This window comes from Lachnoanaerobaculum sanguinis (genome assembly GCF_033242365.1).
GTDB lineage: Bacteria > Bacillota > Clostridia > Lachnospirales > Lachnospiraceae > Lachnoanaerobaculum > Lachnoanaerobaculum sanguinis.
Genome location: NZ_BTHK01000003.1, coordinates 113,898 through 171,568 on the forward strand (window position 1 = coordinate 113,898; position 57,671 = coordinate 171,568).

Annotated in this window: 50 protein-coding genes, 2 pseudogenes and 1 other annotated feature (2 of these 53 cut by a window edge); of the genes and pseudogenes, 8 read left to right on the forward strand and 44 right to left on the reverse strand. The window is 37.3% G+C overall.

Translation table 11 applies throughout. The features are described from left to right. Together SBH76_RS02970 and SBH76_RS02975 are read left to right on the forward strand one after the other, a co-directional pair. On the forward strand, window positions 1-1,811 hold the 3' portion of the coding sequence (locus SBH76_RS02970; protein ID WP_317976721.1) for a DEAD/DEAH box helicase family protein. It extends 799 nt beyond the left edge of the window; 1,811 of the gene's 2,610 nt are visible here — the last part of the coding sequence; the start codon falls outside the window, past its left edge; its stop codon occupies window positions 1,809-1,811. Window positions 1,812-1,998: 187 nt separating this feature from the next. Next, window positions 1,999-3,243, forward strand: a pseudogene (locus tag SBH76_RS02975) (IS256 family transposase). A 186-nt stretch (window positions 3,244-3,429) separates the two neighbouring features. Here SBH76_RS02975 and SBH76_RS02980 read toward each other — a convergent pair. The 20 genes and pseudogenes from SBH76_RS02980 to SBH76_RS03080 form a co-directional block, all read right to left on the reverse strand. Beyond that, window positions 3,430-5,184 (reverse strand): IS1182 family transposase, encoded by a 1,755-nt coding sequence (locus tag SBH76_RS02980; RefSeq protein ID WP_317976722.1) that lies wholly within the window; start codon window positions 5,182-5,184, stop codon window positions 3,430-3,432. A gap of 346 nt (window positions 5,185-5,530) precedes the next feature. Then, window positions 5,531-6,813 (reverse strand): annotated as a pseudogene (locus tag SBH76_RS13910) (transposase). 147 nt (window positions 6,814-6,960) lie between these two features. Beyond that, on the reverse strand, window positions 6,961-7,386 hold the full coding sequence (gene sufU, locus SBH76_RS02995) for a Fe-S cluster assembly sulfur transfer protein SufU (RefSeq protein ID WP_009663045.1): 426 nt from the start codon (window positions 7,384-7,386) through the stop codon (window positions 6,961-6,963). Continuing rightward, window positions 7,379-8,596, reverse strand: a complete 1,218-nt coding sequence (locus tag SBH76_RS03000) for an aminotransferase class V-fold PLP-dependent enzyme (protein ID WP_317976725.1) — start codon at window positions 8,594-8,596, stop codon at window positions 7,379-7,381. The genes sufU and SBH76_RS03000 overlap by 8 nt, the downstream gene beginning before the upstream one ends. Beyond that, a complete protein-coding gene (locus SBH76_RS03005) occupies window positions 8,589-9,644 on the reverse strand; it encodes a SufB/SufD family protein (protein WP_317976726.1) in 1,056 nt (351 codons plus the stop codon). The genes SBH76_RS03000 and SBH76_RS03005 overlap by 8 nt, the downstream gene beginning before the upstream one ends. Then, complete coding sequence (sufB, locus tag SBH76_RS03010) at window positions 9,644-11,050, reverse strand: Fe-S cluster assembly protein SufB (protein ID WP_007593679.1); 1,407 nt, start codon at window positions 11,048-11,050, stop codon at window positions 9,644-9,646. Before sufB ends, SBH76_RS03005 begins: the two co-directional genes overlap by 1 nt. Beyond that, entirely contained in the window at window positions 11,050-11,808 is a 759-nt protein-coding gene (gene sufC, locus SBH76_RS03015; RefSeq protein ID WP_007593681.1) for a Fe-S cluster assembly ATPase SufC, read from the reverse strand. The genes sufB and sufC overlap by 1 nt, the downstream gene beginning before the upstream one ends. A gap of 175 nt (window positions 11,809-11,983) precedes the next feature. Next, window positions 11,984-13,318 carry an NADP-specific glutamate dehydrogenase gene (gene gdhA / locus SBH76_RS03020; RefSeq protein ID WP_007593683.1) on the reverse strand — a complete coding sequence of 445 codons (1,335 nt, stop codon included), beginning with the start codon at window positions 13,316-13,318 and terminating at the stop codon, window positions 11,984-11,986. Window positions 13,319-13,492: 174 nt separating this feature from the next. Further along, window positions 13,493-14,137 (reverse strand): DNA repair protein RecO, encoded by a 645-nt coding sequence (gene recO / locus SBH76_RS03025; protein ID WP_317976727.1) that lies wholly within the window; start codon window positions 14,135-14,137, stop codon window positions 13,493-13,495. 1 nt (window position 14,138) lies between these two features. Continuing rightward, window positions 14,139-15,035 carry a GTPase Era gene (era, locus tag SBH76_RS03030; protein ID WP_007593685.1) on the reverse strand — a complete coding sequence of 299 codons (897 nt, stop codon included), beginning with the start codon at window positions 15,033-15,035 and terminating at the stop codon, window positions 14,139-14,141. An 11-nt stretch (window positions 15,036-15,046) separates the two neighbouring features. Beyond that, window positions 15,047-18,019 (reverse strand): insulinase family protein, encoded by a 2,973-nt coding sequence (locus tag SBH76_RS03035; protein WP_317976728.1) that lies wholly within the window; start codon window positions 18,017-18,019, stop codon window positions 15,047-15,049. Window positions 18,020-18,039: 20 nt separating this feature from the next. Continuing rightward, the gene (locus SBH76_RS03040; protein ID WP_317976729.1) at window positions 18,040-18,846 is read right to left on the reverse strand and encodes a YdcF family protein; all 807 of its coding nucleotides are present in this window, start codon (window positions 18,844-18,846) and stop codon (window positions 18,040-18,042) included. Between the two features lie 10 nt (window positions 18,847-18,856). Next, the gene (locus SBH76_RS03045; protein ID WP_317976730.1) at window positions 18,857-20,095 is read right to left on the reverse strand and encodes a peptidase U32 family protein; all 1,239 of its coding nucleotides are present in this window, start codon (window positions 20,093-20,095) and stop codon (window positions 18,857-18,859) included. 1 nt (window position 20,096) lies between these two features. Then, window positions 20,097-20,744: an O-methyltransferase gene (locus SBH76_RS03050; protein ID WP_007593695.1), complete on the reverse strand. Its 648-nt coding sequence runs from the start codon at window positions 20,742-20,744 to the stop codon at window positions 20,097-20,099. Next, window positions 20,728-21,129 carry an endolytic transglycosylase MltG gene (locus tag SBH76_RS03055; protein WP_007593697.1) on the reverse strand — a complete coding sequence of 134 codons (402 nt, stop codon included), beginning with the start codon at window positions 21,127-21,129 and terminating at the stop codon, window positions 20,728-20,730. The genes SBH76_RS03050 and SBH76_RS03055 overlap by 17 nt, the downstream gene beginning before the upstream one ends. 3 nt (window positions 21,130-21,132) lie before the next feature. Then, a complete protein-coding gene (locus tag SBH76_RS03060; RefSeq protein WP_314098787.1) occupies window positions 21,133-23,262 on the reverse strand; it encodes a ribonuclease J in 2,130 nt (709 codons plus the stop codon). Window positions 23,263-23,321: 59 nt separating this feature from the next. Further along, the gene (locus tag SBH76_RS03065; RefSeq protein WP_290648963.1) at window positions 23,322-23,591 is read right to left on the reverse strand and encodes a DUF1292 domain-containing protein; all 270 of its coding nucleotides are present in this window, start codon (window positions 23,589-23,591) and stop codon (window positions 23,322-23,324) included. Beyond that, the gene (gene ruvX / locus SBH76_RS03070; protein WP_198006715.1) at window positions 23,581-23,997 is read right to left on the reverse strand and encodes a Holliday junction resolvase RuvX; all 417 of its coding nucleotides are present in this window, start codon (window positions 23,995-23,997) and stop codon (window positions 23,581-23,583) included. Before ruvX ends, SBH76_RS03065 begins: the two co-directional genes overlap by 11 nt. A 167-nt stretch (window positions 23,998-24,164) precedes the next feature. Beyond that, complete coding sequence (locus SBH76_RS03075) at window positions 24,165-24,422, reverse strand: IreB family regulatory phosphoprotein (protein ID WP_007593705.1); 258 nt, start codon at window positions 24,420-24,422, stop codon at window positions 24,165-24,167. Between the two features lie 96 nt (window positions 24,423-24,518). After that, window positions 24,519-25,892 (reverse strand): MiaB/RimO family radical SAM methylthiotransferase, encoded by a 1,374-nt coding sequence (locus tag SBH76_RS03080; protein ID WP_317976731.1) that lies wholly within the window; start codon window positions 25,890-25,892, stop codon window positions 24,519-24,521. 134 nt (window positions 25,893-26,026) lie between these two features. Here SBH76_RS03080 and SBH76_RS03085 point away from each other — a divergent pair, with 134 nt between their 5' ends. After that, window positions 26,027-26,260: an HPr family phosphocarrier protein gene (locus SBH76_RS03085; protein WP_009663127.1), complete on the forward strand. Its 234-nt coding sequence runs from the start codon at window positions 26,027-26,029 to the stop codon at window positions 26,258-26,260. Window positions 26,261-26,305: 45 nt separating this feature from the next. Here the strand turns inward: SBH76_RS03085 and thiI are convergent, their stop codons facing one another. The 8 genes from thiI to SBH76_RS03125 form a co-directional block, all read right to left on the reverse strand. Next, window positions 26,306-27,490 carry a tRNA uracil 4-sulfurtransferase ThiI gene (thiI, locus tag SBH76_RS03090; protein WP_009662997.1) on the reverse strand — a complete coding sequence of 395 codons (1,185 nt, stop codon included), beginning with the start codon at window positions 27,488-27,490 and terminating at the stop codon, window positions 26,306-26,308. Continuing rightward, window positions 27,490-28,644: a cysteine desulfurase family protein gene (locus SBH76_RS03095; protein ID WP_317976732.1), complete on the reverse strand. Its 1,155-nt coding sequence runs from the start codon at window positions 28,642-28,644 to the stop codon at window positions 27,490-27,492. Before SBH76_RS03095 ends, thiI begins: the two co-directional genes overlap by 1 nt. Continuing rightward, window positions 28,645-29,382 (reverse strand): 16S rRNA (uracil(1498)-N(3))-methyltransferase, encoded by a 738-nt coding sequence (locus SBH76_RS03100; RefSeq protein WP_317976733.1) that lies wholly within the window; start codon window positions 29,380-29,382, stop codon window positions 28,645-28,647. Further along, on the reverse strand, window positions 29,383-30,348 hold the full coding sequence (prmA, locus tag SBH76_RS03105) for a 50S ribosomal protein L11 methyltransferase (RefSeq protein WP_317976734.1): 966 nt from the start codon (window positions 30,346-30,348) through the stop codon (window positions 29,383-29,385). A gap of 316 nt (window positions 30,349-30,664) precedes the next feature. Next, window positions 30,665-30,844, reverse strand: coding sequence for a 50S ribosomal protein L32 (gene rpmF / locus SBH76_RS03110; protein ID WP_007593730.1), 180 nt, complete (start codon window positions 30,842-30,844; stop codon window positions 30,665-30,667). 69 nt (window positions 30,845-30,913) lie between these two features. After that, window positions 30,914-32,116 carry an acetate/propionate family kinase gene (locus SBH76_RS03115; protein WP_317976735.1) on the reverse strand — a complete coding sequence of 401 codons (1,203 nt, stop codon included), beginning with the start codon at window positions 32,114-32,116 and terminating at the stop codon, window positions 30,914-30,916. A gap of 24 nt (window positions 32,117-32,140) precedes the next feature. Beyond that, window positions 32,141-33,142 carry a phosphate acetyltransferase gene (pta, locus tag SBH76_RS03120; RefSeq protein ID WP_009663088.1) on the reverse strand — a complete coding sequence of 334 codons (1,002 nt, stop codon included), beginning with the start codon at window positions 33,140-33,142 and terminating at the stop codon, window positions 32,141-32,143. 182 nt (window positions 33,143-33,324) lie between these two features. Continuing rightward, window positions 33,325-33,975 carry a YesL family protein gene (locus tag SBH76_RS03125; RefSeq protein WP_317976736.1) on the reverse strand — a complete coding sequence of 217 codons (651 nt, stop codon included), beginning with the start codon at window positions 33,973-33,975 and terminating at the stop codon, window positions 33,325-33,327. A gap of 181 nt (window positions 33,976-34,156) precedes the next feature. Between SBH76_RS03125 and SBH76_RS03130 the strand changes: the two genes are divergently transcribed. Genes SBH76_RS03130 through SBH76_RS03140 form a run of 3 tightly spaced genes read left to right on the forward strand, consistent with a single transcriptional unit; the run spans window position 34,157 to window position 36,502 of the window. Beyond that, window positions 34,157-34,846 (forward strand): GntR family transcriptional regulator, encoded by a 690-nt coding sequence (locus SBH76_RS03130; protein WP_317976737.1) that lies wholly within the window; start codon window positions 34,157-34,159, stop codon window positions 34,844-34,846. Window positions 34,847-34,856: 10 nt separating this feature from the next. Continuing rightward, window positions 34,857-35,699 carry a 5-dehydro-4-deoxy-D-glucuronate isomerase gene (gene kduI, locus SBH76_RS03135; protein WP_317976738.1) on the forward strand — a complete coding sequence of 281 codons (843 nt, stop codon included), beginning with the start codon at window positions 34,857-34,859 and terminating at the stop codon, window positions 35,697-35,699. After that, on the forward strand, window positions 35,699-36,502 hold the full coding sequence (locus SBH76_RS03140; RefSeq protein WP_317976739.1) for a gluconate 5-dehydrogenase: 804 nt from the start codon (window positions 35,699-35,701) through the stop codon (window positions 36,500-36,502). The genes kduI and SBH76_RS03140 overlap by 1 nt, the downstream gene beginning before the upstream one ends. A 63-nt stretch (window positions 36,503-36,565) precedes the next feature. Here the strand turns inward: SBH76_RS03140 and SBH76_RS03145 are convergent, their stop codons facing one another. The 5 genes from SBH76_RS03145 to SBH76_RS03165 form a co-directional block, all read right to left on the reverse strand. After that, on the reverse strand, window positions 36,566-36,841 hold the full coding sequence (locus SBH76_RS03145) for a hypothetical protein (RefSeq protein WP_317976740.1): 276 nt from the start codon (window positions 36,839-36,841) through the stop codon (window positions 36,566-36,568). 40 nt (window positions 36,842-36,881) lie between these two features. Beyond that, the gene (locus tag SBH76_RS03150; protein ID WP_317976741.1) at window positions 36,882-39,074 is read right to left on the reverse strand and encodes a DUF6449 domain-containing protein; all 2,193 of its coding nucleotides are present in this window, start codon (window positions 39,072-39,074) and stop codon (window positions 36,882-36,884) included. Beyond that, window positions 39,043-39,942: an ABC transporter ATP-binding protein gene (locus SBH76_RS03155; RefSeq protein ID WP_009663034.1), complete on the reverse strand. Its 900-nt coding sequence runs from the start codon at window positions 39,940-39,942 to the stop codon at window positions 39,043-39,045. The genes SBH76_RS03150 and SBH76_RS03155 overlap by 32 nt, the downstream gene beginning before the upstream one ends. Beyond that, a complete protein-coding gene (locus SBH76_RS03160) occupies window positions 39,939-40,319 on the reverse strand; it encodes a GntR family transcriptional regulator (RefSeq protein WP_009663067.1) in 381 nt (126 codons plus the stop codon). Before SBH76_RS03160 ends, SBH76_RS03155 begins: the two co-directional genes overlap by 4 nt. 435 nt (window positions 40,320-40,754) lie before the next feature. Beyond that, on the reverse strand, window positions 40,755-41,171 hold the full coding sequence (locus SBH76_RS03165; RefSeq protein ID WP_317976742.1) for a hypothetical protein: 417 nt from the start codon (window positions 41,169-41,171) through the stop codon (window positions 40,755-40,757). Window positions 41,172-41,422: 251 nt separating this feature from the next. Here SBH76_RS03165 and typA point away from each other — a divergent pair, with 251 nt between their 5' ends. Continuing rightward, window positions 41,423-43,258, forward strand: a complete 1,836-nt coding sequence (typA, locus tag SBH76_RS03170; RefSeq protein ID WP_314098798.1) for a translational GTPase TypA — start codon at window positions 41,423-41,425, stop codon at window positions 43,256-43,258. Between the two features lie 171 nt (window positions 43,259-43,429). Then, window positions 43,430-46,423 carry a transglycosylase domain-containing protein gene (locus tag SBH76_RS03175; RefSeq protein ID WP_317976743.1) on the forward strand — a complete coding sequence of 998 codons (2,994 nt, stop codon included), beginning with the start codon at window positions 43,430-43,432 and terminating at the stop codon, window positions 46,421-46,423. Window positions 46,424-46,469: 46 nt separating this feature from the next. Here the strand turns inward: SBH76_RS03175 and SBH76_RS03180 are convergent, their stop codons facing one another. The 11 genes from SBH76_RS03180 to SBH76_RS03230 all read right to left on the reverse strand — a co-directional run. Then, a complete protein-coding gene (locus tag SBH76_RS03180) occupies window positions 46,470-47,261 on the reverse strand; it encodes an ABC transporter ATP-binding protein (protein WP_314098800.1) in 792 nt (263 codons plus the stop codon). Next, window positions 47,248-48,147: an ABC transporter permease gene (locus SBH76_RS03185; protein ID WP_317976744.1), complete on the reverse strand. Its 900-nt coding sequence runs from the start codon at window positions 48,145-48,147 to the stop codon at window positions 47,248-47,250. Before SBH76_RS03185 ends, SBH76_RS03180 begins: the two co-directional genes overlap by 14 nt. A gap of 8 nt (window positions 48,148-48,155) precedes the next feature. Then, window positions 48,156-49,223 (reverse strand): ABC transporter substrate-binding protein, encoded by a 1,068-nt coding sequence (locus tag SBH76_RS03190; RefSeq protein ID WP_317976745.1) that lies wholly within the window; start codon window positions 49,221-49,223, stop codon window positions 48,156-48,158. A gap of 80 nt (window positions 49,224-49,303) precedes the next feature. Further along, window positions 49,304-49,530: a binding site (T-box leader), on the reverse strand. Between the two features lie 48 nt (window positions 49,531-49,578). Continuing rightward, on the reverse strand, window positions 49,579-50,928 hold the full coding sequence (locus tag SBH76_RS03195; protein WP_317976746.1) for an MATE family efflux transporter: 1,350 nt from the start codon (window positions 50,926-50,928) through the stop codon (window positions 49,579-49,581). A 3-nt stretch (window positions 50,929-50,931) separates the two neighbouring features. Continuing rightward, entirely contained in the window at window positions 50,932-52,209 is a 1,278-nt protein-coding gene (locus tag SBH76_RS03200) for an O-antigen polymerase (RefSeq protein WP_317976747.1), read from the reverse strand. Then, window positions 52,203-53,927, reverse strand: coding sequence for a phosphoenolpyruvate--protein phosphotransferase (ptsP, locus tag SBH76_RS03205; RefSeq protein ID WP_317976748.1), 1,725 nt, complete (start codon window positions 53,925-53,927; stop codon window positions 52,203-52,205). Before ptsP ends, SBH76_RS03200 begins: the two co-directional genes overlap by 7 nt. A 13-nt stretch (window positions 53,928-53,940) precedes the next feature. Continuing rightward, entirely contained in the window at window positions 53,941-54,210 is a 270-nt protein-coding gene (locus SBH76_RS03210; RefSeq protein ID WP_290650650.1) for an HPr family phosphocarrier protein, read from the reverse strand. 15 nt (window positions 54,211-54,225) lie between these two features. Then, the gene (locus SBH76_RS03215; protein ID WP_317976749.1) at window positions 54,226-55,527 is read right to left on the reverse strand and encodes a CdaR family protein; all 1,302 of its coding nucleotides are present in this window, start codon (window positions 55,525-55,527) and stop codon (window positions 54,226-54,228) included. After that, window positions 55,511-56,383, reverse strand: a complete 873-nt coding sequence (gene cdaA / locus SBH76_RS03220) for a diadenylate cyclase CdaA (protein ID WP_007593768.1) — start codon at window positions 56,381-56,383, stop codon at window positions 55,511-55,513. Before cdaA ends, SBH76_RS03215 begins: the two co-directional genes overlap by 17 nt. Further along, entirely contained in the window at window positions 56,380-57,345 is a 966-nt protein-coding gene (locus SBH76_RS03225) for a hypothetical protein (protein ID WP_034214343.1), read from the reverse strand. Before SBH76_RS03225 ends, cdaA begins: the two co-directional genes overlap by 4 nt. Window position 57,346: 1 nt before the next feature. Continuing rightward, on the reverse strand, window positions 57,347-57,671 hold the 3' portion of the coding sequence (locus SBH76_RS03230; RefSeq protein WP_007593770.1) for a hypothetical protein. It continues 83 nt past the right edge of the window; only the last 325 of its 408 coding nucleotides appear in the window; the start codon falls outside the window, past its right edge; it ends in the stop codon at window positions 57,347-57,349.

Genomic DNA, 57,671 nt, shown 5'->3' on the forward strand with positions numbered 1-57,671 from the left:
TCGCAACAGATACCGATTTATGGGCAAGAACACTTATGGCTCTCGTAATGAGTGAGTACAGGAGGTTTTTGTTTGCTGATTTAAAACTCAATATTAAGCCTGTGGTTATGCTTAAATCGCAAAAAATAGATGAGTCAAAAAGTTTCTATGATGAGTTTTTTAAGAAAGTAAAGGAGTTGACGAGCTACGAGCTGCAGAATTTGGAATTAGTCGGAATCGAAAAATTGACGGAAGCGATAAATTATTTCAAGGAAAAGGATGATACTCTGGAGCTTTTGGAGCAGTCAATTAAGACTGCATTTACCGAAGATACTTCGATAATAATGAATGGTTCTTCGGATAATAATAAGGAAAATCAGTTGTTAGTAAATTCCTTGGAAGACCTTGATAATCCGATTAGGATTATTTTTGCTGTAGATATGTTAAATGAAGGTTGGGATGTACTCAACCTCTTTGATATAGTTCGTCTATATGATACAAGACAAAGTAAATCCGGCGGAAAGATAGGGAGCTATACAATTAAAGAAGCACAGCTTATTGGAAGAGGTGCGAGATATTGTCCATTTGTTGTAGATGATGAAGAACTTAAATTCAAAAGAAAATTTGATGGGGATATATCGAATCCGAATCGTATTTTGGAAACAATGTACTTTCACAGTAAAAACGACTCCAGATATATATCGGAATTGAAGAACGCTCTTATAGAAACAGGATTGCAGGCACCTGATCCAATTATTTTGGAATACAGACTTAAAGATGAGTTTAAGGATAGTGATTTTTATAAGAAGAGCTATGTGTTTTCCAATAAAAGATTGCTGAAAGTACGAGATGAAGTGCATTCTCTTGAACCTAGTATGAGAACGAAAACATATTACTACACGGCTCTTTCTGGCAAAGGTAATATTGTAAATCTTATAGGAGATGATACTGCAAACACAAGCACCATTAAGACAAATCTGAAGAGTATTAAATTCAAGGATATAGATTATAATATCCTGCTTGGGGCTATAGAATACTTTGAGGAACTTCGTTTTGACATACTTAAAGAGAAATATCCATCTCTAAAGTCAATGAGGGAGTTTTTAACTTCAGATGAGTTTCTTGGAAACTCTAATGTGGAAATAACATATTCTCAAGATGAAGTTAATGGAAAGATTTTATTTTCAGCTGTGAAGCACGCCTTAGTAAAAGTTGCATCGCATGCTATGGCTATCAAGCCGGAATATGTAGGTTCTAAAGAATTTGAACCTAAGCAGCTTAAAGTGATTTTGAAAGACAAGAAAATAAGTTTAGGGTCAATAGAGGGGAATGGTGGAAAAGGAAATTCTCAAAACAACTGTTCAAATGAAGAATATAGATTAGACTTAACAAATGAGAGTTGGTATGTATTTAATGACAACTACGGAACGAGCGAAGAAAAACTTTTTGTAAAGTATTTCAAAACACATATAGAGCCAAAACTGAAGGAAAAGAATCTGGAATACTATGTTGTTAGGAATGAAAGAATTCCTGAATTGGCTATATATTCTTTTGAAGCTGGAGAACGATTTGAACCTGACTTTTTGCTATTTGTAAGAAAGCAAAGAAGCGAAGGCAGTCTCACTTATCAGGGATATGTTGAGCCTAAAGGCAATCAGCTCTTGGATAATGATGCTTGGAAAGAAGTATTTTCAATGCAGATTGAAAAAGAGCATTCTGTTAAAGGATTATTTGCAGATGATTATAAAATAATCGGATTTCCATTCTTTAACAATGATAATAGAATGGAAGAATTTGAGAAAGCGATTAACACATGGATAGAGACAGTGTAATTTATCGAAAATGAAAAAAATAAGTTCAATGCACTTACTCCTGAAGTACTGACTGAAAACAAGCAAACATATATAGAAGCACTTGATTATGCTTTTGGTAATAGGGGATGTGAAGCTTTTTCTGTAAATAGCTATTAAGTCAAAGGTCTTCTATGATAAAATATAAAATCATAGGAGGCCTTTTATTATGGCAAAAAGAGAGAAGAAACCAATACACAAGATTATAATGACTGAAGGTAAAAGAAATATCATTCATCAACTACTTCAGGAGTATGATATTGAAACAGCTGAAGATATTCAAGACGCACTTAAAGATCTATTGGGTGGAACAATTAAAGAAATGATGGAAGCTGAAATGGATGAGCATCTTGGATATAGCAAATCCGAGCGATATGACAGTGATGATTATAGGAACGGTTATAAGCCTAAGACTGTTAAAAGTAGCTATGGTCAGTTTAATATTGAAGTTCCACAGGACCGTAAGTCTACTTTTGAACCTCAGATTGTTAAAAAGCGTCAAAAGGATATTTCAGATATTGATCAGAAGATTATTTCTATGTATGCAAAAGGAATGACAACAAGACAGATTTCAGAGACTATATAGGATATATACGGCTTTGAAACATCAGAAAGTTTTATTTCAGATGTAACAGATAAAATCCTTCCTCAAATTGGAGATTGGCAGAACAGGCCACTAAACTAAGTTTATCCAATCCTCTACATTGATGCTATCCATTATTCTGTTCGTGATAATGGCGTTATAAAAAAGCTTGCTGCTTATATTATCTTAGGGATAAATACTGAAGGAAAGAAAGAAGTACTTACAATACAGGTAGGTGACAATGAAAGTTCAAAATACCGGCTGTCAGTACTGAATGAACTTAAAAACAGAGGAGTAAAGGATATCCTTGTCATCTGTGCAGATGGGCTCACAGGTATAAAGGAAGCTATAGGAGCAGCATTTCCTGAGACAGAATACCAAAGATGTATAGTTCATCAGGTACGTAATACATTGAAATATGTACCTGATAAAGATAGGAAAGCTTTTGCAACAGATCTAAAGACTATTTACCAAGCACCGGATGAAAAGAAAGCTCTTGTAGCATTGGAACATGTGACAGAAAAATGGACACCAAAATATCCCAACTCGATGAAACGCTAGAAAGACAACTGGGATGTTATTTCCCCAATTTTCAAGTTTTCTTCCGATGTCAGGAAGGTTATTTACACTACCAATGCTATAGAATCACTTAATTCTACCTACCGTAAGCTAAACCGTCAAAGAAGCGTCTTTCCAAGCGATATAGCCCTACTTAAGGCCTTATATTTGGCTACATTTGAAGCAACAAAAAAATGGACTGTAACGATACGAAACCGGGCACAGGTGTACGGAGAGTTAAGCATCATGTATGAAGGACGACTGCCTGAATAGAATAAAACAAAATGGGATTGTCGGGAAATAAGTAATTTTACTTCCCGCAGAACGAAATAGAAATATCCTGACAAATACAAGGCATTTTAGCTTTGTGACTTTGTCAGGATATTTTGTTTTTCTATGATTCTGTCTATTTTGGGGCATAAAACCCCCTTGACTGAAATTTTGCTTTTGCATTTTTTACTATGCTGTTTTCTCCTGTGCTTTCCCTTCAAATTTCTTTAGTTTTGCATAGAGAAAACGATGATATTTATTTATATTTCTTCCTATTGCAGAAAGCATAAATTCTTTATAAACCTTATCTGAAGAACGATAGTTAAAGCGTCGGAAATCTTCATTCTCTTTAATATCTCCAAAATGACCTTCTGTTTGAATAGAGCGTATCTGTCGTTTTAGAATATCTTTTTCACTCTGTATGTTGGCATGTGACTTCTCCCGAAGCTCTTCCCATACTTCATTAATCTTCATCACTTTGTTCTTTTCAATATCTTTATCAGGATTATATTTGTATAAGCATTTAGACTTATGTTCACATCCACCACAGTCTGAACATCCATATACTTCATATGTTTGTGTATAACCGTTCTGTTCTTTCCTTTCTGTGTTGATATGTCTAAGTTCACGTCCGTCATGGCAGATATAGACTTGTTCATCCTCAAATACCATTGTCTTCATGTTGTAGTATTTGCCTATATCTTTACTGTATGCTCTTGTTTTTCGTTTTTCATGATCCTGTAGTTTTATATAACTGTCTATCTTATTTTCTTTTAGATATAATAGATTTTTCTCACTACAATAACCGCTGTCTGCCGTCACTTCCTCAAGTACTTCTCCAAATGCTTCCTTATGCTTTTTAAGAACCGGTATTAATGTATTATAATCCGTACGATTATTACTTACATAACTATGTACAATAAAATAATTCTCTACTGCTATCTGTACATTGTATGCAGGCTTTAGCCGACCGTTCAACATATGATCTTCCTTCATTCGCATAAAGGTTGCTTCCAAATCAGTTTTGGAATAGCTGTTTCTATCTTTCCCCATAATTTCAAAGCATTCTTTATAGTGCATTAATCGCTGTCCACAATGTTCAAGTTCTTCATAGAGTTGTTGAAGTTTTGGCTTTCTCTTACCCTTTCCGTTAACAAATGCAACACCTTCTCCGTCAGCAATAGTCATAAGGTTTTTCTGAAGCTTAAGTATTTCAATAGGCGAGCAGTTGTCAATCTCTATAATACGGTTATTAGATAACTTTTTATGTTTTGTAATCTTTCTTTTTCTGTTCTTTTCAATAATATCTCTAACTTTATCAATCCCGTCAATCACAAACATTTTTGCATTTCCAAGCTCATATTTCTCACCAAAACCGTTATCTTGTAAAAAAGAATTATAGTTTGAATAAAGCGTATCAATAGAATCTAATAGGCCTGCCAGATGATAATTGATGCTTCCACGCCATACAAAAGTATAACGATTAGCATTAGCTTCTATTTTTGTTCCATCAATAAACAATTCTTTTAACGTTATAAGCCATTCTTTTTGTAATCGTCTCATAAACTGATAGTTTAAGTCATCTAGGATATCTGAAGTAAGTTTCTTACCTTTAAAATCATAAAAAGCATCTCTTTTAGGCTTCTTCCCTTGAGTAAGCCAGATAAAAGCAATATCTCTTTCACATAAATCTACAGTACGATCAATAGAGCGTATTCCTCGCATATTTGCATAAGTAATAACTGCATACATCATGATTGGATTGTACCCTGTTCTTCCCTTGTCCGAACAATTGGCTAACAGTCCGGAAAAATTTAAATCCTCCATAACTTTTTTTAGGGTATAGACTGGATCGTCATCGGGCAAACTCAATTCATAGAAGCTAAAGTTGATTTTCTGTTGACCTATTTCAAAAAAGTCGTTATAATAATTAACTGTGAGCATAGTTACATTATAACATGTAATGGAGAAAGATGGTTGTCGTTAGCCATCTTTTTTATGTAAAAACTTAGGGAGGAGTGACTCATTTTGAGTTACTCCTCCCTCTTTTATGGCTGCCATTTCCCGACAGCCCCATTGACATACTATTTTTTAACTGTTATATATAAAACAAGAGTGAAAATCCTATCAGAAAGGATTTCCATCCTTTATTATCATAGAAGATTCTTATTTACAGACTTTTCCTCATAGTCTCTTCGCATCTACCTTTTTGCCTTTATTTTGTATGCATGACTGAAATCATACGCAAAAAAGCGCAGTTCCCCTACCCCATAGAAATTCTTTTTTGAATCTATGCGGCAGCTCTGTTTCTCATCTTTTTTCTGATATTTATATAAATTATGGCCTATCGCCACGAGTAAAACTTCCGGTTTGACTGAATGAATACCTCTTCGGACAATTCTCTTGTACCAACGGTTGCTTTTCATAATTCCGAAAGTGCCTTCTGCTTGTATCGAACGGTTCGTTCGTAATAACGCACCGTGGATACTTTCCAGGTTTTCGATTACTTCCTGATGCATGGAGGTTAGTTCCTGATTGATCCGAACAGTTCGATTCTTATCTGTCTTCTTACATTTCTTTGCATATGGACATCCGCTACAGACTTCGCATTCATACAGTTCTTCCTTGCGTCCGTACTGATTTCCCCTGACATCTTTTCTGCATAAAAAATGGAATGCTTTATCGATAGAACATCTCTTGAATCCTTGCTCATCAATTCTGAAGTTAACTGCACGAAATGTATCTTCATGATATTTCCGATCCTTAGTTTCCTTTTTAAACATTGGAAATTTCATATACTTTTCAATGCCGTTCTGTCCACAGAAAATATAATTGTTGTATGAGCCATATCCGAACGATAATGGTTTACGTCAACAACTGCAATATATTTATCTGCTACACCAATCTGTACATTATATGCCGGCAGAAGCTGATCATTTCCCATGTAATCTGTTTTGATACGCATAAAGGTAGCTGAGTTATCTATTTTAGAGTAACTGTTTCGGTTAGGATCACAGATTTCAATTTTTTGTATATATTCTTGAAGTTTCTGACAGAAAGTAGTCAAGTGTTCATAATGACGCTGTTCTTTAGATTTTCGCTTTCTGCTTCCGTAAATAAATGTACTTGTATCCGGTTTCCATAAAAGTACTAGCCGCTCAACGATTTCACTCAAATAATCCGGTACATACTCTGTGTTTGTTGTAATCTGCACCCCGCTCCATGCAATTTCTGTATTAATTTCCTCAATCTCCGCAGTAATTTTTTCGTAAAGCTTGTAACGGAACTTTTCGGTAGCCTTCTTCCATACCCTGGTATACTTGTTTGCGTTTGCTTCAAACTTGGAGCCGTCGATATAGAGATGTTGCAGATCTACATGCTCCTCATTAAAGATAGCATATTTATGTCTTTAAAAATGTTTTCAATCTTATCTTGAAGTATTTCATTGATGAAATATACAAAGGTTCTGTATGACGGAATATCGGTCAGATACTTGTTTAAATCGATTCCTCCCATCAATCTGTCAAACGTTAAAACAGGATCCAGCAGATCCAAACAATCTGAAAGAAACAGTGGTAAATATCCTTATTTTGAATTACAATAATTAGTGTGTAAAGTTTTCATCATAAGTTAATTTTACCACAAAAATAGGACCTTTCGCATGAACGAATGGTCCTATTTCTTTTAGAGACTTATTTCACAGCCCCTTTCATTTATTTATTATTTCAACAACTCTTCCATTGTATGCCAGCCAAGTACTGCACATTTTACTCGTGCGGGCATATGGGAGATATCTCTAAGGGCTCCGGCCTCATCAAGTTCCTCTATCTCTTCTTCGCTCGCTTCTCCCTTTATCATACGGAAAAACATATCTGAGAGTCTTATAGCTTCATCCTTTTCAAGACCTATTACCATATCAAGCATTATATCTGCTGAAGCCTGTGATATGGCACATCCGTCTCCTACGAAAGCACCGTCTTCTATGATGCCTTCATCGTTTACTTTAAGCTTTAAAGTGATATGATCGCCACAGCTTGGATTGACACCGTCCAGTATAAGATTGGCATCTGCAAGATCATGTTTATGATAAGGTCTTAAATTATGCTCTGTCAGAATTTCATTATAAAAGGCTCTGTTCTCACTCATCGTATCCCATCTCCTTTCTTATCTCTAAAAGAGCAGCTGAGAGTGCATCTATCTCTTCCTTTGTGTTATAGAAAGAAAGACTTGCTCTTGTGGTTGAATTTATTTTTAAATGTTGTAAAAGCGGCTGTGCACAGTGATGTCCGGCTCTTACCGCAATACCCTTTGAATCAAGTATCGTTGATACATCATGCGGATGCACTCCCTCAAGTATAAAGTTTATTATACCGCTGTGCTTAGAAGGATCCTTTGAACCAAGTATTCTGACATACTTGTTCTTTGAAAGAACCTCCATAGCGTACTCACTCAGCTCTCTTTCGATACTCTCTATCTTCTCATATCCTATGCTCTCTATATAGTCGATAGCTGCCGCAAGTCCAACCGCACCCTCTGCATTTACAGTACCGGCCTCAAATTTATGAGGTAATGGCGCAAATGTGGCTTTTTCTTTGGTAACATACTCTATCATCTCTCCACCGCTAAGGAATGGAGGCATGGCATCAAGTAATGCCTTCTTACCATAGAGTACACCGATACCCATTGGTCCGCATAACTTATGACCTGAGAATGCAAAGAAGTCCGCATCCAATTCTCTTACATCTATTTTCTTATGAGGTATGCTCTGTGCACCGTCAACAACAACTACAGCTCCCACACTATGAGCTTTTTCAATGATATACTCTATAGGTGTAGGTATTCCAAGTACATTTGATATCTGTGTACAAGCTACCAGTTTTGTATTTTCATTTATTTTAGAGTCTATCTCAGACTTTGTAATCTCACCGTCTTCCTCACAGTCAAGGAATACAAGTTTAGCTCCCGTAGCTCTTGCCACCATCTGCCATGGAAGCATATTTGAATGATGCTCAAGTATACTTACAACTATCTCATCACCGGCCTTTATATTGTTTAGACCGTAGCTGTATGCCACAAGGTTTAAACTCTCTGATGCATTTCTGGTAAAAATTATCTCTTCACTTCCTGCTGCACCTATAAACTTCGCCACTTTGCTTCTGGCATTCTCATAGTCCTCGGTAGCTTCCACACTGAGTTTATACACTCCTCTTAAAGGATTTGCATTGTGATGCTTATAAAAATCATTCATCGCATCCAACACTATCTGCGGTCTTTGTGATGTAGCCGCATTGTCCATATATATTACATCATCGGATGCTAAAAGCGGAAAATCATTTCTGTATATACTCTTACTCATCTTCACTGCCTCCAAGATAAAGATTTACCTTTTCTTCAAGTTCGGCATTTTCAAGCTTCTTGCTGATAGCATCTATTCTGGCTCTTGCCACCATCTTAGTAACACTTTCCTTATCCATACCTCTTGATGTGAGGTAGAAAAGCATACCTTCATCAAGGTTTCCTATGGAAGCACCATGTGTACCGACTACATCTTCCTCGGCACAGAGTATTACAGGTATACTCTGATTGTGGATATTCTGACCTAAGAGAAGTACATCCTCGGACTCTTCTCCGGTTGCATCTTTTGCGCCTCTCTTAAAATCAATAGTACCTCTTAGAAGCTTCTTTGAATTGTCATTAAGTACTCCTGAGGCTATCATTTTGCAATTACTTGACTTTCCTATATGGTCTGCCACATAGTTAAGATCTATCTGCTCCTCGGCCTTACCATAGTAGCCAAGATCTGATATAAACTCACTTCTTTTACCTGTAAGGCTTGCTCTTGCACCTGCAAATATCTTCTCTCCACCAAGTAAGAGCTGTACAAGCTCAAATGAAGCATCTTTTTCAACATTTGCACCTATATCATTGAGTGAAATATCACTGTCTGACTGAAGTCCTACCTGATACAATTTCACTTTTGCATCTTTCTCTGCAAAAACGAATGTCTGTACCGCCAAAGCACCTGCATTCTCCTCATTTGAAGAGTAATCCATCCATACATTGACATCGCTGCCTTCAGCCGCATAGATATATACTCTTACCTTTGCAAGGCTTTCCTTATCTCTGCATATATTTATATGACTGTTTGACTTTTCACCTGCAAGAGTATTTATAATAATATCTTCACTTTCAGAGTCACAAAGCTCTGTCATATTTGCTCCCATTCCTGTAGGAAGGGCCTTCATAGCTTCAATAATCTCTTTTGAAAGTTCATTATTTGCATTTTCATTTAAAACTTTTATATTTGCACTGCCTGTTTCACTTGGTATAGAAACAGCAGTCTCATTCATCTTTAGCCATCTCCAGGTAAGAACCGGTATTCTGTTTAAAGTAATATCTCTCATTAACCAATACTTCCTTTCATCTCTAATTGAATGAGATTATTCATCTCTACCGCATACTCAAGCGGCAATTCTTTTGATACATTGTCGGCAAATCCGCTTACGATCATTGCCTTTGCATCCTCTTCACTGATACCTCTGTTCATCAGATAGAATACGGCATCATCACTGATTCTTCCGATTCTTGCCTCATGACCTACATCGGCATCCGCACATCTGATATCCATAGCAGGCACTGTATCCGAGCGTGATATATCATCAAGCATCAAGGACTCACATGATACTGCAGCCTTTGCATTCTTTGCTTTTTCAGATACCACTACAGCATTTCTGAATGTAGATATACCGCCACCCTTTGAAATTGATTTTGTATTAATAAATGAAGATGTATCAGGTGCCGCATGTACTACCTTTGAACCTGTATCAAGGTTTTGTCCTGCACCTGCGAATGTAATTCCTGTGAATTCCATTCTTGCACCTCTACCCTTTAATATACTCATAGGATAAAGATATGATACATGTGAACCGAATGAACCTGAAACCCATTCAATTCTTCCGCCCTCTTCCACAACAGCTCTCTTTGTGTTGAGATTGTACATATTCTTTGACCAGTTCTCTATAGTCGAATATCTGAGTCTTGCATTCTTTCCTACATAAAGCTCCACACATCCTGCGTGAAGATTGGCTACATTATATTTTGGTGCCGAACATCCTTCAATAAAGTGAAGATCCGCACCCTCATCTACGATAATAAGTGTATGCTCAAACTGTCCTGCACCCTTTGCATTAAGTCTGAAATATGACTGCAAAGGAATATCAAGATGAACACCCTTCGGTACATATACAAATGAACCGCCTGACCATACCGCACCATGCAATGCCGCAAACTTGTGATCATTCGGCTTTACAAGCTTCATGAAATGCTTCTGAATCATATCCGCATACTCACCATGCATTGCGCTCTCAAGATCTGTATATACAACACCCATCTGTGAAACTTCATCTCTTACATTGTGGTATACAAGCTCAGAGTCATACTGTGCACCTACACCTGCCAAAGATTTTCTCTCAGCCTGTGGTATACCGAGTTTTTCAAAGGTATCCTTGATATCCTCAGGAACCTCTGACCACTTTGTCTTCATATGTGTATTAGGTCTTACATAAGTAACAATATTGTCAATATCAAGACCGTCTATAGAAGGACCCCATGGCGGAACTTCCATCTGATTATATATCTGTAATGCCTGCAATCTGAAATTTTGCATCCAGGCAGGATCGTTCTTTTCTTTTGAAATCTGAGACACTAACTCAGGTGTAAGACCTGCAGCTATTTTGAAGTTGTCCTTATCTTCATTTCTGAAGTCATACATACTTCTGTTAATGTCTTCTACATATGTCTTTTCCTTCATTATTTGCTCTCCTGAATATACTTTTCAAATCCATGCTCATTGATTTCATCTACCAAAGAAGCATCTCCTGTCTTTATGATTTTTCCGTCTACCATAATATGTGTATAGTCAACCTTTAATGACTCAAGTATTCTTGTACTGTGAGTGATTATAAGGAGAGCACCGTCTTTTTTCTTCTGATATTCTTTGATACCGGCTGAAACTGTTCTTACAGCATCCACATCAAGTCCTGAATCTGTCTCATCAAGTATTGCAAGCTTCGGTGAAAGCATAAGAAGCTGTAATATCTCAGCCTTTTTCTTCTCACCGCCTGAAAATCCTACATTCAAGGCTCTGTTGGCATACTCGCTGTCCATATTTAAGACTTCCATATTCTTTGCAAGGTCTTTTTTAAACTGCATCATCTTTACTCTCTTGCCGCTTACAGACTCTACTGCATTTCTGATAAAACTGCTGAGTGGAAGACCCGGTACCTCAAGAGGATTCTGGAATGATAAGAACATTCCCGCCTTTGCACGCTTGTCTGCTGATTCATCAATTATATTCTTACCGTCAAATATAATTTCTCCGCTGTTTGCAACATATCTTGGATTACCCATAAGAGCATAGCCGAGTGTTGACTTACCTGCTCCGTTCGGTCCCATAAGTACATGTGTTTCGCCTTTTTTAATTTCTATATTTACTCCATGAAGAATTTCCTTTAAATTCTCATCATCTTCTATGGAAACTGTTAAATTATTTACATTTAATAATGACATTGATTTTTCCTTTCACCTCTCCCTTGAGCTTAGGGGTAATCTATAATAGAAAACCTGTATTCTATTAACTATATTGGAATTTTAAGGCTTAATTCCCAGTAAGTCAATAGGAATTAAAAAAAAGCCCTTAAAAAAGGGCTTTTAAATGCTTATGTATTTAATTTTGTACAATTTTTTATACAATTCCCTGTGAAATCATTGCGTTTGCAACCTTCTCAAATCCGGCAATATTGGCACCTGCTACATAGTTGCCTTCCTGACCGTATCTCTTAGCCGCATCGTCAACCTTTGTAAAGATATCCTTCATAATGCCTTTAAGCTTCTCATCAACTTCCTCAAATGTCCATGAAAGTCTCATAGCGTTCTGGCTCTGCTCAAGACCTGAAACAGATACACCTCCTGCATTTGAAGCCTTACCCGGCATAAAGAGCACTCCGTTATCCTGAAGATACTTTGTTGCCTCAAGAGTTGTAGGCATATTTGCACCCTCTGCCACTGCAAAGCAGCCGTTAGCTACAAGTGCCTTCGCTCCGTCAAGATCAAGCTCGTTTTGAGTAGCACATGGAAGGTAGATATCACATTTGATATTCCAAATTCCCTTACCTTCTGTATACTTGGCAGAAGATACTCTGTTTGCATACTCTGATATTCTCTGTCTCTTAACTTCCTTGATATCCTTAACAATATCTACCTGTATACCGTTCTCATCATATACATAACCGTTTGAATCACAGAGTGCAACAACCTTTGCTCCAAGCTGCTGTGCCTTTTGTATTGCATAGATTGCGACATTTCCTGAACCTGTAACTACAACTGTCTTTCCCTTAAGTTCCTTGTTGTTTGCCTTAAGCATCTCATCAAGAATGTATACAAGACCGTAACCTGTAGCCTCTGTTCTTGCCAAAGAACCTCCGAAAGGAATTCCCTTTCCTGTAAGAACACCTTCAAACAATGTTGTAAGTCTCTTGTACTGACCGAAAAGGTAACCTATCTCTCTACCGCCTACACCGATATCACCTGCCGGTACATCTGTGTCTTTTCCGATATGCTTATAAAGTTCGTTCATAAAGCTTTGGCAGAATGCCATTACTTCTCTGTCTGATTTTCCCTTAGGATCAAAGTTTGAACCGCCTTTTCCTCCACCCATAGGAAGACCTGTAAGTGAGTTTTTAAGTACCTGCTCAAATCCAAGGAATTTAAGTATTGACTGGTTTACTGTAGGATGGAAACGAAGTCCTCCCTTATAAGCACCTATTGCATTGTTGAACTGTACACGATATCCCTTGTTTACCTGTACGTTTCCTTTGTCATCCACCCATGGAACTCTGAATGAAATAATTCTCTCAGGCTCTACAAGTCTCTCTAAGATACCGTTCTTTCTGTAAAGCTCCTCATTTGCATCAACAACAAGCTTTAATGACTCCAAAACTTCCTTAACAGCCTGATGAAACTCCGGCTCATTCGGGTTTGCAGCTACAACCTTCTCTAAAATCTCTTCTACGTATGACATAATTCTTACCTCCTAGGCTTTGTAGGTACTTTGAATACTCAAAATACTCTTGACGTTCAACTCTTAACTAAACGGTTGAATCATAAATATATAAAAAGGCAAAGACTCCCTATATAGGCGTCTTTGCCGAACACAAGTCATTTTAGCAGAATTTCTTCAAATGTCAAGAAAAAATCATAAAATATCTTCCAGAATATCAAGAGAATGAAAATGCCTGTCTATATATTTTCTTATCATGACATCCATATATTTTTCTATCTCTGTAAGTGCCTCCTCTGTGATTACAAAGGTGAAAAGTTTCTCAGGCTTTGAATATATTATATATTCCCAGGTATATAAGGCAGTTTTATCCTTAAGTCCCGGAGTCAAATCATACTCGCCGTTTATTGTCATAAGCTTAAGTTCGAAAATTCTTCTTACAAGTCTGTTGGGTATAGACTTTTTGGTTAAAGCCAGTAATGTATAATATATAAGCTTTAAGCTCTCTATATCCACCAAAGCTTCCTTTGTGTAATAATCAAGCATTTCAAGAAAATACGTGCCGTAGCAGGTACTCTCAATATCTGCACTTACCTCTTCAAAATAATTGGCAATATCCGCATTGACTATATTATAAGAATCTCTGCCCTCATACAGTTTAAACTTTCCATATGCAAATATTCTGGCAAATCCCATCATCTGATTGTTGATACGCCTTGCACCTTTTGCAAAAGCATATATTTTGCCTCTCTCTTTTGTAAAGATAGTCACACGCCTGTCAAAATCACCGATGGGCATTGATTTTATAACAATGCCCGTCAATTCAACAAAATCTCTCACATTATAAATCCTTTGGATTGTAACCGAAATTCTTCATCTGCACATCCGAATCTCTCCACTTCGGTCTGACCTTTACCCAAAGCTTCAGATTCACTCTGCTCTCAAGCAGACCTTCTATATCTTTTCTGGCTGCAGTACCGATTCTCTTCAGCATACTGCCTCCCTTTCCTATAATTATTCCCTTATGTGAGTCTTTCTCACATACTATAGCAGCCTCGATATCCACCATATCTCCCGAGTCTCTGTAGTTAAATGTATCTATCTCCACAGCTATACCGTGAGGTATCTCCTCTTGCAAAAATCTCAGCGCCTTTTCTCTTATAAGTTCTGCCGCTATTTGCTTTATAGGCTGGTCTGTGACCGTATCCTCATCATAATACATAGGACCTTCTGAAAGATATTTAAATATAATATCGAGAAGCTTATCCGTATTTGTTCCCTTAAGTGCGGATACCGGCACCACTTCGGCAAACTGCATTCTTGACGAGTACTTGGCTATTACCTCAAGCATATCTTCCTTTTGCTTGAGCGAATCCATCTTATTGATAGCAAGTATTACAGGTATATTTACACTTGATAAAATCTCAAAGATATGCTCATCACCCTCACCTATAAAGGTACTCGGTTCTACAAGCCAGAGAACCATATCCACATCTCTTAAAGTTCTTGTAGATACCTTTACCATATATTCTCCAAGCTTATTTTTGGCTTTATGTATACCCGGAGTGTCAAGGAATACTATCTGACCTCTTTCGTCTGTAAATACTGTCTGTATTCTGTTTCTTGTAGTCTGCGGCTTATTTGATGTTATAGCTATCTTTTGTCCTATCAGCGTATTCATCAATGTTGATTTTCCTACATTCGGTCTCCCTATAAGGGCAACAAATCCTGATTTCATATATTCTCCTATCAATCCTTATAAAGATGCTTTACCTCTTTAAAGAGTTCCTTATCCTTTTCTATCAAATCTTCATTACCGATAGCACAAATAAGTTTGTCTGAAAGCACAGCCTCGATAAGCGGCACCAAAGCTCTGATATCTTCCTCACTTGTATTCAATACCTCTTCTCTTTCCTTTACCAGATCCTCATGTCTGACTTTTGAGTAATATGAGCTTAATCCCTTTAATCCCTCTCTTGAAGGTGTCAAAGGTGTATCAAGTTCACTGATTGCACCTATTACAGATTTTGTCATCTCTCTGTCATTTGCCGTAAAGTTTTTCACATAGTCCACTATGCCCTCGTATACCTTATTTGTATTTGAAACATTAGGATCTCTGTATGAAACAAAACCTGAGTTTCCACTTCTTCCAAAGATTGCACTGCATCCGTATGCGCCACCCTTTACTCTGATATTGTTCCACAGATAGTCATAACTTAAAAGCACCTTCAATACTCTTAAAACTCCTGTATATTTAAATCCGTGATTTACAAAATTTCCGAATCTTGCAACATAGTTTACCATTGAAGGTGTTACAAATCCCTCATTTTTGATTTCTGTTTTTAATACGGCCTTTTTAAGCTTCTTGCCTTCTTTGAAAAGACTGTCTGTAAGACTTTCTATTCCGTTAAATGCATTCTTATATCCCTTTTCATCACATATGGTATGTATCAAAAGATTATCCGCACTAAATACTGTTTTTGAGAGTCTTGAGAGGTTTTCGTAAACTCTGTCAAAGTCTTTTTCTATATCTATATTTTCAAGGAAGTTAAGATAAGCAATACCCTTTGTCAAATCGTTAAATAAAAGTTCCTTTGATATATAAGATCCCGCTCTTGTAAGTGCACTCATATGACCTGATGATACCAGTCTGTCCTTACCTGCCTTTACCTCTGCAATTATATCCTTAACTCTCTTCTTATCCTCAAGCTTTGACATTGTGAGTACTTCAGCCACATTGGAATAGAGCCAGAATTCTTTGCCATATAATATTTTTGCATTTACACTGAATGCAAAGGTAAAATCTATAGGATTTGCATCGGTTGCAAATGCCTCAATAACATATCCGACTCCACCTGAATTTAAATTTACATTTGTGGAAAGTGCCGCATAGCTTTGTTTCTTTGTATCTATATAGCCCAATATTTCCTTTAAAAGTGCCAGATACTTAAGTTCTTCTTCATTTGCAAAGTCAATATTGAAAATAAACTTCATATAATTGATTCCCGATGTAAATACTTTTGAGTGAATTACAGGTATATCTTTTCCTGAAGCCTTTACACTCTTTTCTTCATACTCAGGCATCTTTACTTCTCTGCTTATATCATCTCTGCTGAGTAGAGGAATCTTTAAGAGATCTTCTTCACTTGAAGGCTCAGACTGATACTTTTTAAGTGCCAAAGTATCATCATAAATCTTTTTTATCTCTTCTTTTGACAATGTATCTTTGAATGCTTTAAGCTTTGCCTTAAGATCGGCATCCTTCTTTGATGTAAGACCTTTTTTAGGTGTCATGGTGACTATAGCCGTATTCTTGTTATCAAGAAGATAATTCTTTATCAGATTTTCAAAATAATTATTATCTATCTCTTCTCTGAGAGTTTTGAAAATATTTTCAAATCTCAAATGTATTGTAGGGTCCGCATCATAAAGCCATGAATCAAAGCTTGAAAGTCCGTACATAAGCCCCTTAGGATATGAACCGTAGTCAGCCTCTCTTGCTTTAAATTCAAATACATTTATAGCGGCCTTTATGGTCTCTTTATCAATCCCTTCATCTGCAAGCTTTCTTAAAGTACCCTCTATAACAGCCAAAAACTCAGGCTTTCTGTCAAGATTTGTATTCTTTGAAGTTACGGTGAAATATGGCATAGAGATTCCGTTTGCATATCCGCCGAATACATCCTCTCCTATGCCCGCATCAATAAGTGCATCAGTAAGATATGCTCCCGGTGCATCTATAAGTACATACTCAAGTATATGAAATCCCATAGAAACGACCGGATCAAGCTCTCCGCCCACAAGAGTATTCCATGAAAGATATGTGGCATTTTCCTCACCCTGAGCCTCTGTAATAGGATATTCAAAGTTTGCTTCCTTTACACTTTCAAGCCCCTTTACTTCCTCTATCTTAGAATCCACCTCTCTGTATTCAAACTTATCAAGGTATTCTCTGTCCATCCACTCAAGCTTTTTTGCCATATCCATATCCCCGTATAGATAAATATATGAATTTGACGGATGATAATACTTTGAATGCATATCAAGGAAATTCTCATATGTAAGTGTAGGAATAAAGTCAGGATCACCACCGGATTCCTCACCGTAAGAATGTCCTTCAAACAACACCTTTGTTATTGATCTTTCCAGTACACTGTCGGCAGATGAAAAAGCACCCTTCATCTCATTGTATACTACACCGTTTAAAATAATATCTCCGTTTTCATCAGGATTACCCTTCTCATCCACTACTTCATAATGCCAGCCTTCCTGCCTGAATATCTTCTCCTCATTGTATACATTAGGATAAAATACCGCATCCAGATAAACTTCCATAAGATTGTCAAAGTCCTTATCATTGCAGGATGCAACCGGATAAACCGTCTTGTCCGGATATGTAATTGCATTTAAAAATGTGTTCAATGAACCCTTTACAAGCTCTACAAAGGGATCCTTTGCAGGAAACTTTTTAGAACCGCAAAGTACGGAATGCTCCAAAATATGGGCAACTCCTGTAGAATCCTTTGAAGGTGTTCTGAATCCTATCGTAAACACCTTATTATCATCATCTGAAAGCAAGGTGAAAACTCTTGCCTTTGTCTTTTTATGTTCAAGAACAACCGCTTTTGCACTGATTTCTTCGATATCCGATATATCTTTGATCTCATATGCCGACAATTCTTTTATATGTTTTAACTCTTCATCAATATTATAATTTTTCAATATCTGCCTCCTTGGTAAAATTAAATGTATCCTAAAAACTTGTACTTCAAAATTGCAAATGTCTCTCTTACGAGCATATGTAAATAAAGAATATTACCGGACTTTGCACTTATAGGCGAAACTTGTGTATATCCAAGCTTTTTTGCCACCTGCATAGCTCTGAATATATGAAAATCATTTGTCAAAATACCTATGGTCTCCGGTCTTGCTTCCACAACTTCAACCGGACCCATATCGTTTCTGATTATAAAATCCGTATTTATCTTCATCTCTTCATTGTACTTATCCATAAGAGCTTTTGAATATATCAGATTTTCTCTTGTATTATGTGACTCAACTTCTACAAGAATATTATCTTTATCAATGCCTCTTTCTATAAGATAATCCGCCATTTCAAGTGATTCAATTTTTCCATTTTTTTGCATTCCGCCGCTTATAACAATAATTGTACCGGGATTTTCATTTATATAATCTATAGCCTTTTCAAGTCTGTATATGCAGTCACTTTCTTTCTTATTAAAATCTGTCTTGGCACCAAGTATGACTAAAAAATCCAATGATTTTTTATCATCCTTAGGCACCGAAAGTCTTATTACAACTACCGTTATAACAAAAATAAGAATTCCAAGAGTCGCCAAAGTACAGACAGATACCACAGACCACAATGGAATTCTCTTATTTAGATAAAGTTTGATAAGTTTACCCAGGGCAAAAAATACAAATGCAAATACATACCATATGTAATTTTGCAATTCCAAAAAGCCTGCCATAAAAATAACTACAGTCCCATATATCCCGCATAATATTCCAAGTATAAATAAAAACATTATACCTCCACTACTGTCTTTCGGGATTATAAATTCGTAATATATCTCCTTCTTCAGCTACCTGTCTATCAAATGTCACTTTCAAAAGTTGCATAGGGTGTGGAGCACTCTCCATCTTTTCATCCTTTTCATCTTCGATAGACTCAACACATAAAGATATGTTTTCACCGTTCTTTTTCATAATCTCCATGTTGTCTCCCACAAAGAATCTGTTTTTCTGGTTGAATACCGCTCTTTTCCTTTCATCCACTTCATTTACAGTTCCTATATAAATATAATTTTTTACATAGGTATTGCTGTCATAAATCTGTGTATCACTGTCCGGCTTTCCGAAGAAAAATCCGGTAGTAAACTCTCTGTAAGTACATTTTCCTATCTCTGATTTATACCATTCAAGGTTTTCTTTAAAGGTCTCAGGCGATTTTAAATAATCGTCTATAGCCTTTCTGTATGTTCTTGCCACAGTTGCAACATAGAGTGCGGTCTTCATTCTGCCCTCTATCTTAAAGCTGTCTATACCGGCCTCTATAAGTTCCGGAATATACTCAATCATACAGAGATCTTTTGAATTGAAGATATATGTTCCTCTCTCGTTTTCATAAACCGGCATATACTCTCCAGGTCTTTTTTCCTCCACTACGGAATATTTCCATCTGCAGGAATGAGTACATTCTCCACGATTGGCATCCTTACCTGTAAAGAAATTGCTGAGCAAGCATCTTCCGGAGTATGACATACACATAGCTCCATGTACAAATGTCTCTATCTCCATCTCCTCAGGGATATTGTCTCTGATCTTTTTTATCTCCTCAAGTGAAAGCTCTCTGGCTGTAACAACTCTTGAGGCTCCAAGCTTCCACCAAAAAAGGTAGGTAGCATAGTTTGTATTATTTGCCTGTGTTGATATATGTATTTCCACCTCAGGCCAGACTTCCTTTGCCACTGTAAATATTCCCGGGTCCGATATTATAAGAGCGTCAGGTCCTATTTCTTTTAATTCCTCAAAATAGCCTCTTGCCGCATCCAAATCATCATTATGTCCAAGGATATTGGCCGTTACATAGACCTTTTTACCTCTTTCATGTGCATATTTTATTCCGGACTTCATATCCTCTTTTGTAAAATTCTTTGCCTTTGCTCTCAGGCTGAAAAACTCACCGCCTATATATACCGCATCGGCACCGTAATCTATCGCAACCTTAAGGTTTTCAAGATTGCCTGCCGGTATTAAAAGTTCTAAATCTCTCAATTTACCTCCTACTTCTGCTAAGTAAAACTCCATCTCCTATTGAAAATATCCATGACTCCAAATCTTCATCATGTAAAAGAAGATAAATATAATCTCTCATTCTCTTATGTATGGTCTTATCTCTTTTTCTTATTGCAAAGGAAGACTCTAACAAGTCTCCCTCCTGCAAACAATTATCCGAAAAAATTATTCCCTTATCCTTCAAAAGAGCTTTCACCGTTGGCAACCATGTAATATACTGTGCCTTTGCCGCATCCATGAAAATAAAATCAAATTTTTTATTTTCATTTACAAGCCTTTCCAGTATTTCCCCGGCATCACCCTCAATGATTTTCGCTCTGTCTTCCAGATTAGCATACTTAATATTTTTTTTAGCTTCTTCCACTCTCTCAGGCATTTTTTCAACAGTTACTATATCCGCATCGGAGTTTTCCAGCATAATTATGGCTGAATACCCGACAGCACAACCTATCTCCAAAATCGACTTGGGATTTTGCATTTTCAAAACAAATTTCAAAAGATTTTCAGTGTCTCTTTTTATTATCGGAATATAGTTTTCCTTTGCAACAGACCTTATTTCCTCTACAGTCTGTGAATTGACGGGAGAAATAATATCCAAATATTCCAAAACCTTAAGATTTGTTATCATTTACATTATTCTCCAAAACTCCGTCATCAATCATCTCAAGCATCTGTCTTGTTGTCTGTGATGTGTTAAATGTATAATCCCCTGCATGCATTCTGATTTCAAAAAACTTTGCCTGTATCTTAAAGGAAAACTTATTTTCTATGACACCCTTATCATAAAGTATATCGGCAAGTTCATCAAAATTCATACCGTCCGTTATATTCACCTGAACATTGTTGCCCGGTGGTGAATCCACACTTGAGGCATAGAATACACTATGTCCGAAATTATAGGCAAAAGGTATACCTGCTATCAATCCCAGTATCATAATATACATGATTAATCTTCCGAAAAAAGATGCAACTCTTCTCTTTGTTTTCCTTTTTGATGTAGTTTCTTTGCTCATTTACTAATGTATCTCCATTATTATTGGCAATATTACAGGATTTCTCTTCATCCTCTTCCACAAAAACTCGCTTAAAGAATCTCTTACAACATTCTTTATCTTTGACCAATCTGTGATTCTGGCATGAAGACAATCCGCCACAGCCTCTCTGACAACTGCGCTTGCCTCGTTCATCAAATCTGTAGACTCTCTTACATATACAAAGCCCCTTGAAACTATGTCGGGACCTGATAAAAGTCTGTTTGTTCCATGTTCAAGACTCATTGCCACTATTATTATACCATTTTGTGACAAGCTTTGCCTATCACGAAGCACAATATTTCCTACATCACCTACTCCAAGTCCGTCTACAAAGACTCCGCCGGCCTCTACATGACCTGTTATCTTACATGAATCCTCACTAAGTTCGACCACATCACCGCTTGACATGATAAGTACATTCTCACTTGGGATTCCAACAGCCTCTGCAAGTCCTTTTCCTGCCATAAGATGTCTGTATTCACCGTGCACAGGCAGTGCAAACTTAGGCTTTAAAAGTGAATACATAAGCTTTATCTCTTCCTGACATGCGTGACCCGATACATGAGTATCCTGGAAGATAACCTCTGCACCCTTCATTGAAAGCTCATTTATAACCTTTGATACGGCCTTTTCATTTCCCGGAATAGGGGTTGAACTCATTATAATAACATCTTCCGGTACAATCTCCACTTTTCTGTGGATTGATGAAGCCATTCTTGAAAGAGCCGCCATGGACTCACCCTGACTTCCTGTTGTAATAATTACAGTCTTTTCAAGCGGATAGTCCTTTAAATGATCTATATCTATAAGTGTTCCTTCAGGAATATCAATATAACCAAGCTCTGCGGCGGTTCCGATAACATTTACCATGCTTCGTCCCTCCACCACCACTTTTCTGTCATACTTGTATGCCGTATTTATTATCTGCTGCACTCTGTCCACATTTGATGCAAAGGTGGCAACTATTATTCTGCTGTCTCTATGCTCGGCAAATATCAAATCAAAAGTCTTTCCGACCGTTCTCTCAGACATGGTAAATCCGGGTCTTGTAGCATTGGTAGAATCCGAAAGCATCGCAAGACATCCCGCCTTACCGATTTCGGCCATTCTTCCAAGATCTGCCGGATCTCCGAATACAGGTGTATAGTCAACCTTAAAGTCTCCGGTGTGGAATATTGTACCTGCCGGTGTAAATATGGCAAGAGATGCCGCATCGGCAATAGAGTGATTTGTCTTTACAAACTCCACCTTAAAGTCGCCAAGACTTACAGTATCACCGTATTTAACTATATGAAGCTTTGCGGTATCATCAATTTGATGCTCTTTAAGTTTCTTTTCAATCAAGGCACAGGTCAGCCTTGTACCGTATACAGGTACATTGAGCTGCTTTAATATATAAGGTAGGGCACCGATATGATCCTCATGGCCGTGAGTTATACAAAATCCCTTTACTTTAAGATAGTTGTCCTTTAAATATGTGATATCCGGAATTACAAGATCTATTCCCAGCATATCATCACTTGGGAATGCCAGTCCGCAATCCACAACCATAATACTGTCATCATATTCAAAAGCAGTGATATTCATACCTATCTGTTCAAGTCCTCCAAGCGGTATGATTTTCACCTTTTTATTTGACTTTTTAGCGGCTCTGCCTCTTCTCTTTTTATTTGTATTTTCCATCAAAATACTTGATACCTGCTCTGCCAAAGAAGGTACATTCTTATCTGCAGGTCCTACATATCTTGCCTTATTTTTCTTTGTATCTGAACTCTGACTCTCATTTAAGACCACATCCTCTTTGGTACTCTCTACAGGCTTTACTCTTTTACTTGCAGTCTTTTTTGTCTGCTTTTTTTCAGCCGGTTTATTTTCTTCCGAATCTTTTGATCCGTTTTCAGACTTTTTATCTTTTTCAGAACTCTTTTTTTGTCCTGTAGTCTTTTTTGTGACCTGCTCATGCTTTAATCTTGCATTTACAGTTCTTTCCTTCTTAACTTTCTTTTCCGGTGCACTATCACCCATCTCATTTGCACTTGCCTCACTTAACTCCTTGCTTTCCTGCATTATTCTTTGCATATTAAGCAACGGATTCTTCTCATTCTCGTTCAACTTTTATTCCTTTCCGATTTATACTTATATTCACATAATGATTACCGAACAAAGGTAAATCATTTTATAATTTCAACATCATCATCCATCATATTTTGAAAGATTTCAAATACCGCATCCAGTTCCTTCTCATCCTCTACAAAAATATAATTGGCCTCTTCATCGTCCATTTCTGAAATATCTTTCATAATATAGCAGTCTCCGCTTTCATCATCCGGACTGTCTGTAACCAGTATATAACTTACACCGTTTAACTTGGTTTCATCTATAATTGTAAAATCGATATTTTCTCCGTCTTCCGTAACAAAATGTATACTGTTATTGTCCATTTTCTTTCTCCATATATTCTTTCAAAATTATACTTGCCGCCACCTGATCTATAAACTGTTTTCTGTCCTGCTTTTTTACACCTGATTCGTCAAGTATTTCATCCGCTTCTTTTGTTGTAAGTCTTTCATCCTGCATAATGATGGGCACATCAACTCTTGACTTTAACTTCTCTACAAATTCCAAAGTAAGAGCTACTCTTTCTCCGCTTCCCCCATCCATATTTACAGGCAAACCCACCACTATTTTCTTTATATCTTTCTCTTTAACAATCTCGGCTATTCTTGCCAGAGATCTTCTGAGTTTATTTTCCGCATTTCGTTCTATGGTTTCAAAAGGCTGTGCGGTAAGTCCCAATGCGTCGCTTATAGCCACACCTATAGTCTTTGAACCATAATCAAGTCCCATGATTCTTTCTTTCAAATTCACCTCTAAATTCAATATATAAAAAGAAGTCTACCGGCAAAGCAAACTTCTTCATACATCTTATCTCATACTTTTAAATATGTTTTGTTGTATGACCCAGCCCCAGAAGGTCCATCACGCGGCTTGATGAGATTTTATCTCAAAAAAGTTCAGCTAAGATTCTTTTCAATATAGCTTTTTAATAACTCTTCGACTATCTCATCACGCTCTACTTTCATGATAAGACTTCTTGCACTCTTATGACTCGTGATATATGTCGGATCTCCTGACATCACATAGCCAACAATCTGATTCAACGGATTGTATCCTTTTTCTGTCATAGCTTCATACACAAGCTTTAACACTTCATTCACATCCATTTTATTTTCTTGTACTGCCCTAAAATATTGTGTATTCTGAACATCCATACCGTCACGCTTCCTTTTCTAATAATATTGATTTTATACGATTACAGGTTATAATGCAATATTATTTTTTCTTATTAAAAAATAAAGAATTAATATCTATGATTTCTCAAGCAATAAAATATCGTCTGTAAGAAAATCAACTATCCTACCGCTTACTATATCATTAGTCTTTAAATCACTGTTTAAAACAGCAACTTTCACATATTCCTTTGTATAACCTGTAAAATATTCTACTCCGTCTTTTATGAAAATCTCCTCACAAAGCAGCTCATCTTCTCTTCCAATCCTTGAAGCTCTAAACTCCCTTTGATTTTTAAGATTGATTTCATTTAAAATGTTTGCTCTCTGTGCTTTCTCATTTCCGTCCACCTGCGGCATATTTGCCGCCTTTGTACCTTCTCTTATGGAATAAGGGAATATATGTGTCTCATAGAATTTCACCTTTTCCACAAAAGCTTTACTCTCTTCAAAGTCCTTCTTTGTTTCTCCCGGAAATCCCACAATAATATCTGTGGTAATCGCAGGTGAATCAAAATATTTCCTTATAAGTTTTACACCCTCATAAAACTCATCGGCAGTGTACTTTCTGTTCATACTTTTTAAAGTCTTATCACAACCGCTTTGTAAACTCAAATGAAAATGAGGACAAAACTTATCTATTTTGCTGAGACTTTTAATAAAGTTTTCCTGTATAATCCTAGGCTCCAAAGAACCTATACGCACTCTCTCTATTCCCTCTATATTCGCAATATTTTCTATCAGACAAAGAAGCTCATTCTTGGTAACAAACTCCTCATCGCTTTCCTCTGTCTTTGTGAGTTTTTCCATTCTCTTATTATAGGACTCATCCAAAAAGTCCACACCATAGGACGAAAGATGTATACCTGTAAGAACAATTTCCTTATATCCGGAAGCTGAGAGGCTTTTCACCTCATCAATTATATTTTCCATCTTTCTGCTTCTTACCCTGCCTCTGGTAAAGGGGATAATACAGTATGAGCAAAACTGATTACATCCGTCCTGAACTTTTATAAAAGCTCTGGTATGATCGTTTATTTTGCTTATATTAAATTCCTCATATTCAGTCTCTTTATTTATATCAATGATGAATTTATTCTTTATTTTATCCTGTAAATATTCGTTTATAATATTTACAATATCATTCTTATTATTGTTTCCTACTATTATATCAATACTCAGATCTTCATCTATCTTATTTTTTGCAGACTCCACATAGCATCCTGCCGCCACAACTATAGCATCTTCGTTCATCTTTCTGGCTCGATGAAGCATTTGTCTTGATTTTCTGTCTGCAATATTTGTAACGGAGCAGGTATTTACAATATAAACATCCGCTCTTTCTGTGAACTCGACACATCTATAGCCTGCAGACTCCATAAGCTGCTGCATTGCCTCTGTCTCATATGTATTTACTTTGCAGCCAAGTGTATGAAACGCAACAGTTTTCATAAAAAACCTTTCTAACTTATCAAATGTCATTGACTTTACTTAAAAATTTATATAGGATATACATAGATTTAAATGTGCAAATACCTGAAAGTATCTGTTGCATTTATCGCAATATTTTTTTCATGGAGGATTATATGAAAACAGTTCAAATTTCCCTTAATTCTATTGACAAAGTAAAGTCATTTGTAAATGACTTAGCTAAGTACGATGTAGACTTTGACTTGGTTTCAGGAAGATATGTTATAGATGCAAAATCAATAATGGGTATCTTCAGCTTGGATTTGTCAAAGCCGATCGATCTTAACATTCACGCAGAGGATAATGTAGAGCAGATACTTGAGGCACTCTCTCCATATATCATCAAATAATTTATTTTTTAATTCCGGCAGGATCACCTGCCGGAATTTTTTATTTCAGGCTTTCACCAAGATTCTTTCCTTTGTTTCCATGGCCTTTTCCATAAGCTCATCTATGATTCCTTCAAGCTTTTCTTCAGACCTTTCTATATTTTCCAAAACAGGTTTTGTCACCGGATGCTTTGCCACAAATATAGTACAGCAGTCCTCATAAGGCTGTATAGATGTCTCATAAGTACCTATTTTTTCTGAAATTTCTACTATTTCCTGCTTATCAAAGCCTATCAGAGGCCTGAATACAGGCAAAGAGGCCGCCGCATCTGTAGTAAGCAATGACTGTATTGTCTGAGAAGCCACCTGTCCTATACTCTCACCTGTAATAAGAGCCTGATCGCCGTTTTCTACAGCAATTCTTTCGGCTATCTTCATCATATATCTTCTCATAATGATAGTAAGCTCATCATGTGGACAATGCTCATATATTGCAAGCTGTATATCCGTAAAGTTTATTATATGTAAATTTACCGGACCGGTATATTTTGAAACCAACTCTGCAAGCTCTATAACCTTTCTCTTGGCTCTCTCTGAAGTATAAGGCGGTGCATGGAAGTATACAGCCTCCACTCTTACTCCTCTTTTTGCAATCATATATCCGGCAACCGGTGAATCTATACCGCCCGAAAGAAGGAGCATTGCACTTCCGTTTGTACCTATGGGCATTCCGCCCGGTCCCGGTATTTCAACCGAATATATATTTATATATGTTCTTATCTCAACCTTTATAAGTACATCAGGCTTTCTTACATTAACCTTCATCTGTGGAAATGCATTTAAAATCACCTCTCCGAGTTCCGCATTGATGCTCTCTGATGTTCCGGGGAAACTCTTATCGGCTCTTCTTGTATCTACCTTGAAAGTAAAGTTCTTGTCAGGATACACCGCATCCACATACTCAACCACCTTTACTTTCAGGTTTTCATAATCCTTTGATTCTATTCTGACCATCGGACAAATGCCGACTATACCGAATACCTTGCTGAGTCTGTCGATTGCTTCCTCATAATCATAATCGCCATCCATGTCCACATAGATTCTTCCAAGCTCCTTGGATACATTAAACTTTCCTTCTACTTCTTTTAAGGCGGTTCTTATCTGTTTCATAAGGGCATCCTCAAACATATATCTGTTTTTACCCTTTACGCCTATCTCACCGTATTTAATTAAAAATGATTTGTACTTCATTATTTCCTCACAAATTTTCTAAGAAGCGGCAAAAGTTCCTTTAAGTTCTTTATGAAATAATCAGCCTCTTCCTTATTGTTAAGCTCCGACAAAGAGATTCTTATAGTAGCGTCCAAAAGATCGTCCCTTATACCTATAGCCTTTAATGTACCTGATATACCCGGATGATTTGATGAACATGCGGAACCGCTTGAAACATAGATTCCTCTGTCTTCCAAAGCGTGCAGTAAAACTTCCGCACGAATATCCTCAAATGATACGCTTATAACTTGAGGTGCAAAATTTTCACCCCTGCCTGTATTTAATACCGCACCTTCTAATTTTTCAAGCTCATCCATCAGATAGTATTTCAAATCCGATATTTTATTTATTCTCTCATCAAAATTTTCATAGGCTTCTTTTGCGGCAACTCCCATTCCGGCAATTCCGGTAGTGTTTAGCGTTCCGCTTCTCATGCCTCTTTGATGTCCGCCTCCAAGGATTATCGGATTTATCTTTACATTGCTGTCAATGTATAAAAATCCCACACCCTTCGGTCCGTGAAACTTATGGCCTGATGCTGAAAGCATATCAATACCCTGTGATTTAGGATTTATTCTAAGCTTTGTATAAGCCTGTATGGCATCCACATGAAATAATATATCTTTATTCTTAGCCTTTATTATCCTTGAAATTTCTTCTACAGGTTCTATGGCTCCTATCTCATTATTTACATACATTACGGAAACCAAAACCGTGTCATCTCTGAGAGTTGACTTTAATAATTCAAGGTCCACCTGTCCTTCAGAGTTTACAGGAAGTACTGAAAGTTCAAATCCCTGTTCCGTCAAAAATTCAGCAGGTCTGTATACCGCTGGATGCTCTATTCCCGATATTATTATATGCTTTCCGTATCTTTTCCTGCTCATGGCTCCACCGATAAGCGCCATATTATTGGATTCCGTACCGCCTGAAGTAAAGATAATCTCGCCTTTTTTTACTTTTAAAGTCTTAGCTATAATATCCGCCGCATCCTTTACATAGCTTTCAGCTTCCACACCCTTTATATGCTTGCCGCTTGTATTGGCATAATCATCCCTCATGGTCTTAAGCATTATTTCTATGGCTTTTTCGCTTACCTTTGTAGATGCCGAGTTGTCAAAATATACGTCCATCTATTCATCTTCCAATCTGATCATTATATTACTGAGTAATGCAAGTCCGGCTGTTTCTGTTCTTAATATTCTTTTACCTAGTGTAATGACTTCAAAGCCGGAGTTTTTTATCCTTTCAACTTCCGCCTCTTCAAATCCTCCCTCAGGTCCGATAAATACAACAATATCCTTCGTTTTATCCATACCGTCCAGTATTTTTCTGGTCTTATCTATTCCGTCCGCATTCTCATAGGGTATTAATTTTACACCAAAATCCTTTACAATTTCAAGTGCATTATCTATAGACATGGGCTCATATACTTTCGGTATAATACTTCTCTTTGACTGCTTGGCGGCACTCTCTGCAATGGCATTCCATCTGCTTACTTTAGCATCTGCCTTCTTTTCATCTATCTTTACAACGACTCTCTTGGTCTTTACAGGTATTATCTCATTCACACCAAGTTCAACCGCCTTTTGTATTATCATCTCCAGTTTATCAGATTTCGGAATCCCCTGAAGCAAGGTAATATTTACAGGCAATTCTCTTTGTTCCATACTCTCAAGTACTTTAAGGTTCACCCTGTCAGTCTCTATATCAACTATTTTACAAAGATAATCCCAGTCCCCTTTGACACTGATAAGAAGTTCCTCTTCCGGTTTCATTCTGAGAACATTTACTATATGATTGACATCACTACCTTCTATATACGCATTTTCTCCGTTTATCTGCTCCTCAGATACAAAAAAATGATACATTTATCCCCTCTTTTTTGCTACTATACTTACCCATTCGCCAAGGTGATTTATTTCAAGTATTTCAAAATCCTCACTCTTTTTAAAGGCAAGCACTACATCGGCTTCCTTTGTATCTATTATTCCCGATGTAATAAATATTCCGCCTTTTCTCATATGCTTTGCTACAGTCTTTATAAGTTCTATTATAACAGGAGCCAAAATATTGGCCGTCACAATATCAAACTTTTCATAGCCTGCCAGCTCCATTATATTTTCATCTGTCAGAATATCTCCACATACCGCTACAAACTCCGTCATTCCTATTTCATTGCTGATCATATTTTCCATAACCGCATCTATAGCCATATCATCCAGATCGGTTCCGAATACACATTCGGCTCCAAGCTTAAGTGCGGCAATTCCAAGGATTCCGCTTCCTGTACCTACATCAAGCACCTTGGCTTCAGGCTTTGTCTTTAGATACTTTTCAAGTGCCAATATACATAGCTTTGTAGTCTCATGTGCTCCCGTACCGAATGCGGTTCCCGGATCTATCTGTATCAAAGTCTTATACTTTGCATCCTCAGGTATCTCTTCCCATGTAGGCTTTATAAGGATATCTCCAACATAAAAAGGCTTAAAATACTGTTTCCAGTTGTTTATCCAGTCTTTATCCTCGGTCTCGGACTTTGTAAGCACGCCGTCTCCTATATCGCAAAACTCTTTAAGTTCTTCCAATGTATTATGGATATCTTCCAAAAGCTTTGTATTGTCGGCTTCCGAATCCAGATAAAAGCTTACCTTTGCTATTCCTTCATCCTCAGGTAGCTCCGGCAAAATATCTATAAACATTCCCTTAGTTTCTTCTGCAGTTAAAGGTACATTGTCTTCTATTTCAATACCTTCCACACCTATATCCCCAAGTGATGCGCTCAAAATATCCACCGCATCGGTCTTTGTAATAAGAGTATACTTCTCCCACTTCATATAATTACTCCTACCTTATATTATGGTTGTATTATTATGGTTGCAGCTTACCGTTTCACAATCCTTGTAGCGTTTAGCTGTGCGCAAAAAGCGAGACAGGATTCAGCAGCCGAGGACCTGTCTGAGTGCAGTTCGCTGCTTTTCAAGCGAATAAACGAGTTCCGCAGGCTGCGTAAAATCCTGCGAAGCTTTTAAGCATAGCTGCGTTTAGGATTGTGAAACATAAGCTGTTAACTTTATATATAATAGAATAACAGGGTCACCACGAAGTGGCAACCCTGTTATTCCAATCAGTAAAACTTATAGATACTAACTATTAGTCTACTGTTACTATTTCACGCTTGTTATATGAACCACATGCCTTACAAACTCTATGAGGAAGCATTAACTCTCCGCACTTTGGACATTTTACAAGACTTGTAGCTGACATCTTCCAGTTAGCTCTTCTCTTATCTCTTCTACCACGAGATGTTTTATTCTTTGGACAAATTGACATTCTTTCACCTCCTTATCTCGAGTCACAAAACTTTAATAATTATAATAGCAAAGGTTTTACTTGTCAATATTATTTTTTAGCCAGTCTGTAAGTATCTCTTGCTATAGCCAACTCCTCATTTGTAGGCATCAACATAATCTTAACCTTTGAGTCAGGTGTTGAAATCATAGTTCTCTTACCACGAACATTGTTTGCTTCTTCATCAACCTTTGCGCCGATGAATCCCAAAGAATTTCCTACTATCTGTCTTGTAATCTTATCATTCTCTCCTACACCTGCAGTAAAGCAAAGAGCATCAACTCCACCCATAGCGGCTACATAAGCACCTACATACTTTATAATTCTATATCTGAACGCCTCAAGTGCAACTTTTGCAAGATTATTTCCGTCAGCCTCAGCATTCTCGATATCTCTGAAGTCTGATGATACTCCGCCGCTCATTCCGAGAACACCTGATTTCTTGTTAAGTATATCAAGCACCTCATCTACACTCTTGTTCTCTTTCTTGCAAATATACTGTACTATAGCAGGATCGATATCTCCCGATCTTGTACCCATGATAAGTCCTTCAAGCGGTGTAAGACCCATTGATGAATCTATACACTTACCTCCTACAGATGCTGAAATTGAAGCACCGTTTCCAAGGTGACATACAATAACTCTTGCTGTATCCTTGTCAAGACCTGCAAACTTAATAGCCTCCTGTGATACATACATATGGCTTGTACCGTGGAATCCGTATCTTCTGATATGGTAGTTCTCATAGTACTCGTTTGGAATGGCATACTTATATGCTTTCTCAGGCATGCTCATACCGAATGATGTATCAAATGCCGCTACATTAGGAACACCCGGCATAGCCTTTTCTACAGCTTCAATACCCATAAGGTTTGCAGGATTATGAAGCGGTGCAAGATCTGAATACTTATCAATATCCTTCTTCACCTCATCTGTGATAACTACAGATTCAGGATATTTTACTCCACCCTGTACAACTCTGTGTCCGATAGCATAAATCTCGCTTGCATCCTTTATTACACCATGATCTTTATCTGTAAGAGCTTCAAGTACCAAAGCAATAGCCTCTGTATGATTCTTTACATCCTTTTCAATCTTAAACTTTTCTCTTCCTTCAGGCTCATGTGTAAGCTTTGATCCCGGAATTGCAATTCTCTCAAACAATCCCTTTGCCAATACCTCTTCGTTTTCCATATTAATAAGCTGATACTTTAATGATGAACTTCCGCAATTTATAACCAATACATTTTTCATAATGAACCACACCTCTTTTTTTTATTATTTATCTTCACCGGCAGCCTGAATTGCTGTGATTGCCACTACACCTACTATATCCTCATAAGAACATCCTCTTGAAAGATCGTTTACAGGCTTTGCAATACCCTGACACATAGGTCCGTAAGCATTTGCCTTTGCAAGTCTTTGAACAAGCTTATATCCGATATTTGCCGCATCAAGATCAGGGAATACAAGTACATTAGCATGTCCTGCAACCTTTGAACCCGGTGCCTTGCTCTCTCCTACTTCAGGAACCAAAGCTGCATCAAGCTGAAGCTCACCGTCAAGGCAAAGATCAGGCGCAAGCTCTTTTGCGATTCTTGTAGCCTCAACAACCTTTGTTACATCGTCATGCTTTGCGCTACCCTTTGATGAGTGGCTAAGCATTGCAACTCTAGGCTCTTTTCCTACAAGGAACTTGAAGCTCTCTGCTGATGAAAGTGCAATAGATGCAAGCTTTTCAGGATCCGGATTTTGCTCTATAGAACAGTCTGCAAATACAAATACACCGTTCTCACCGAATTCACAGTTTGGAACTTCCATTACAAAGAATCCCGAAACAAGCTTTGCACCCGGCTTAGTCTTTATTATCTGTAATGCAGGTCTAAGTGTATTAGCTGTTGAATGACAGGCACCGCTTACAAGTCCGTCCGCATCTCCCGCCTTAAGCATAAGACATCCGTAAGTAGTATAGTCGCTTAACATTTGCTTTCTTGCATCTTCATGAGTAAGTCCCTTTGACTTTCTAAGCTCTACGAAGAGATCCTCATATTCTTTAGTTTTCTCATAAGTATTTGGATCGATTATTGTTGCTCCTGTGATATCACAACCCTTAGAATACTCTTCCACTTCCTGCGGAGTACCTATTATTATCAGGTTTGCCAAACCGTCCTTAAGAATTACCTCAGCAGCCTGATAGATTCTCTTATCCATTGACTCAGGTAAGATTATGGTTTTCTTATTCTCTCTTGCTCTTTTTTTCAGTTGATCCATCATTGACATATGATATATCCCTTTCCATTCTTACAGCATATAGCTAAATTTCTATCCTGTGCTTGTTTGCACATAAAAAGCTCCTAAGAGCTCATATATATAATAGTATAGTAAAAAGAAAGCAACAATACAAGCACTATGACAGGTTAATAAAATAACAAACTGTCTAAAAATAAGTACAATCTTTTTTCTTATTCATTATTCTCATCAATATATTTATCAAAGATCATGTTAAACTGGCTTGCCTGGAACAGTGAAATTCCTGAACCCAATACAAAAATAAGCATTGACATCACTCCCGGCATCCTCATGATAAGGATATATACTGCGGCAAGTATCAAAACACTTCCTGCAAGTATTATTATCGTTCTTATAAGGTGTTTTACAGACATAAAAAGCGCCAGCTTAAATGTCTGCTTTATCGGATTGATAAATTTTGCCTGTATCGGAAATATGTATGTAAATATAAACAGCCAAAGCAAAATCAAAAAGCAGGTAATTGTAAATATAATCATTTTTAACACTGTATTTTCTATAGGTGAATAGAAGCTGAAAAATCTGATATCAAACAAAAGAATTCCGCCCACAAATGCCATTATCACCCATATAATTGTTGACTGCAAAAGATTATCCTTGAAACTGTGAAAGAACATTGATAATACTCCACCGCTGTCACGATCTCTTGCTATCTTCATTGTGCAGTAATACATTGCCGTAGTTGATGCACCAAATGTCACTATAGGAAGTGAACATAATACCCAAAGCAAATTCAGGATAAACAGATCCCATATTCTTCCTATAAATCTCCATATAGGATTGTCATAATTAAAAAGTCCGCCCATATATTTCTCCTTGTCAAAATCATTTTAAGTATTTATTTTTCATCTTTTTCTTGGATACAAGTTGTTTTTAATCTTGGATACAAGTTTTCGATTGACTTATTAAAATCTCTGTTATATCATGGTCTTATAAGCCAGTTAATCATAGCATAAAATATTACTTGCATACAAGATTTATTTGTATATGAAAGGGGGGCATATAAGTATTTCTACCATTCAAAATATATATTCGGAAATAGAAAATGATATATTGATGCTTAAACTTAAGCCCGGGCAACTTATAAGCGAAAACAGCCTTTGCACTAAATATAATGTTTCAAGGACACCTGTACGCTCTGTACTTTCAAGACTTGCAGGCTCGGGACTTGTCGATATAGTGCCAAAGAGCGGTTCAAGAGTATCCATGATCAATATGGAAATAGTTAAACAAATCATATATGAACGATTTGCACTGGAAAGTATGGTACTAAAAGATTACATAGCTATTGCTACAGACAGTGATTTAGAAAAACTTGAAAAGACTGTTATCCGGCTGACTAAAAGCTATGAAAATACCAAAAGCTTTAAACCTGATAAATTCAAAGCGATAGATCTGTCCATGCATGAATTATGGTATAAGAAAACCGGGCATACCTATCTGTGGGAGCAGATAAGAAAATCCGATTCCAATTACACCAGATTTTGCATGTTGGATATGCTGGAATGTGAAAATTATGAGCATGTAATTCTTGAGCACAGACAGATGTATGAGGTGATCAAAAACAGAGATACCTCTAAAATAGAGGAAATAGTTAAAAAGCATCTTTATGGCGGTATTGAGAGAATCAATGCGGCTTTCAGTAATAAATTTGATGAAATGTTTATAGCATATTAAAGGAGAATTTATGGATATTCGTTATTCAGCAAACCAAAGAGACTTTAAATTTTACACCACAGATGAGATAAGAGATGAATTCCTTATTCAGGACCTTTATCAGGAAGATAAGGTAGTTGCCGTATATTCACATGTGGACAGAATGGTAACTTTAGGATGTATGCCTGTAAATGAGACCGTTTCCATAGATAAGGGAATTGATGTATGGTCAAACTTCGGTACAAAGTATTTCCTTGAAAGAAGAGAAATCGGTATTTTCAATATAGGAGGCAAGGGTGAAATTGTAGCGGATGATGAAACCTTTACACTTGATTATAAAGATTGTCTCTATATTACAAAGGGTACAAAGAATGTTACATTCAGAAGTTTTGACAAAAGCAATCCTGCAAAGTTTTATATGGTAAGTGCTCCTGCACATATTTCATATAAGACCACTTTCATATCAATCAAAGATGCGGCAAAGAAGCCGCTGGGTGACAATAAGACTGCAAACAAGAGAGTTATCAACCAGTTTATTCATCCTGATGTACTTCAGACTGCGCAGCTTTCAATGGGTATGACAGTTCTTGATGAGGGTAATGTATGGAATACCATGCCTGCACATACTCATGAAAGAAGAATGGAAGTATATATGTACTTTGAAGTTCCAAATGACAATGTTATCTTCCACCTTATGGGCGAGCCTAATGAAACAAGACATATTGTAATGCACAATGAAGAAGCCGTTATTTCACCTTCTTGGAGTATACATTCTGCTGCAGGTACATCAAACTATACCTTTATTTGGGCAATGGGTGGCGAAAATCAGGCATTTGACGATATGGATGTTATAAAGAATGAGGATTTGAGATAATGGAAAATATTTTAAACAGCTTTAGACTTGACGGAAAAATCGCACTTGTTACAGGTGCATCTCATGGTATAGGCTTTGCAATGGCAAAGGCACTTTCAGATGCCGGTGCGACTATAATATTTAACAGCAGTTCAGAGGACGGGCTGAAAAAAGGTCTTGAGTCATATAATAAAGAAAATATAAAAGCTCACGGTTATGTATGTGATGTAACCGATGAGGACGATGTAAAAAAGATGGTAGCCGATATTGAAAAGAATATCGGTGAAATTGATATTTTAATAAACAATGCCGGAATCATAAAAAGAATTCCTATGACCGATATGAGTGTGGATGAGTTTAACTCTGTTATAGATGTGGACCTTATAGCACCTTTTATTATGGCAAAGGCTGTTTTACCGGGTATGGTAAAAAGAAGAAGCGGTAAGATCATAAATATCTGCTCCATGATGAGTGAGCTTGGAAGAGAAACTGTAAGCGCCTATGCGGCGGCAAAGGGCGGTTTAAAGATGCTTACAAAAAATATTGCTTCCGAATACGGACAGTACAATATTCAATGCAACGGTATAGGACCCGGATATATTGCAACCTCACAGACTGCTCCTCTTCGTGAAGTACAGCCTGACGGAAGCAAACATCCTTTTGACTCATTTATACTTGCAAAGACACCTGCAAACAGATGGGGAGACCCTGCTGACCTTGCAGGCCCTGTAGTATTCCTCTCATCCCACGCATCCGATTTTGTAAACGGACATATACTCTATGTGGACGGCGGAATACTTGCTTATATAGGAAAACAACCTTAAAACATGGTGAGGGGCTGTCAATTCCGACAGCCCCTTTATTATTTAAATTAATTATAGATTATATTAAATAAAACCGGCATATTTTATAAGTATAATGATTTGTAACACTATACTTATAATCCCAATAATCATTCTAAAAATCAATGTATTTTTACTTAAATCTTTCCCTAAAATAATCGATTTTATTGAATCATACGCTACGCAAACAGAATACAAACCAAGTGCCAGCATGGTAATCTTATCCCTAATATTTGTTGTATCTACAAAAAATATAGCTATATAGAAAATAAAGATTATGACCCATAGTATACTTAATAATATATTAGCTTCTCTTTTCATAAATTTAATACCCCCTTCACAAGATCCAATATAATATATATTACTTCTTTATTATATCAGGAATATTACCCTTTTTAAACCCATATGAATTGTAGCCTCTGTAAGCCGAACTTTCTAAATTTCCGGTATTGATAATTGCTGCATAATTTCGATTCTCATTCAGATTTTCCTTATAAGGACTGTCACAAATAACCAGTTTATCTAAAATATCTTCTATATCCTTTTTATCTGTAAAGGTCTTTGGCGTAGTCTCACTTGAATAAGACTCAACTTCTTCGATATTATTATCCGGGTCATTATTTTCCCAATCATTATAAGACACATCTATACTTTCCACATACTCTGCCGGGAACTTATATATAACCTCGACATCCATATCCTTTAATAAAGCCAAAGTCTCCTTAAACTCCGGATATATCGGATAAAATCCTACGGACTCCAGCGAATTTGCATATACATTCTCCCATTTGGAATTGACAGCAGTTGTGCTGTCACTTGTATAATTAAATCCGGCATACTTTCTTAAGGCACCTTCCATAAAATCATTATTAAATCTTATGGATGCAAAAGGATAGCTTTTTAACTTTGTTTCATAATCAAGATTCATCAACTCTTTCTTATAAGTTTCCACAAACTTTTTCTTCAACTCATCGTCATGAAACACAATATGAGTATCATTATCCATTATACCGTTAAAATCCACACTTACTATATTCTCAGGATTTTCCGATAGTATAGGATAGCTGCTTTTTTTGTAGCTTTCATCAGCATAAACACTTGAAAGTCCTGAAGTACTTTGATCTAAATCCACATAATAAACTCTGCCTACGGTTCTTCCGTTTTTAAGCTTATATGAGATTAGAACTTTGTCAAAATTTCCATACAACTCCAAATCATATTTTGCAGCTTCTATACCTTGCCTGGCTAACTCCAATACTGCATCTTTATTTTGTATGTCCATTTTCTTTATCAGGTCGGCTTCTATCTTACTGTCACTTGCATAGTCCACATCAACAAATGAGTCATTATAATATCCGTCCGAAATTTCAACTTTATTATAATACTGTTCGGAATTGCTCTCCAAAAGATTTGATATCACCGCTGTGCTCTTTATCTGTGAAGCACTCGGAATATAGCTGTCATACCCGAATATATCAAACTGAAAAGCCGCCGCTATAAATATTGAAATTATTATAAGCACAAGTAATTCAATCTTTTTTGCAAAAATCTTTTTAAAATCCTGATTGTATATGATTTCCATTACACAATGAGTAATAACTCCGCTCACTATAAGTCCGAAAAGCCCCCAGCCAATGCTGTCATTCATTACTTCATATCCCAAAAGATACATAAGTATACTCATAAAGATAACCATCATGGACTTTATAGGCAGCTTTATCACATTAAAGCTGACACTTTTACCTGCCGCCTCTGAGGCTCTTTTCTTATATAGGAAAAGATTTATAAAAAGGAATACTATGCTTGCAAGTATTACTATAATAATTCTTGTAAGCCATTTAAGTTCAAATATATTAAACATCAGCATAAAGCTTGACATATTCGGCAGGACATTTTCAATAATAAATCCTGATGTGTAGTAAGTATCAAAGAATGTACTTTGATATCCCTTCAACACCAATGAAATTAAAGGAAAATAGAAGCTGAAAAATCCGCAGGCCAATATTCCTATAAGCATATTTCCTGTCAGCATTATTGAAAATACTGTCAGAAAATAACTCATTATAAATAATAATGTCCACTCTGCTATAGACCACAATGCCGATGTGATTACAATTATTTCACCGGTATTTGCAAGTATCAAAAGACTTGCCACTATTTCACAGATAATAAACGGTATAAGAACTATAAGTATTCCGTTTATTATCTTAATAAAATAAAGCACCTCTCTTTTCACCGGCAAACTGTGATACATATCTACCTTCTTTTTGGAATAGAGATATGAAAATCCTGACATTGCCATAACCAGAGCCAATACTATAAATATCATTCCAAAAAAAGGATTTTTAACATCTATATAGGAAATAAAGTTTAATGCCAAATCAGCCTTATAAGAGTATGCACTACCTTCATATAAATTAAAACTTATCATCATAGCGGTTGCCACGATAAGCGAAAAGAAAAATATAAGAATACTGATCGCCAGAGTCCAAACTCTTGTTTTAAAGTCCTCTTTCATCAATTTAAAAAATAAGCTTTTTGATGTCATATCCATACACCTCCGTTTCACTTATAAATATCTCTTCAAGGCTGAGTCCCATCATCTCATAGAATACAGGGGAAAAGGACTCCATTTTCTCTCTTATATCCTCCTCACTTCCCTTTATGGTGATTGTGTGCACTCTGCCGCTGTTTTTCACCTGCATAATATCAAGTTCTTTAAGTCTTTCCATATCGAAGTCTTTTTCAAATACACATTGCACCTTATGGATATTCAACTTCATATCGGATACATCCTTTGATAAAAGTATTCCACCCTTATGTAAAAGTCCCACATGATCGCATATATCCTCAAGCTCTCTGAGGTTGTGTGACGCTATTATAGGTGTAAGTCCTCTCTCATCCATCTCCTTTGCAAAAAGACTCTTTACCGCCTGCCTCATTACAGGATCAAGTCCGTCAAATGTCTCGTCGCAGAGCAGATATCTGGTGTTTGCAGCCACTCCTATTGCAATGCAGAGTTGCTTTTTCATACCCTTTGAAAAAGTATTTACCTTTCTGTTGATATCCAGATCAAGTGCCTTCAAGATATCTTGACATTTCTTAACATCAAAGTCTCTGTAAACAGATGTATAAAACTTTATTATCTCTTTCGGTGTGGTATTTGAAAAGAAAAACTGGTCATCTGAAATATAGAAAAACTTTTCTTTTGCCATTATATTTTCAAATACATTTTCATCATCTATAAGTATCTCACCGCTGTCAGGTTTTAGTATTCCGGCAAGTACTTTTAAAAATGTACTCTTTCCCGCACCATTGGTACCTATAAGTCCGAACACATCTCCGTCTCTTATGCTTGCATTGATATTGTCAAGCGCCTTTATATTGTCAAAACTCTTGCTTAAATTCTTTGCTTCTATCATGCTCCCTCCTTCGCTTTATGTTCCGGATAAAACTCTTCCACTTTTTTACAAAATTCTTCCTTACTTATTATCTTTCTTGATTTGTCTACAAGTTCTTCAAGCTCTTTATATATGATGCTTTTCTTATTTTCCTTTATAACATCCATATCAGCTACAAAACTTCCGACACCTTTTACACTGTATACATAGCCTTGGCGCTCCAACTCGATATATGCCTTTTGTATAGTGTTGGGATTTATCGAGAGTTCTACGGCAAGACTTCGTACAGACGGAAGCTTATCGCCGGGCTCCAATGCCCCGATAAGCATAAGATCCGAAAGCCTGTCCATCACCTGTTCGTAGATGGCTCTCTTATCTCTTGAGTCAATTACAATCATAGATTTCTCCTTTTAACTGTATTATCTATCATAGTACAGTTAATATAGCACCTTTTTTATATTTTTTCAATATCAATTGTAAAAATAAGGTGGCTGTCACAAACTATTAATGTGACTCCAAAAGTTAGACTTTTTTAGTGTAGCAGTTTATATGGCTACCATACTTGGATTACTTATACCTTCACCTTCACGAATCACCAAGTCTTGATATGAAATCTCACTTGATAGACATCAACTCTATAATAAAAATTTTCTTTTCGAAAGAGCATTTGCTTGTTTACGAGAACTCATTAATCCTTCATCACCTAACTTCTTCTTGAATTCAAAACCATGTTTTTCCATAAAAAATACCGACCTCCTAATCGTTAGATTTTTGTCTAACTTTTAGGGGTCGATACCAATTGTTAAAGCAACAGCCGTTTTATAAATTCAAAATCAATTGTTTTTTCCTGACACTTCCAAAAGTAATACTGCAATTCCACAAACACCTGCAAGAATGAAACTAATCACTCCAAAACACACATCCATAATATTATTCATATCCATATAATAGATATGTGCAGATACTGTTACAAAAGCTGCAATTATCAAAAACAAATATATAACTACCATTATATTGGAATTTATCTTCTTATCTATACTTAACTTACCTTCTTCATTTTTTTTATCTCTCCTTTTTGAAAATTCAAAAACTACCTCTACAATAAATGCAATGCCACAAACAATATTCAGCACAACACCAAAGACCGCCGTAGCGCTCACCACCCTCATTTCATTATAAAAGAATACTGCCGAATATAGAAATCCTATGGCAAAACAAAAATACATTAAAACTTTAAAAACATTTTTCATAAACTTCAATCCTTAAATATACTCAGGTACCTGTAAATATTAGCTTACTTTAATAATACTATATAAATAAAATGATACAATCCTTTTATTTTTATCTATTATGTGGTATACTAGTAAGGTAGGGTTATTATAATTAAAAATATATAAATACTAACAAACCGAGCCCTTATACTAAATTTATACTATGATATAGCAAAAAAAACAAAAAAATGTTATAATAGATATTTGTAAATTTTTATGAGGAAGAATATATGATAACAAAAAGAGAAGATATAAGAAATATTGCCATTATCGCCCATGTAGACCACGGTAAAACTACATTGGTCGATCAGCTCTTAAAACAAAGCGGTGTTTTCAGGGCAAATCAGGAAGTGGCTGAAAGAGTAATGGACTCAAATGATATAGAGAGAGAAAGAGGAATCACCATTCTATCAAAAAATACCGCTGTGCACTATGGTGATACCAAGATAAATATCATAGATACACCGGGACATGCGGACTTCGGCGGAGAGGTGGAGCGTGTTCTTAAGATGGTAAACGGTGTTGTTTTGGTAGTAGATGCTTATGAAGGCGCTATGCCTCAGACAAAGTTCGTTCTAAGAAAGGCTCTTGAGCTTGACCTTGAAGTACTTTGCCTTATCAATAAATGTGACAGAGAAGAAGCAAGACCTGAGGAGGTTGTTGATGAGATTCTGGAGCTTTTACTTGACCTTGATGCCAATGAGCACCAGCTTGACTGTCCTTTCCTCTTTGCAAGTGCAAGAGGCGGTTGGGCAAGATACAATGTAGATGACACCAACGAGGATATGAAGCCTTTATTTGAGACTATAATCAAGCATATACCTGCACCTACAGGTGATGAAGATGCGGATCCTCAAGTACTTATCAGTACAATCGACTACAATGAATATGTAGGTAGAATCGGTGTAGGTAAGGTTGATAACGGTGTTATCAAAGTAAATCAGGAAGTTGCTTTGGTAAATCACCACGATCCTGATAAGATGAAAAAAGTAAAAATAGGTAAGCTTTACGAATATGAAGGCTTAAACAGAGTAGAAGTAAATGAAGCAAGAATAGGTTCAATAGTAGCCATTTCAGGTATTCCTGATATTCATATAGGAGATACTTTGACATCAGTTGAAAATCCTGAAGCTATACCTTTCCAGAAGATCTCAGAGCCTACCATTTCTATGAACTTTATGGTAAATGACTCTCCTCTTGCAGGTAGAGAGGGAAAGTATATAACTTCAAGACATTTGCGTGAAAGACTCTTTAGAGAGTTAAATACCGATGTCAGCCTTAGGGTGGAGGAAACAGAGTCTCCTGATTGCTTTAAAGTATCAGGTAGAGGTGAGCTTCATCTTTCAGTGCTTATAGAAAATATGAGAAGAGAAGGTTTTGAGTTTGCTGTAAGTAAGGCCGAAGTTATTTATCACTATGATGAGAGAAACCAAAAGCAGGAGCCTATGGAGCTTGCATTTGTAGATGTTCCTGATGAGTTCTCAGGTGCTGTTATTCAAAAACTTACATCAAGAAAGGGTGAGCTTCAGGGAATGAGCCCTACACATGGCGGATATACAAGACTTCAATTCCTTATTCCTTCCCGAGGTCTTATAGGCTACAGAGGTGAGTTTATGACCGACACCAAGGGAAACGGTATTCTCAATACAGAGTTTGACGGTTATGCTCCATATAAGGGTGATATGTTCTATAGAAAGACCGGTTCTCTTATCGCTTTTGAGAGCGGCGAGTCTATTACCTACGGACTTTTCAATGCACAGGAGCGTGGTACTTTATTTATCGGTCCGGGCGAAAAGGTATATGCAGGTATGGTTATCGGTAAGAACGGTAAGGCTGAAGATGTTGAAATCAATGTATGTAAGACAAAGAAACTTACAAATACAAGATCATCCAGTGCGGATGAGGCGCTCAGACTTGTTACACCGAAAGTCATGAGTCTTGAGGAATCACTTGAATTTATAGATACCGATGAGCTTTTAGAGGTAACTCCTGAAAATCTTCGTATCAGAAAGAAAATCCTCGACCCGACACTTAGAAAACGTTCTATGATAAAGTCGAAGCAATAATATATAAAGGTATCCGTTTTTGGATGCCTTTTTTTACTTATTAATAATAGCTTATAAAAAATAAAGATTATTTAAAGCTGATAGCCTATATTAAATTAATGATGTATAATTCGATATAAGGGCAAAAGCTCCGGATTATTTATGTAAATTTATTTTGAAAAGGAAAAAGTGATGAATAAAGAGAATGAAAATAAAACTCCCGAGAAAAGCTCCAAGTCACCCGGATCAAGAAAAAAGAAATATATAAACAAATTTATATTTCAGGCTGTAAAGACATTTTTTCTTGCACTGCTTGTAGTGACCGTTCTTGGAGGTGCCATGGCGGTAGGCATGATAAAGGGTATTATAGACAATGCTCCTGATGTGGACGTTGACAGTATTGTTCCTTTAGGATATGCCACCACGGTATACAATGCATCCGGTCAGGTTACCGATACTCTGGTAATGGCGGGTTCAAACCGTGAAGAGGTAACTTATGACGAACTTCCAAAAGTTCTTATTGACGCTTTTGTGGCAATAGAGGACTCCAGATTTTGGAAGCATAACGGAATAGATACCAGAGCTATACTCAGAGCGGTCAGCGGTGTAATAACCGGAAACAGTTCTTCAGGCGGCGGCTCCACCATAACACAGCAGCTTATAAAGAATAATGTGTTCAACGGCGGTAGAGAAAGAAGTTTCGGAGAAAAGGTAGAAAGAAAATTTCAGGAAATGTATCTTGCCGTAAAGCTTGAAAAACAGATGGATAAAAAGTTGATACTTACAAATTATCTGAATACCATCAACCTTGGAAGCAACTCACTGGGAGTAAAAGTTGCCGCAAGAAGGTACTTCGGAAAGGAAGTATCCGATTTAACTCTTTCTGAAGCCACTGTAATAGCCGGTATAACAAAGGGTCCTACCAAGTACAACCCTATTACCGGTCAGGAGGCAAATTCCGAAAGAAGAAAAATAATACTTCAATATATGTATGAGCAGGGGTATATCACAAAGGAGCAGCAGGAGGAGGCTCTTGCAGATGATGTGTATTCAAGAATCCAAAATATAAATACGCTTGCAAAGGAGAAAAATAATCACTACAGCTATTTTACAGATGCTTTAATTTCACAGGTTACATCTGCATTTATAAATGAACTGGGATATACCGAAACTCAAGCTCATAATCTTTTGTACAGCGGAGGTCTCTCAATATATACCACTCAGGATCCTTCACTTCAGCAGATTGTAGACAGCGAAGTCAACAATCCTGAAAACTATCCTGATACAAAGTATGCACTGGAATACAGACTTACAGTCACAGACAGTGAAAAGAACACACATAATTATTCCGAAAAGGATATTAACAAATACCATTCAGATGTGCTTCACGACGGCTTCAACGGACTTTATACCACTGAAGATGCCGCAAAAGCGGATGCTGAAAGCTATAAAGCCACAGTGGTTAAAGATGGCGATACAGTAGTAGGTGAAAGTGTAAAAACTGTTTTGGAGCCTCAGGTTTCCTTTGTTCTTATGGATCAAAAAACCGGTGCCGTAAAAGCTATAAACGGAGGTAGAGGTGAAAAAACATCTTCTCTTTCTCTAAACAGAGCTACAAATACTACCAGACAGCCGGGTTCAACTTTTAAGGTAATATCATCATTTGCACCTGCGCTTGATACCAGCGGTGATACTTTGGCTACAACCTATTATGATGCCGAATATACAATAGGAGAAAAAACTTTCCAAAACTGGTATGACAAGCAGGGATATATGGGCTGGTCAAGTATTCGTGACGGTATCATATATTCTATGAATATAGTTGCATTAAAAACACTTATGGAAACTGTAACACCGAGAGTCGGCGTACAGTATGCCAAGGACTTCGGTATCAGCACTCTTACCGATCAGGACTACAATGCATCCCTTGCACTCGGAGGTCTTACAAAGGGTGTTACAAACCTTGAACTTACAGGTGCCTTTGCAACAATAGCAAATCAAGGTGTATATACAAAGCCGGTCTTCTTTACAAAGATTGTGGACCACAACGGAAAAACCTTGATTGATAATACTGCTCCACAGAATCACAGAGTTATAAAAGACTCAACCGCATTCCTTCTTACAGATGCTATGGCGGCATCTACAGAGAACAACAGAAAGTTTGCAAGCAGCGGAATAAATATAAATTCCACATCTACCAGAGCTCATCTCGATAATATGAGTGTAGCAGGTAAGTCAGGTACAACTTCCAAGAATGTGGACGTATGGTTTGTAGGATTTACACCATATTATACTGCAGGAGTATGGGCAGGATGTGATGAAAACCAAACTCTTTCAGACAATGGAGGTACAAGCTTCCACAAGGATATATGGCGAAAGATAATGACTAAAGTTTCAGAGGGTTCCGAGGATATAGGATTCCCCGTTCCCGATTCCGTTGAAACCGCCGTTGTCTGCCGAAAGTCCGGAAAACTTCCTATCCCCGGAGTTTGTGACCACGACCCTCGCGGCGATTCCACATATACGGAATATTTTGCCAAAGGAACGGTACCTACAGAAGTATGCGATCACCATACTACAGTAACGGTATGTAGTGAAAGCGGTCTTTTGCCTACTGCAAACTGCCCGACTACAGTTACAAAGGTTGCACTTATAGTTCCAAGCGGACAGTCAAATACCGATGATTCACAGTATGCGGTACCTACGGCAACATGCACCATCCATGGCGGACCGAGTCAAATTATCGATCCTAATGCACCTACGGCAAATGACGGAGACGACGCCGGAGTCGGCGTGTCTCCAAGGGCAAGTGTAAATCATCCGGTTGTAAATCCGAAACAAAATAATGTAACTGTCGGTGTAGCACCGAACGGAGATGTTGTCGGAGCGGCACCGGGAAGTAATTCATCCAGCCAATCACCTAATACAATTGTTGCACCGACTAAGGCAAACTCAAACAGTTCAAAACCTAAGAGGCAGCCTTCAGAAATAAAAATTCCTGAAACTACTACGGCCTCACCTATAAAAACAGGTCCTTCTTCAAAAGAACCTGATGATTCTGACGTATTACACGGTCCCGGAGTTACTCCGACCACTGAAGCACCACGTTCAGGCCCCGGTGCTCATATGTCCACCGAAGGCCCCGGAGGCCAAGGTTCTCCGGTACTTATAGGGCCCGGACAATAATATTCAAACAAAAAAGTGAGCTCTACAATTTGTAGAGCTCACTTTTTTATTCACCTAAAATCATCTTGTCGGTCAATACCGCATCCGTTCCGGAATACAATTCCATTATATCTGAAACCGTCATATTCTTTCTCATATCGCCTTCAAGAACTTTTAAAATACTTCCGTTATTCATAACTATTGTTTTATTTCCGAAATGCAAGGCATCTTTGATATTATGTGTAATCATCAAGGTTGTAATATTATTTTCGGTTACTATCCTGTTAGTTATTTCCATTATCTTCTTACTGGTCTTGGGATCAAGAGCTGCAGTATGCTCATCAAGTAACAGAAGTTCAGGTGTTTCCATGGTAGCCATTAAAAGCGTCAGTGCCTGTCTTTGTCCTCCGCTAAGCCCTCCGACTTCATTTTTCAATCTGTGCTCAAGCCCCAAGCCAAGTTTTGTGCATACAGATTTGAAATACTCTCTGTCACTTCTTCTTACTCCAAGCCCGAATCTCACCTTTTTACCACGGCTGTATGCCAGTCCCATATTTTCTTCTATTGTCATATGAGGTGCTGTACCCTTTAAAGGATCCTGATACAGTCTGCCTATGAATCTTGCTCTTTTATGCTCCTTCATATATGTGATATCAAGGCCGTTATTATATATTCTTCCACTCTCCACTTCTATATTGCCTGCTATCGCGTTTAACATAGTGGATTTTCCTGCACCGTTACTGCCTATTACAGTTACAAAATCTCCGTCATTTAATTTAAGATTCAAATCACGTAAGGCTTTTTTCTCATTTACGGTGTCCTTATTAAATATTACATTAACATTTTTAATTTCCAGCATGTATCTTTCTCCATCTTACAATTGTAGGCTTTATCAAAGGTATGCTTATTGCGATAACAACTATTACCGCTGAGAAGAGCTTTAAATATATGGCAGGAAGCCCAAGTCCGAATGCTACCGCAAGCATTATACGATATATTATCGCACCTACTACCACGGCAATCAAATGTCTTAACATCCCTCTTTTTCCTATAACAGTCTCTCCGATTATGATACTTGCAAGTCCAAGTACCAGCATTCCGGTTCCTACTCCATGTGTAGCTGTCATATTGTACTGTGCATATATTGCGCCGGAGAAGGCTACTATAAGATTACAAAGTGCAAATCCCAGTATTTTCATAGCATCGGTATTTATACTTGAACTTCTTACCATTGCCTCATTATCACCGGTAGCTCTAAGAGAAAGTCCTATCTGAGTCATTAAAAACAACTTTAATGCGGCTACCAAAACAACAACAATTATAAACAGTAAAATCAACTTTCCTATATCGGTTGTACCTATAAAAAACTTTCCTTCAAAAGGAGTAAATACAGTCTTTTCACCGTAGAAGAAAACACTTGGCTTATCACCCATTACAAAGAGATTTATAGAATACAGGCCTGTCATTGTAAGTATTCCTGCCAATATAGCATGGATTTTCAATTTTGTATGAAGTATGCCTGTGACAATGCCTGCAATCATTCCGCCTAAGGCACCCATTAAAAGTCCCATAGCCGGATTTTTAGCTACAGACCATATAGCACTGTAAGCCAGGCCTGTAACAAAACTTCCGTCCACCGTCAAATCCGGCAGGTCCAAAATTCTGAAAGCTATAAATAATCCCAGTGATAATATTGCAAATATCAGTCCAAGTTCAATACTACCAAGTAATGTTGATAATGTCATTTTTACTCCTATTTATTTGATTTAATCTCGACAAATTTCTTGTCTGTTTTGATGCTCTCAGGTATCTCAATACCGAGTGCGGCAGCTGTATCTGTATTTACATAGATAAACAAATCATCCTTAAATACTTTTACAGGGATTTCATTTACAGATTTTCCCTTAAGTATTTCATCCACCATCTTGGCTGTTTCTTTTCCGAGATCTGTATAGTCAATACCCACTGTAGCAAGACCGCCGTCCATTACCATAGAGTCGGCACCTACATATATAGGCTTTTTAGCCTTTATTGCCTCTGATGTAAGTATAGGCATAGCCTCTGCAACAGTATTGTCGTTTGATACAAATATCATATCCACTTTTTCAAAAAGTGATGCTGCTGCTGTTTGAAGGTCGGCACTTGTTGAAATACTTACTGTTTCAAGCTCAAGATTTTTCTCTTTTACATAGTTTTCCAGTAATCCGAGATTAGTTACAGAATTGTCCTCTCCGGGATTGTATATAAAGCCTACCTTCTTTACATCAGGAGTAATTTGAAGTGCCAGATCCATTATCTTATCAATCTGTACTGCATCACTTGTTCCTGTCATTCCCTTGTCAGGAGCATTCATATCTGTAAGTATTCCTGCACCTATGGGATCTGTAACTGCAGAGAAAACTACAGGTGTTGACTTTGTTAAACTCATAGCTCCCTGTGCTACAGGTGTAGCAATACCTACCACAACATCCTGCTTATCACCCTCAAATCCCTGAACTATACTTGTGATATTTGACATATCTCCCTGTGCATTTTGGAATGTTATCTTAACATTCTCACCGTCCACATATCCCAGGTTCTTTAACTCATCTTTAAATGAATTATATATTATATCAAGCGACTTATGCTCAACCAGCTGAATCACTCCGATTTTTTTCATCTCCGTGCTGTCTGAAGTCTGCGCTTTTGCACTCTCTGCAGCACTGCTGTCTGCTGCTGTAGTTTCCGTATTAGTGCTCTGCGCCGTATCAGCCTTCGGTGTACATCCTGCCATCAAAGCCGCACCTATTGCAATAATTCCAAGTTTCTTTATTAAATTCATCTTCTCCTCCTTAAGGCATTCGATATAGAGATATATTTACCGACAGTGACCTTTGCACAAAAAAACGCAGGCCCTCTTATCCAAAGGACAAGCAAAGCCTGCGGTACCACCTTCATTAGTAAAAATACTCTCTCTAAAAAAATGCCGACACATTTTCTGCCCGGTAACGGGAGCACCCGTCTTAGCTACTTGTTTCCTTTCACCTCGCCCTCATGGGTCCATATTAAAATCGTCATCCCTATCGGTTCTCAGCACCTCCGACTCTCTGTGAGTAACTAATTTCTTTTCTCCCAATCAACGGTTTTATTAATTTATACTGTAAAAACTTAAAATTGTCAACATTTACCACTAGAATTTATGCATTTATTTTCCTAAAAAATTTCACTATAAGCGGCATTACAATAATAAATGAAATAATATCCGCCACCGGTTGTGCAAGCTGTATCCCGTATATTCCAAGAAATTTCGGCAATATAAGCACCATAGGAACAAATGTAATACCGCTTCTTAAAAACGAGGCTATTGATGAAGCCAGATTCTCTCCCGCTCCCTGAAACATCATACTGGCGGCAAGCGTAATAGGCGATAAAAATAAAACCACACATTGTGCTCTTAAGGCAAAGGTTCCAATATTTATAACATCGGCATCATCTCTGAATAAACCTATTATATGTCCTGAAAATATAAGTGAGACAACACTTAAAATTCCTATTATTATCATACTGAGTCCACAGCAAAATACAAAAGCCCTCTTCATACGCTTAAACTTCTTTGCACCGTAGTTAAAAGCCGATACGGGTTGAAATCCCTGTGAAATTCCAAGTGCAACTGCAAATATAAAATTACATACTCTGCCGACAATACTCATAGCCGCAATGGCCGCGTCACCATAAGGCATGGACATATAGTTTAAAACCATAGTTGAAACACTCATCATTCCCTGTCTTATCAGACTCGGAAAGCCCGTCTCCAATATATTTACAATATCCTTTGCATCCTTTGATACTGCTGATAGTCTAAGCCTGGAAACGGTTCTTTCTCCACCGAACATCGCAAGCAATACAAAAAAGCTTATAACCTGTGAAACCGCAGTTGAGATGCCTGCCCCCAAAGTACCCATATTAAATACAAATATAAATATCGGGTCTCCGATAATATTTAATACTCCACCAAGAGTAAGACCTACCATTGCAAGTGCAGCTTTACCCTCATATCTCAGAACATTATTCAGCACACAGCTTCCTGTCATAAAAGGAGCTGAAAGAAGTATACAGATACCGTAGCTCTTTGCATAGGGCATTATCGTATCGGTACTTCCCATCAGTCTAAGCAAAGGCTCCATAAATACTATGCCGAAGATCATTATAAGCACACCCAAAACAAGTGACATAAAAAATCCTGTAGATGCAAACTTTATGGCCTCATCGTCCTGTTTATTTCCAAGCTTTCTGGATATATTTGAGCCGCAACCGTGACCGCACATAAATCCGAGTGCCTGATTTATCGTCATCAAAGAGAATACTATACCTATAGCGGCAGAAGCACTGGTTCCGAGCTTTCCGACAAAAAATGTATCCGCCATATTGTAAATATTCGTTACAAGCATACTTATGATAGTGGGAATGCTGAGCCGTAAAATCAGTTTTTCTACAGGAGTCTCTGTCATTTCCCTGTACTGCCTGTCTAGGGCATTCATATTTTCCATAAGCTACCTACCTTTCTGCTCACATATAAAAAATATCGACATTGTCACTATAAAATAAAACCATGTGGCAGGATTTGAAAACCATGTAGTGAAAAATGAAAGCGCAAGATAAATAAATACTTGTGCATATATAATGTAGAATGTTGCATGCCTTGTACTTCTAATCAATTTCTCAAAGAAATAACCGATGCAGCCAAGTGCCGTGGAAAATACGGCAACACCTGCTATTCCGAAGTCATAAAAGGCATCATAAAATAATGTCACTGTTGTAAGTTCAGTTTTATTTACAAAAATAGGGAAGTCCACTATCTTCGGATATATAAACTTAATTCCGGTAAGTGCCCAAAGAGGAAACAGCCCCTTTAACCCGAAGCTGTATTTCGGCAATTCCTTTATCAAAGTATCCAAATTGTCATAATTATTTGCAATATAAATATATGGCTGACTTATAAATATAGGCAGATTATATTTCATTTCAAATATACCGTTAAGATACTCCACATTATGGCTTCTTGCCACAGAAAGCAATAAATATACCGGAACGATAAATACTATAACGCTCACAAAATATACAGGTCTTATCCTTTCCCTCTTTAATATAAGTAAGGTTACAAAGGCAAGAAGCACAGCAAACATAAACTGAAATCTTGATACACAAAGTATCGGTATCGCCATAGCAATAATATTTGCTAAAACCAAAAATATTATCTTTATAATCCCAAGTCTGCTCTCTTCATTTAAGTAGACAATACTGAAAGCCGGCACCAAAATACAGCTTACTGTAAAGTAATGTACTCCAGAAATATGAAAATAAGAGTATGCATGAGGAACACCTTTTTCAAAAAGAGGAATAAAGTCCAGTACAATGGCCTCTATATTAAAAGCTGTCAAAGATGTGAGCGCAAGTATAATGATACATGCATACATCATATCTTCATTGCTTCTTTCAAGCACTCTCTCTCCGTTTGAATAAGGATTCCCCTTAATCGCCTTCAATATTTCAAATACAATATAAAAACATCCGAAGGCCAGACAAAAGCAGATCCATGTGGTATCTCCCCATGGTTTTGCAAGGTATGAAAGCTTCATAGCTGCAAGACCCTCACCGCCGATAAACGCCAGTGCAAAAACACCTCTAAGATTTACCAATGATTTTGAGTATCTGTATTCCTTAATATACAGATATAATGCCGCCAAAATTAGAACAAACCCGGACAGGGCATAACGCTCCATCCGGGATAATACATACGCTAATAAACTGCAAACAGTGTATATTAACATCCAAGCTCCTCTGTCAATTTCTTTAAGTACTCTTTAATCTCACTCTCTGTTGACATCTCAAGCACCTTATCCACCTTAGCTTTCAAGTCCTTGCTGTCACACCCGGAAATTATCTGTCTGGACTTCAGTATACTTGAAGCCGACATTGAAAATTCATCCATTCCCCATGCTAAAAGTGCAGGAATAAGCAAAGGATCCGCCGCAGCCTCACCGCACATTCCGACCATTATTCCGGCCTTTTTACCTTCTGTTATAATTCTGTTGATACTTCTGAGTACTGCAGGTGAAAATGGTGAATACAGACCTGCAATCTTTACATTTCCTCTGTCTACGGACATTGTATATTGAATAAGATCATTGGTACCTATACTGAAGAAATCCACCTCTTTTGCGAATATATCGGCAAGTAATGATGCAGCTGCGGTCTCAACCATGATACCGACTTCTATATTCTTATTGTATGCAATATTCTTTTCATCAAGTTCTTTCTTTATATCATTTATAAGCGCCTTAGCTTCTCTGATTTCATCCATGGATGTAACCAGCGGCAACATTATTTTGATATTTCCGAAAGCACTTGCACGAAGCAATGCTCTAAGCTGCGGTATATAAATATCATCTTTTCTGTCAAGGCAGAGTCTTATGGCACGATATCCGAGGAAAGGATTCTCATCCTGTACTATTCCCATATAAGGGATTTCCTTATCACCGCCTATGTCAAGAGTTCTGATAATAACAGGCCTTCCTTCCATGGCAACAGCTACTTCCTTGTAGCTTTCAAACTGCTCTTCTTCGGTAGGCATACAGTCTCTGTCCATAAATAAGAACTCGGTTCTAAAAAGTCCGATACCTTCGCCGCCGTTTTCAATTACCTTTTTTGCATCCTCAGGGCTTCCGATATTTCCGGCTATTTCCACCTTCTTACCGTCCTTAGAAATACTTGGCAATTCTCTGTATTTCTTTAACAGTTCCTTGTTTGCATCATACTTTTTCTTTTTATCCTCATACTCGGTTTTTTCGACATCTGTCGGCAGTATAATGACCTCTCCGCTCTCACCGTCAAGAAGTATATCCGTGTCGTCACTTATATCCTCAGGAAGATTTGAAATTCCCACTACTGCAGGTATTTCAAGTGCTCTTGCAAGAATAGCCGAATGTGAGGTCTTTCCTCCAAACTGTGTAACTATTCCGAGCACATTCTCTGGATTAAGTCCTGCCGTCATAGAAGGTGTCAAATCCTTTGCAACCAGAATACTGCCATAAGGAAGTTTTGAAAGATCGGTATTTTCTATACCGAGTATCTTCTTTATAAGTCTTGTTTTAATATCAAGCATATCGGTAGCTCTTTGCTGCATAAGTTCATTGTCCATTGAAGCAAATACGGCGGCATACTGATTACATACCTCTTCTATCACATACTCCGCACAAACACTTTCACCTTTTATGCGATTAACTATCTCATCCACAAGCATAGGGTCGGACATAAGCATAATATGTCCAAACAAAATCTCCGCTTCCTTCGCTGAAGCATTCTTTTCTAAAGCCTGCGACATCTCTTCAGTCTCAGCCTTAGTTATGTCCAGAACTCTCATGAAGCTATTAACTTCAGCTTCACTGTCTGAAACAGTTCTCTTTACAACTTCCACATTTTGTTCTCTGACTACTTTTGCAACTCCGATACCGATACCCTCGGCAGCTCCTACGCCATAAATTTTCATTATAAACCTCTACTTACTTTAACTCACCAAAACCTGAATTTATCAAATTCTTTAAAGCTTCCAAAGCCTCTTTCTCATCCCTGCCGTCACATGTTATCTTAATGGTATCACCACATTTTACACATGCCGCAAGCACACTCAGAACACTCTTGGCATTTGCTGTAGCATCCTTAAATATAATATTTATTTTAGAATCATATTTCAATGCTTCCTTGCATAAATTACCTGCCGGCCTTAAATGCAATCCACTTGGGTTTATCACCTTAAGTTCTTCTGAAACCATCCTAAAAAACCTCCCTTAGTTTTCAGCAGCAGAGCTGCTCTCTTCACTGCTGCTCTGCTCTACTGTAGTTGTCGTTTCATTTCTTTCATTTGCGGGACTTCCTATCATAACCTCAAAAGGAGTATATGAATCCACACTCAGACCTGTAGGCAATTCAAATGTAAGAGTTCCGTTATTGGCTCCTGCCGACATCTTACTTACATCAAGAGTAGCCTTAATATCTGAATTTGATACAGTTTCAAGATTTGCGCTAAGTCCTGAAACCACAACAGTTATCCTCTCAGGTATAATATTTGTTGAAACTCCGGTTCTTGATCCCTTTATCTCCAAATCTCCTATTGTCAAAGTCACAGACTTCTTATCAAGGGCCTCCACTTTCAATGTCACCTTAATATTTGTATCACCCACTGCCGATACATTTTCCGGAAGAAAATTTTTCACATCGACATCTACAATCACATCACTTGTCGCTCCCTCAACACTGAGCGCCGTTGCAGGTATTGTGACAGCATCAAGTCCTTCAAGTACTTCAGGTTGTCCACGTACCTGTATAGATTTTGTACTGCTCTCTGCACCTGAAAATATATAACCCTCGGCCGCTTCTCCACCTACTTCAAAGTTTAATGCCAAAGTTCTTCCGTTTAACATTACGATACTGTAATTTACCGTATCAAAGCTCTTGGTAACTCTACTGTCGGATATTATAAAAGCATTTCCGTTGGCATCAAAATACTTCAGCTCGGCTTTTCCGCTTACATTCCCGTCCATTCCGTCGACATCAATCTCCACGCCGACTTTACTTATTTGTCCGATAACTGATACCGGACCTGTGACCGCCACCGTATTCTTATCAAGCCTTACCTCACCCACAGAATAACCGTCCGACGGAGTACCGGTAATCTTGGTAGTCATAGTAAATTCTTTTCTTTGCAAATCCTCAATACTTATTCTGACAATACTAGGCTTTGAAGTAACCGCACCTGAAATCAGATTTTTATTGTTCAACACTTCAACAGATATCGGTACAGCACCCGTTATGTCATACATATCTCCAAGATCTATTGAAGCCTTAAAATCTGACGCCGATATCTTGCTCTCATCTCTTGAACGTACTTCATAACTTACAGTTACCGTATTTGCTCCCATTAAAGAATAAGTCTTACCTGCATCGGTAATAACATTGGCATTTAAAACCTCAAGGTTAACCGTCTGAGATCTTGTAACAACCGGATTTGAAATATTTATTACAACTATCCATACAAAAAATGCTATAGCCAAAGAGCTGATTTTCAAAACAAGATTATTTGTCTTTTTCATTACCTCTTCCTTTCAACAACTTTGACCATAAAGAGCTCTTCTTCTCCTCCGCTGTATTCTCAAGTAAAACGGAGAGCTCCTTTCTCAGTTCCTCACTGTCATTTACCTTTATCAAATTTCCGCCAAGTGCCACAGAAACCCTTCCGGTCTCCTCAGATACTACTATGGTAATGGAATCCGAAACCTCACTTATACCGATAGCGGCTCTATGCCTGGTTCCAAGATCCTTACTGATTCTCATATTCTCAGAAAGAGGCAGATAACAGGTTGCCGACACAATTGTATTTCCTCTTATAAGCACCGCACCGTCATGAAGAGGGGTGTTATGTTCAAAGATATTTATAAGCAATTGACTTGATACAATACCGTTTATCAAAATTCCGGTCTTTTCTATATTTACAAGACTGTCTTTTCTCTCTATAACAATCAAAGCTCCCGTTTTCGGTTTTGACATTGTAAAAGCCGCATTAACAAGCTCTTCTATCGTACTCTCGCCTACATCGTCTGTAATTGCTTTATTGTCAAAAGCAAAAATCTTCATTAAATTTTTATTTCCAAGCTGCTCAAGAGCCTTTCTGAGCTCAGGCGCAAAAATTATAATAAGCGCAGTTACCGCAATGGTTGCAATCCTTCCCAGAATCCACAATATAACATCAAAGTGCAATATATATGCAATAATTGTAAATCCCAATATAATAAGCAAACCCTTTAACAAGGTCCATGCCCTGGTCTTTGTAATCCATGTCATTATTTCATATACAATATATGCAATAATCAGAATTTCAATTATATTGAGTACATCTATATGTGGAAAATATGAAAGCCCATCACGCATCAGCCTCGTGATTATGTTCATTCACTACCCCCATTATTTTTGTTATTCTTTTTCTTTCCCTTTGTACTGAACGATTGTACCTTCTTGTCTGCAGCTGTAATCGTAATCTTAGGAACAGCTTTTACAAAATAATAATAATCATCATCCTCAAACTGGGCATATTCGGACCTGCTGTAATCTACCGAGAAAACAAAGAAATTATACACATATGCAATAATCACAGATATCGCAAGTCCTATTATAAAGTCCAAAAGAGGAGTGGATATATCAAAAATAAAATCTCCGGCAAATATACCAATCAAAATTGTAATAGCACCGGCAGCAATGGCTATCTGCCATGCATAATCCATATTCTGCTTATGCACCATATACACTATAAAGGTGGTAAGCGCAAATACTATTATAAATAAAAGCATAGTTTTATTTGAAAATATACCGTTTATTGCCTGTGAATATCTTTGTGTAATATCTACAGACTGTGTATTTGTCAAAACACCTATGTTCTGCCTCGCAAACATACATGTAAAGTATATAAGTATTCCGGCTGTAATAGGAACAATGCTTACCGCGCTTCCCATAAGTCCTACCACAAGAGGTATAACATACGGTATCTTCACGGCAAAGAGTATCGGTACAAGAATCAAAAGAACACTGTCTCTCTTACCGAATCCATAGTACAAAAATAATGTAAGTATCAGTATTATACCTACCAGTAATGCCAGCTCAAAGGATGCCGTAAACAGATTTATCATTAAAAAACCCGCCACTATTAATACGCCCGCCATATAAGGCAGAAAAGCACCTATTACAGATAATACAATAGGAACCTGTATCACAGAGACTTTATTCTGATAACCCAGATTTATACTTATAAGCATCATAGCTGTAAATAATATTATATATTTAATTCCCTTATCTATTATGGAATGATATTTTGCATAGAAACCTTTCAGGCTGTTTCTAAATACATATAGCTGTAGCATTCTAACCTCCGATATTTGGTGTCTTATCTTTGTTTTCGAATTTTTTTTCAAAATAGTTCAATCTGTCATTGTAGACTTTAAGGCTCCTTTGCGCCTCATCGTACTTTTTTGAAAAAAATCTATATGTAATAAGCTCAAATGCAATCAATCCCAATATATATATAACAATGTAAACTACCGAAAACACTCCGACTGTAGTTACACTGGACATCAACTCTTCCAAATTGTAAAGAACGGCCAAAACAATTATAAGAAGAAAGCAAAAGGTATAAACAAAAAAGGACTTAAGCATTTGTTTACCCACATAATCCTCTTTGAAATAATTA

What these genes read in the sequence shown, in the direction of transcription:
- SBH76_RS03150 (WP_317976741.1), bottom strand. Translation starts at nt 39,074, where the DNA reads ATGGATATGACATCAAAAAGCTTATTTTTTAAATTGATGAAAGAGGAC.
- SBH76_RS03215 (WP_317976749.1), bottom strand. Translation starts at nt 55,527, where the DNA reads ATGAAAAAGACAAATAATCTTGTTTTGAAAATCAGCTCTTTGGCTATA.
- pta (WP_009663088.1), bottom strand. Translation starts at nt 33,142, where the DNA reads ATGTCAATGATGGATCAACTGAAAAAAAGAGCAAGAGAGAATAAGAAA.
- thiI (WP_009662997.1), bottom strand. Translation starts at nt 27,490, where the DNA reads ATGAAGTACAAATCATTTTTAATTAAATACGGTGAGATAGGCGTAAAG.
- SBH76_RS03195 (WP_317976746.1), bottom strand. Translation starts at nt 50,928, where the DNA reads ATGGAAAATATGAATGCCCTAGACAGGCAGTACAGGGAAATGACAGAG.
- sufC (WP_007593681.1), bottom strand. Translation starts at nt 11,808, where the DNA reads ATGTCATTATTAAATGTAAATAATTTAACAGTTTCCATAGAAGATGAT.
- SBH76_RS03210 (WP_290650650.1), bottom strand. Translation starts at nt 54,210, where the DNA reads ATGGTTTCAGAAGAACTTAAGGTGATAAACCCAAGTGGATTGCATTTA.
- SBH76_RS03075 (WP_007593705.1), bottom strand. Translation starts at nt 24,422, where the DNA reads ATGGATGTTCAGAATACACAATATTTTAGGGCAGTACAAGAAAATAAA.
- SBH76_RS03040 (WP_317976729.1), bottom strand. Translation starts at nt 18,846, where the DNA reads ATGTTTTTATTTATACTTGGAATATTATGCGGGATATATGGGACTGTA.
- cdaA (WP_007593768.1), bottom strand. Translation starts at nt 56,383, where the DNA reads ATGAACATAATCACGAGGCTGATGCGTGATGGGCTTTCATATTTTCCA.
- SBH76_RS02980 (WP_317976722.1), bottom strand. Translation starts at nt 5,184, where the DNA reads ATGCTCACAGTTAATTATTATAACGACTTTTTTGAAATAGGTCAACAG.
- SBH76_RS03095 (WP_317976732.1), bottom strand. Translation starts at nt 28,644, where the DNA reads ATGGACGTATATTTTGACAACTCGGCATCTACAAAGGTAAGCGAAAAA.
- ruvX (WP_198006715.1), bottom strand. Translation starts at nt 23,997, where the DNA reads ATGGGACTTGATTATGGTTCAAAGACTATAGGTGTGGCTATAAGCGAC.
- SBH76_RS03065 (WP_290648963.1), bottom strand. Translation starts at nt 23,591, where the DNA reads ATGGACAATAACAGTATACATTTTGTTACGGAAGACGGAGAAAATATC.
- sufU (WP_009663045.1), bottom strand. Translation starts at nt 7,386, where the DNA reads ATGAGTGAGAACAGAGCCTTTTATAATGAAATTCTGACAGAGCATAAT.
- SBH76_RS03180 (WP_314098800.1), bottom strand. Translation starts at nt 47,261, where the DNA reads ATGCTGGAAATTAAAAATGTTAATGTAATATTTAATAAGGACACCGTA.
- SBH76_RS03125 (WP_317976736.1), bottom strand. Translation starts at nt 33,975, where the DNA reads ATGGGCGGACTTTTTAATTATGACAATCCTATATGGAGATTTATAGGA.
- SBH76_RS03140 (WP_317976739.1), top strand. Translation starts at nt 35,699, where the DNA reads ATGGAAAATATTTTAAACAGCTTTAGACTTGACGGAAAAATCGCACTT.
- prmA (WP_317976734.1), bottom strand. Translation starts at nt 30,348, where the DNA reads ATGAAGTGGGAGAAGTATACTCTTATTACAAAGACCGATGCGGTGGAT.
- gdhA (WP_007593683.1), bottom strand. Translation starts at nt 13,318, where the DNA reads ATGTCATACGTAGAAGAGATTTTAGAGAAGGTTGTAGCTGCAAACCCG.
- SBH76_RS03190 (WP_317976745.1), bottom strand. Translation starts at nt 49,223, where the DNA reads ATGAATTTAATAAAGAAACTTGGAATTATTGCAATAGGTGCGGCTTTG.
- kduI (WP_317976738.1), top strand. Translation starts at nt 34,857, where the DNA reads ATGGATATTCGTTATTCAGCAAACCAAAGAGACTTTAAATTTTACACC.
- SBH76_RS03085 (WP_009663127.1), top strand. Translation starts at nt 26,027, where the DNA reads ATGAAAACAGTTCAAATTTCCCTTAATTCTATTGACAAAGTAAAGTCA.
- SBH76_RS03130 (WP_317976737.1), top strand. Translation starts at nt 34,157, where the DNA reads ATGAAAGGGGGGCATATAAGTATTTCTACCATTCAAAATATATATTCG.
- ptsP (WP_317976748.1), bottom strand. Translation starts at nt 53,927, where the DNA reads ATGAAAATTTATGGCGTAGGAGCTGCCGAGGGTATCGGTATCGGAGTT.
- SBH76_RS03005 (WP_317976726.1), bottom strand. Translation starts at nt 9,644, where the DNA reads ATGAGAGATATTACTTTAAACAGAATACCGGTTCTTACCTGGAGATGG.
- SBH76_RS03145 (WP_317976740.1), bottom strand. Translation starts at nt 36,841, where the DNA reads ATGAAAAGAGAAGCTAATATATTATTAAGTATACTATGGGTCATAATC.
- SBH76_RS03050 (WP_007593695.1), bottom strand. Translation starts at nt 20,744, where the DNA reads ATGATAACAAATCTTAAGGTTTTGGAATATTTGGATATTATTTCTCCC.
- SBH76_RS03200 (WP_317976747.1), bottom strand. Translation starts at nt 52,209, where the DNA reads ATGTTAATATACACTGTTTGCAGTTTATTAGCGTATGTATTATCCCGG.
- SBH76_RS03165 (WP_317976742.1), bottom strand. Translation starts at nt 41,171, where the DNA reads ATGAAAAATGTTTTTAAAGTTTTAATGTATTTTTGTTTTGCCATAGGA.
- rpmF (WP_007593730.1), bottom strand. Translation starts at nt 30,844, where the DNA reads ATGTCAATTTGTCCAAAGAATAAAACATCTCGTGGTAGAAGAGATAAG.
- SBH76_RS03155 (WP_009663034.1), bottom strand. Translation starts at nt 39,942, where the DNA reads ATGATAGAAGCAAAGAATTTAAGCAAGAGTTTTGACAATATAAAGGCG.
- SBH76_RS03100 (WP_317976733.1), bottom strand. Translation starts at nt 29,382, where the DNA reads ATGTATCATTTTTTTGTATCTGAGGAGCAGATAAACGGAGAAAATGCG.
- SBH76_RS03115 (WP_317976735.1), bottom strand. Translation starts at nt 32,116, where the DNA reads ATGAAAAATGTATTGGTTATAAATTGCGGAAGTTCATCATTAAAGTAT.
- SBH76_RS03185 (WP_317976744.1), bottom strand. Translation starts at nt 48,147, where the DNA reads ATGACATTATCAACATTACTTGGTAGTATTGAACTTGGACTGATATTT.
- SBH76_RS03225 (WP_034214343.1), bottom strand. Translation starts at nt 57,345, where the DNA reads ATGCTACAGCTATATGTATTTAGAAACAGCCTGAAAGGTTTCTATGCA.
- SBH76_RS03000 (WP_317976725.1), bottom strand. Translation starts at nt 8,596, where the DNA reads ATGAGTAAGAGTATATACAGAAATGATTTTCCGCTTTTAGCATCCGAT.
- SBH76_RS03080 (WP_317976731.1), bottom strand. Translation starts at nt 25,892, where the DNA reads ATGAAAACTGTTGCGTTTCATACACTTGGCTGCAAAGTAAATACATAT.
- sufB (WP_007593679.1), bottom strand. Translation starts at nt 11,050, where the DNA reads ATGAAGGAAAAGACATATGTAGAAGACATTAACAGAAGTATGTATGAC.
- era (WP_007593685.1), bottom strand. Translation starts at nt 15,035, where the DNA reads ATGAAATCAGGATTTGTTGCCCTTATAGGGAGACCGAATGTAGGAAAA.
- SBH76_RS03175 (WP_317976743.1), top strand. Translation starts at nt 43,430, where the DNA reads ATGAATAAAGAGAATGAAAATAAAACTCCCGAGAAAAGCTCCAAGTCA.
- SBH76_RS03055 (WP_007593697.1), bottom strand. Translation starts at nt 21,129, where the DNA reads ATGAGCAAAGAAACTACATCAAAAAGGAAAACAAAGAGAAGAGTTGCA.
- typA (WP_314098798.1), top strand. Translation starts at nt 41,423, where the DNA reads ATGATAACAAAAAGAGAAGATATAAGAAATATTGCCATTATCGCCCAT.
- SBH76_RS03160 (WP_009663067.1), bottom strand. Translation starts at nt 40,319, where the DNA reads ATGATTGTAATTGACTCAAGAGATAAGAGAGCCATCTACGAACAGGTG.